This window comes from Nitrobacter sp. Nb-311A (assembly GCF_000152905.1).
Taxonomy (GTDB): domain Bacteria; phylum Pseudomonadota; class Alphaproteobacteria; order Rhizobiales; family Xanthobacteraceae; genus Nitrobacter.
This window is the reverse complement of sequence record NZ_CH672416.1, coordinates 145,882-201,397: the sequence shown is the minus strand read 5'-3', so window position 1 is coordinate 201,397 and position 55,516 is coordinate 145,882. Positions and strand designations below refer to the sequence as shown.

The window sequence follows — 55,516 nt, the reverse complement described above, 5'->3', positions numbered from 1 at the left end:
CGGCCGTCGATCCCACCCGAGAAGTTGCTCAGGGCGATGCTCTTGCAGGCGTTCTACTCGATCCGCTCGGAGCGGTTGCTTATGGAGCGGCTGGAATACGACCTTCTGTTCCGCTGGTTCGTGGGCATCGGCGTCGACGATCCAGCCTGGGACCATTCGGTGTTCTCGAAGAATCGCGAGCGGCTGCTTGAGGGCGACATCGCGGCCAAATTCCTGAGTGCGGTGCTGGCCCAGCCCAAGGTGAAGAAGCTGCTGTCGACAGATCACTTCTCGGTCGACGGCACGCTGATCGAGGCCTGGGCTTCGATGAAGAGCGTCAAACCGAAGGACGGCTCTGGCGAGCCGCCGGCCGGCGGCGTCGGGCGCAATGCCGAAGCCGACTTCCACGGCCAGAAGCGGACTAACGACACGCATGCCTCGACCACCGATCCGGACGCAAGGCTCTACAAGAAGGGCAAGGGCAAGGAGGCGAAGCTATGCTTCATGGGTCATGGGCTGATGGAGAACCGCCACGGCCTGTTGGTCGACGCCTGCCTGACGCTGGCCGACGGACATGCCGAGCGGGTGGCGGCGTTGCACATGATCGAACCTCGCGCCGACCGGCCCCTGGCCATCACACTTGGCGCTGATAAGGCCTATGACACGGAGGACTTCGTCAATGAGTTGCGCGCGATGAAGGTGACGCCGCACGTGGCGCAGAACACGAGAGGCCGAAGCTCGGCGATCGACGGACGCACGACGCGGCACAGCGGCTATGCCGTCAGCCAGCGTATCCGCAAGCGCATTGAGGAAGCCTTCGGCTGGATCAAGACGGTCGCCCGCCAGGACAAGACCCGCTTCCGCGGCCGCGACCGCGTCGAATGGGCCTTCACCTTCGCAGCCGCCGCTTACAATCTGGTGCGACTGCCGAAGCTCATGGCGGTGCCAGCATGACCCCCCGTCCCACGGCCACGCCAAACTGCTCGACAGCTCAATCCAAATCTCATCACAACGGCGATTAAGCCATCCCGAAAGCCAGACGGGACACTTCTTCAACAGCCTGCTAGAGGGTGTTCGAGCGAAGCATGTCCTCGGGCTTGACCCAAGGATGAATACCGGACTCCTTTGTTTCGAGGCAAGTTGTGACGTCTGCTCGCTTGGGGGGCGACGGTTCGAATGAATTCATACCAGCGTCCGGAAAGTTGACTCCGGATCCGCGGTGCGATCCTCTCCAAGTGACAGCCGTTCTCATCCCGCCGATCAAAGGTTAACCTGAAATCGGCTAACGCCGCGAAATCTGTTCGGCCTCCGGTTGGGTGTGGCGGATCGCTGCGTTGCGCGTAATCGTTCCGGCGCGAAACCTTTCTCTTTTCATCCCCTCTTAAGGAGGGTGGAGCTTGCCGGACCGGCCCCGGTGTGAAACCGTGCGGCGGGAAAACGCGATTGTGGTTCGCGCATCCCGCGCCGACAACCACGGAGGATCAAATAGATGGCCGAGGAGCAGGCTCAACCGAGTGGACCAGACCTGACGCAGGGTGTCGATCCCGGCGATTTTAGGGATGGAAAGCTGGCCGGCCATGTCGGTGACCAGGAGGTCCTGTTGGTTCGCGAAGGCGCCGAGATTTTCGCGATCGATGCCCACTGCAGCCATTACCATGGACCGCTCGCTGACGGGCTCGTCGTCGATGGCGCTGTCCGGTGCCCGTGGCATCATGCCTGCTTCGACCTGCGCACCGGCGAAGCGACCTGCGCGCCGGCTTTTAACGCGCTCAATGTCTGGCAGGTCGAGCAGCGGGACAGCCGAATTTTCGTTGGCAAGAAACGTGAGCAGCCGGCAGTCAAGATCGCGAATCCTGATCGCCCTGAGAAGATCGTGATTGTCGGTGGCGGCGCGGCGGGTTTTGCGGCCGCTGAGATGCTGCGTCGACAAGATTACAAGGGCAGCATCGTCATGCTGAGCAGCGACGATGCGGCGCCGGTCGACCGGCCGAACCTGTCGAAAGATTATCTCGCCGGTTCGGCGCCGGAGGACTGGCTACCGCTGCGTCCCGACGATTTCTACCAGCAGGCGGGCATCGACCTGCGGCTTTGTACGACCGTTACCGCTATCGATCCGTCAGCGCGCCAGCTTTCGATCAACGGCGATGTGATCGGTTACGATCGGTTGTTGCTGGCGACCGGAGCAGAGCCGGTGAGGCTGCCGATCGCCGGAGCAAACCTGCCACACGTCCATACGTTGCGGTCGCTCAAAGATTGCCGTGCCATCATCGACGCGGCCAAATCGGCCAACCGGGTGGTTGTGATCGGCGCGAGTTTCATCGGTCTCGAGGTCGCGGCCTCTTTGCGCACCCGCGGGATCGAGGTCCATGTCGTCGCGCCTGAATCTCGTCCGATGGAGCGTATTTTCGGTGCGGAGATGGGCGATTTCGTCCGCGCGCTGCATGAAGAACACGGCGTCGTATTCCATCTGGAGGACACGGTCACGGCGATCGGCGAGAAGAAGGTGACGCTCAACAGCGGAGCAACGCTGGAGGCCGATTTCGTCGTCTTTGGCGTCGGCGTAAAGCCGCGCCTGGAGCTTGCGGAAAAGGCGGGACTGAAGATCGACCGCGGTGTTCTTGTCAATGAATTCCTGGAAACAAGCGCTCCCGGCATCTTTGCGGCCGGCGACATAGCGCGCTGGCCCGATCCGCGTTTTGGGGAGAACATCCGGGTCGAGCACTGGGTGGTGGCGCAGCGCCAGGGACAGATCGCTGCGCGCAACATGCTGGGACACCGCGAAAAGTATGATGCTGTTCCGTTCTTCTGGAGCCAGCACTATGATGTGCCGATCAATTATCTCGGACATGCGCTAAAGTGGGATCAGATCGAGGTCGACGGGAGCGTCGCTGACAGGGACTGCCTGCTGCGCTACAAGCATCAGGGGCGCGTGCTGGCGGTATCCTCGATCTATCGGGACATCGAGCATCTCAAGGCGGAAGTGGCGATGGAGCGCGCCGTCGTCTCCTGAAGTTCGACCCTGGGTGTGGAATGCGCCGGGTTGAGACGGAGCGATCCGTGAGTGAACAGCCAGATGATCGCAAATTCACACTGTTCGATACCGCGATCGGCATCTGCGGTATCGTCTGGACCGTGCGTGGCGTCGAAGCGGTGCAGCTGCCGCTGGCAGATAAGGATAAAAACCGGAGGCGCATCCGCCAGCGTTACGGGAGCCTCGCCGAGGCAGTTCCGCCCGGCGCCGTGCAGACTGCGATCGACGGCATGATCGCGTTGCTTGAGGGAAAGCTGGTCGATTTATCCGGTGTGGCGCTCGATCTCGGCGGCGTATGCGAATTCGATCGCCGCGTTTACGACATCACACGGACCATTCTGCCGGGCAGAACGATGACCTATGGCGGCATCGCCAAACGCCTCGGCGGCGTTGAACTGTCGCGCGATGTCGGCCAGGCGCTCGGCCGTAATCCATGTCCGATCGTGGTGCCTTGCCATCGCGTGCTTGCAGCCGGGGACAGGCCGGGAGGCTTTTCGGCGAACGGCGGCGTTGCAACCAAGCTGAAAATGCTCGCCATCGAGGGCGCGATCGTCAATCACACGCCTGGCCTGTTCGATTGATCCGTTCCGCATTGCGGATCCCGGTTCCGGTTTGCAAATCCGGCGGTTTATGGGTCAACCGTCGATGCCTCATTGCCGCCGCCGTGGTAAGGTGCTGTTTATTCGTTTTCGAGTGACGATGTGCCGAGGTTTTGATCCGGGAGCAGATGCCGCATCGCGCGGAAAACGCGTCAAAATAATAAAGGCTAAGGCTGGCCGGACCAGCTCCAGCAGCCCGGAGACCGAGTTGAGCGGTGTTACCCCAGATCCATCCAGTCAGGACGGCGACCCGCTTACGTCGGCGGGACTTGAACTGACGCGAGCTCTGCAGCGCGCAAGGTGGGCGATCGCATGGGAGAGGGCGTGGCCGCATCTTGCGCGGCTGCTGTGTGTCGGCGGGCTGTTTCTGGCGGTTTCCTGGGCCGGTGTTTGGCTCGTTCTCCCGGTAGTGGGACGAGTCGCTGCCCTTGCCGCATTTGTTCTGCTCGCCGTTGCGGCGGCAGCACCTGCCGTCAGATTCCGCTGGCCCAGCCGCGAGGAAGCATCGAGCCGGCTCGATCGCAGCACCGGCCTTCCCCATCGTCCCGTCACTGCGCTCGCCGACACGCTGGCGACGCGGGATCCGGTCGCGCATGCCTTGTGGCAGGCACAGCGCGCGCGCACGTTGACCGCGATCGGGGGCTTTCGCGCCGGGCTGCCGTCGCCGCGGCTACCGCTGCATGACCGCTGGGCGCTGCGATCGCTGGTGATGGTGCTGATGGTCGCGACCTATTTCGCGGCGGAAGGCGAACGGATCGAGCGCGTGGCTGCTGCGTTCGACTGGTATGGTATGCTGACATCGGCCAATGTCAGGGTCGATGCCTGGGTGGCTCCGCCGCCTTATACCGGCAAGCCCCCTATCATCCTGTCCAAGACCAACGCGGATCCAGCGTCCTTCGATAGCGGGCCGCTTCCGGTGCCTGCGGGCAGCACGCTGATTGTGCGTTCGAGCGGAAGCAGCTTCCATGTCGCGGTCAGCGGCGGCGTGATTGAAAAGACCGCCGCCGATAAGCTCCCGGAAGGTACGAACGAGCGGCGCTTCACCATTTCCGCGGACGGCACGGCTCAGGTGCGCGTGCCGTCGGGGCAACCGCTCTGGGCATTCAGCGCAATCGCCGATCGCGTCCCGGCCATATCGCTGGCCAAGCGGCCGGAACGCCAGGCGCGCGGATTGTTGAAGATGTCCTATCGCCTGGAGGACGATTACGGCGTGACCGAAGCCCATGCGGTATTTTCGACCCGACCCCAACCCGCTGCAAAGGACGGGACGGCCGCGCGCCCGCTATTCGACCCGCCGCAATTCGCGCTGGTGTTGCCGAATGCCAGACCCCGCAGCGGAATCGGGCAGATGGTCCATGATCTGAGCGAAAGTCCCTATGCGGACGCCGAAGTGACCTTGACGTTGACCGCGCGCGACGATGCAGGAAACGAGGGGCGCAGCGACCCGCTTGCCCTCCGGCTGCCGGAACGCGTGTTCACCAAACCGCTTGCGCGCGCGCTGATCGAGCAGCGCCGCATCCTGGCGCTGGACGCCAATCAGAACAGGCAGGTCCATACGGCGCTCGATGCTCTCCTGATCGCGCCGGAGGTGTTCACACCCAAGGTGGGGGAGTATCTCGGTCTTTACAGCGTCACGAAGCAGCTCGAGGAAGCGCATATCGATGCCCAGTTGCGTGATGTCGTCGAAAGTCTCTGGGGGCTCGCCGTAAGCATCGAGGACGGCAATATCACCGACGTCGAGAAGGCGCTGCGCGCCGCGCAGGAGGCGCTGAAGGAGGCATTGGAGCGGGGCGCGAGCGACGAGGAAATCAAGAAGCTCACGGAGAAGCTGCGCGCGGCGCTGGATAATTACCTGCGCCAGCTGGCCGAACAGATGCGCAACAATCCGGAGCAACTGGCGCGCCCGCTTGATCCCAACAGCAGGGTCATGCGCCCGAAGGACCTCGACAACATGATCGAGCGCATGGAGCGTCTGTCTCGCTCCGGCGACAAGGACGCCGCCAGGCAATTGCTCGATCAGTTGCAGCAGATGCTCGAGAATCTGCAGATGGCGCAGCCGGGCCAGGGTGAGGAAGGTGATCTGCAGCAGTCGCTGAACGAACTCGGCGATATGATCCGAAAGCAACAGCAGTTGCGCGACAAGACCTACAGGCACGGTTTGGATTCGCGTCGCGATCCGGATCACGGCCAGGAGCGCACCGGCCAGAATGCCATGGGCGGCCTGCAGCGGGATCAGCAGGCGCTGCATGACAGGCTCCGGACATTGCAGAGGGAACTCGCCAAGCGCGGAATGGGAGCGAGCCAGCCGGGCGACGAGCTTGGCCAGGCCGATTCCGCAATGGGCCAGGCGGACGGCCGGCTCGGCGAAGGCAATGCCAATGGCGCCGTCGGCGCGCAGGGCCGGGCACTCGATGCGCTGCGCAAGGGCGCCCGGAGCCTTGCCGAGGCCGTGCAGCAGGGTGAAGACGCGTCGGGTAGCCGATTGGGCCGGCGGAGCGGCGGTCAGACTGACCCCTTGGGGCGTCCGCTGCATGGTCGCGAGTTCGGCAACGATACGACGGTCAGAATTCCTGGCGAAATCGACGTGCAGCGGGTCCGCCGCATTCTCGAAGAGTTGCGCCGCCGCATCGCCGATCCGTCACGGCCGAAAATCGAACTCGACTACATCGAACGGTTGCTCAAGGATTACTGATCGGTCGGTCGGTCGCCGCCGTCAATGCCCCGGCGACGGCGGAGCGGATACCGGCCACCGAAAACGGCTTCGTAACGACATCGTGCACGATGGCATTCAGACCCGACGCGCGCTCGCGCTGATCGGCGAAACCTGTCATCAGCAGGATGATCAGGTCGGGGAAATCGCGTGCTGCGGAAAGGGCCAGCGCGATGCCGTCCATGATCGGCATCTTGATATCGGTGAGCAGCAGATCGAAAGCACGCGTGTCAGCCGTCAGAATATCCAGCGCTTCCGCGCCGTCAGCCGCAGTCACTGTCTCATGGCCATCCATCGCGATGGCGCGTGCGACCAGCGAACGCATCGAGTCCTCATCGTCGGCGATCAGAACCCGCGCCATGAGTCAGGCCCCGTCTCCGACCGCAAGGTCCTGCCGGTTAAAAAAGCGAACATCGATAGTGCGGCCTTCAGGCGGCGGGGACGCCAGCCGTGTCCGGAACCAGACATTTTCGCCCGGCTTGAGCGCGGCCTGCTCGAGCACTGCGTTCCACGCGTAAATCTCCGTCTCGTGCATGTCCCGGACGCTAAAGCGCAGACGTGGCAATTCGACGGGCTTGCGGCTTCGCGCGACGATCATGCCTTCGATCACCAGCACCGGCTTGCCGTCGACGGCTTCGGTCGAGGTCTTGACGTCCTTGAACGTCAATCCACGCAGGTTCACCTCCAGTCCGGTCAGCCGATAAAAGGTTGCGGTTTGCGGCAGCAGTCGCACGATTTCAACGCGCCAGATGACGAGAGCCAGTACCATCGCCGCCATCGCGATGCAGAACGTATTCAGGCTGATCGCCGGCCGGCGAAAGACGAATAAGGACCTGAGCCGGTCGCGGAGCCGCGAAGCAATGGAAAGCGTAGGCTTGTTATCCCGAGTCGTATTGTCCTGGGGCGTATTGTCCTGTCGGGCCGGCGAGGTCCAGACGCCGGCGAGGTCCTGTTGCTGCCCCCCGAGTTCGGGGGATATCGGCAGATCGCTGGCGATCGACGGACTATCGACGGACGGCATGTCCGCGGTCTGCTGATGATCGGTCCATCCCGCCATTTCGTCCGCTCCCGCCATCGTGGGGACGCGAACCCTGGCGATGTTGTCGGGCGTCGCCCGCCATGTTTCCTTGCAGCGCGAGCAGCGCACGGTGCGGCCCGTTCTGCCGAAACTTGCGGGATCGACAGCATAGGATGTCGTACAGTGTGGGCAGACAATGTGCATGGACGAATCGCCGGAAGTGATGCTGCCGAAATCTACGCGCCGACCGTTAACGAATCGGAAACCATAATCGACGCACAAAAGAACGATGGCGGGGACTCTATGATCTTGATTTGACGCGTTTTCCTCACGCGAACCAGAAATCGGAACACAAGGCTTGATCCGGTTCGAAAATGTTGGCTTGCGTTACGGGCTCGGCCCGGAGATTCTGCGCGACATCAGCTTTCATCTTCCCGCCCGTTCCTTTCAGTTCCTTACCGGTCCGTCCGGCGCGGGGAAAACCTCCCTGCTGCGGCTGTTATTTCTGTCGTTGCGGCCGACGAGGGGGCTTGTCAACCTGTTCGGTCAGGACGTTTCGCTGCTCAGCAAGGATGCGATCGCTGACCTGCGCAAGCGTATCGGAATCGTGTTGCAGGACTTTCGCCTGCTCGACCACATGACCACTTATGAGAATGTCGCGTTGCCGTTCCGGGTTATGGGCCGCGATGAATCCACCTATCGTCGCGAGGTGATTGATCTTTTGAAGTGGGTGGGTCTGGGCGAGCGCATGGACGCGCTACCGCCGGTCCTGTCCGGCGGGGAGAAGCAGCGCGCGGCGATCGCTCGCGCGGTGATCGCGCGGCCGCAGCTTCTGCTGGCGGACGAGCCGACCGGCAACGTCGATCCGACGCTCGGGCAACGCTTGCTGCGGCTGTTCATTGAGCTGAACAAGTCCGGCACGGCGGTCATCATTGCCACCCACGATATCGCCCTGATGGATCAGTACGACGCGCGGCGGTTGGTGCTGCATCAGGGACGGCTGCACATCTATGAGTAAGGCAGGGGACGGTCACGATGTGCTGATGGATCTCGGGCGGGAACGCCCGCAGGTGCCAATCCGCGCGCGCAATATGTCGCCGATCGTGCCGCGTGCGTCGATCGCAGGCCGTGCCCTGGTGGCCGTCGTCGCCATCATGACGTTTCTGGCCTCGATCACGACCGGGGGGGTGCTTCTGATCAGCGCTTCGGCCGCGGAATGGCAATCCGAGGTCTCGAGCGAGATCACCATCCAGGTGCGTCCCGTCGCCGGCCGCAACATCGAGCACGATGTAACCGCGGTCGCCGCCGCGGTTCGCGAGCATCCGGGAATCCTCGATGTCAGGCCGTACACCAAGGAGGAGTCGGGCAAGTTGCTGGAGCCCTGGCTCGGCAGCGGTCTTTTGCTCGACGATTTGCCGGTACCGCGCATGATCGTGGCGCGCGCCGCGCCGGGGACCAGGCTCGATCTGGAAGGGCTTCGCAGCCGCGTGACGCAACTGGCGCCATCGACCAGCGTGGATGACCATCGCGCCTGGATCGACCGGATGCGATCGATGACCAACGCCACCGTGTTCGCGGGCATCGGTGTCCTTGCGCTGGTCATCGTTGCGACCATTATCTCGGTATCGTTCGCGACCCGGGGGGCCATGGCGGCCAATCGTCCGATCGTCGAAGTGCTGCATTTCGTTGGGGCCAGCGACCGTTACATCGCCAATCATTTCCTGCGGCATTTTCTGCGGCTCGGACTGAGGGGCGGCGTGATCGGTTGTGTCGCCGCGATGCTGATGTTCGGGTCCTCCGAATCGATCGCCAACTGGTTCTCCGGAACGCCGGTAGGGGATCAATTTGCGGCGCTACTGGGCACGTTCTCGCTGCGCCCGTCCGGCTATCTTGTGCTGGCTGGCCAGACGGTCCTGATCGCGGCGATCACCGCCTGGGCGTCTCGCCGCACATTGTTCGCGACGCTTGATGAGATCGATTGAGCGACCGTCGTCCTTCCGACGCTGCCGGACTCCACTTCGCCCAAAAACGCATTAAAATCGGGGGCCAGGGATACCGAACGGATGAGTGAACAAACACGTCACGACAAAGCGGAAGCTACGCGCGGGATGTCGGCGCGTCGGCGCGGAATGTTACTTGCGACCTTGGTCGCCGCAGCCGGGATCGCCTTTGTCGGGGCGGGAGTGGGCTTCGTCGGATTTCTGTCGCAACTGCGAGGGGTGGAGACAAAGCCCGTCAATAATGCGGACGGCATTGTCGTGCTCACCGGCGGCTCGTCGCGGATTTCCGATGCCGTCGAGTTGCTGGCCGGCGGCTACGGCAAGCGGCTTCTGATTTCGGGTGTTCACCCGACCAATGGAGTCAGCGATATCTCGCGCTCGCTGCCGGACAGCCAGCAACTGCTGACGTGCTGCGTCGATCTCGATCGCTCCGCCGTTAACACCCGGAGCAACGCAAGCGAGACGCGGCGCTGGGTCGACGAGCAAGGATTCCGCTCGCTGATTGTGGTGACATCGAATTATCACATGCCCCGCGCCATCGTCGAACTGTCGCACGCGATGCCGAACGTCACCTTGATTCCGTTCGCGGTCATCGGCGACAAGTGGCGCGAAGAACCATGGTGGACAAGCGGCACCACGCTGCGGCTCTTGTTGTCTGAGTATGTCAAATACCTTGCCGCGGAGGCGCGGGTTCGTCTGGCTTATCTTGGTCTCGAATTTTTCCCTGAAAACGGCGAGCAGCCGACCGGCGCATTAGAGCCGCGCCGCCCGGCTCCGGGCTAGTTTGAAATCGCTCCTCTGATGGACCAGAAGCTGGATCCGCCTTCTGGTGATGCGTTTATCGGGAGCTGGTTCGCTCAAAAGCGCCATAGCGCATGTTCCCTGAAGAGCGGACACGGGTTTTGTGATTAGAATACGCGCCGATTGGCGCCACGGAATTGGGATGCTTGATGATTTCGATCTTTCTGCGATCGCTGGTCTTCAATGTTTTGTTCTACCTGACGATGGCAGTCTGGATCATTGCCGCGTTGCCGACATTTATGATGCCGCGCGCGGTGCTTGTCAGGACAGTGAAGGCTTGGGGGCGCTGGAATATCTGGCTGATGCGCGTCATCTGCGGCACCCGCGTCAAAATTCTCGGGGCCGGGAGGATTCCAAGAGGCCCGTTGATCGTCGCCTCGAAGCATCAGTCGATGTGGGAGACCTTCGCCCTGTTTAGTCTCATTGATCAGCCGGTTTTCATCCTCAAGCGCGAGCTGACCTGGATTCCGTTCTTCGGCTGGTATCTGATGAAGACGGGCATGATCGGAATCGACCGCAAAGCCGGCATACGCTCGCTCAAGATGCTGGCTCGCATGACTCGTGAGCAGATGCATCTCGGGCGCCGGCTTGTCATTTTCCCGGAAGGCACGCGACGTCCGATTGGAGCCCCGCCCGCCTACAAGAGTGGCGTCGCCTTGATCTATGCCGAAGCCGGCGTACCGTGCGTGCCGGTGGCGCTCAATTCCGGTCTGTGCTGGCCACGTCGGACGTTCCTGCGTTATCCGGGAACGATCACGGTTGAATTCCTCGATCCGCTGCCGCCGGGATTGCGGCGCGATGAGTTCATGTCGCGCTTGATGGCGTCGATCGAAGGGGCGACTGCTTCCCTGGTCGAGGCGGGACGGCGTGAGCAGGTGCGGCTGTTGGGTCGGGCGTCGGATGCGCGGTCGACGGAGGATTAGAGAGCGATCCGAAATGTGGCAGGCGGCTGTCAATTGAAACGGCTGTCAATTGAATCCTTGCTCGCCCAAGGCGTTCAACTGCAGCTGTTGTTCGACGTGCCGGCATCCGCATCTACCCGGGCACAGGCGCGTCATTGTGTAGCAATTCGGCCAGTTCGTGAAGTTTGGGGTCGCGAAATCCCTGCGATTCGATCGACTTCACGGTCGACAATACGTAGTCGCGATTATGTCCAGAGCGGCCGTGTCCCTGCCGGACATAACGGACCTGTTCCGTCAATGTCAGCCGTCCGGCATACTGGACATGTCCGCGATCGACCACATAAGCGAGTGCGCCGACCCGCCGGCGCGCGTCGTCCTCGAGCCACACGGAGCGCATCACCTCGCGGTAGACGTGGGTGGTCTGCTCGCGCCCGCGCAAGTACGCGATCGTTGTTTCGCGGCGGCTGGCTGCAACGCGGAATGCGATGCCACGGCAGGCGCCCCCCCGGTCAAGCCCGAGCACCAGCCCCGGTCTTTCCGGCGTTCCGCGATGATCGAATGAATAGACGCAGAGCGCCCGGTGCTCCCCGATCAGCCGCGCCGGTACCTGCTCGGCAAAATCGAATCCCGGTCGCCACATCAGAGACCCGTAGGCAAATACCCAGAGATCGCTCTCGGAACTACCAAGGGCCGGCTCGACTTGTCGCTGCACACTCATTGCGCCCCGCCCAGAGCATATTCCATGAAGCAGGATACCGGGTTTGCGATCAGATTCGCACAAGCTATTATATTGAGAGCGTTTTTATGGCTGATCGGGAATCCGCCTAACCCGCATGATATGTTTTAGCAGAGCCGCACGATCAGACGAAACGGAACTGGAGGGGCTGGTTTTGCGGAAGCTGCGCGACTATGGTCAAAGACCCCCGCTGACCTGACGAATTCACGAGCCCCCTTCCGCATGAACGCTGCCAACGCCTCTCGCAAGCACCGTCTTTGGCCTGTCTTTGTCATGCCCGTGCTGGTGGTCATCGCCGCCGCGGCGTGGAGCGCGTTCTGGTTTTATGCGGCTTCGCAGGTCGATCAGACCGTCGATGCCTGGCGCGCGCGCGAGGCCGCGTCCGGGCGCATCTATGATTGCGCCAAACGGACTGTCGCGGGATTTCCCTTCCGTCTTGAGGTTCGCTGTGTGGATGCGACGGTCGAGCTGAAGTCGCAGACGGCCGATCAGGCGGCGATGGCGCCGGTGACTGCGCGGCTCGGGGATATCCTGGTGGTCGCGCAGATCTACACCCCGAAACTGCTGATCGCAGAGTTCAAAGCCCCGGCAACGCTATCCCAACATGGACAGCCGGAAATGATCGTTAACTGGAGCACCGCGCGCAGCAGCATTGTCGGATTGCCCGGTGTTCCGCAGAGCGCGGATATCGTCTTCGACGATCCGGTGATCGACCGCGTCGCGGCCACGGCGCGGACCCCGGTCGCGCGCGCCAAGCAAGTGGAGCTTCACGGCCGCATCGCGGAGAATTCCAGACCGGATCGCCCGGCGATCGAGACCGTCCTTGAATTGACCGGGGCGACCATTGGCGATGTTCATCCGGTGCTGACTGCGCCGTTCGATGCCGATGTCCGCGCGATTGTACATGGACTGAAGGATTTCACGCCAAAACCCTGGCCGGCGCGGTTTCGTGAATTGCAGGCGGCCGGCGGCCGTATCGAGATCAAGCAGTCGCGCATCCAGCAGGGCGATCTGATCGCGATAGCCGCAGGCTCGCTCGGACTCACCGCCGACGGGCACCTTGACGGCGAATTGCATATGACAGCCACCGGTTTTGAGAAGGTGATTCCAGCACTCGGAATCGAGAAAATGCTGGAGCAGGGGGTCCCGCAGGACACTCTCGATAAGGTCGCGCCCGGTGTGAAGACACGGGATATCGACAATCTGTTCGGCGCGCTGGACCGGGCGATTCCGGGGTTGGGCAAGGCCGTGCGTGAAAACGCCAATGTCGGTGTCGTGGCGGGCCTCGCCGCGATCGGTCGGGAGGCAACGCTGGAAGGCAAAAAGGCGCGCTCCTTCCCGTTGCGATTCGTCAACGGCGCAGTTTTCGTTGGGCCGCTGAAGGTCGCCCAGACGCCGCCGCTGTTCTGAGAGCGGCGCTTAGAGCCCGTTTGGAAAATCAGGGATGAGCGTTTCTGCGGATGAGGACGCCGCCCATGGCGACGTGGATCATGGCGGTTGAGACGTCGATGCGGCGCTCGTAGTCGCGAACGAGCCTGCGCCAACGGATCATCCAACCGAAAGTTCGTTCGACGACCCAGCGACGCGGTAGGACTTCGAAGCCCTTCTGACCGTCGCGGCGACGGATGATTTCGATCACGAACCGTAGATAGGTGGCCTTGTCCATCAACTGCAGCCGGTCGTAAGCGGCATCGGCGAAGAGATGTTTCACCCACGGCCAGCGTTTGCGGATCGTATTGAGGATCGCCTGCGCTCCGGCGCTGTCGGAGATATCGGCGGTCGTCAGATTGACCATCAACAGCCGCCCGTCGGTGTCGACCGCGATATGGCGCTTGCGCCCGACGATCTTCTTGCCGGCGTCATAGCCGCGCGTCTCGCCATGCGGCGCTTTGACCGACTGGCTGTCGATCACCGCAGCAGACGGGCTGGCTTCGCGACCTTGCCTTTCCCGGTCGAGCATGAGTTCGATGTCATGGATCGTTTGGAACAGGAAGCGCCGCGCCAGTTCGCGGAACCAGCCGTAGACCGTCCGCCAATGGCCGAAATGCACGGGCAGCATCCGCCAGCCGCAGCCCGAGCGCACCAGATACCGTACCGCGTTGATCACTTCGCGAAATTCGATCTCCCGCGGCCGCCCCCTGCGTCCGGGCTTCGGCATCAGCGGCGCGATCCGCTCCCATTCCTCGTCCGTCAGGTCAGACGGGTAGCGCTTGGTCTTCCGGGCGATCTTGGCCATTCGGCCTCGCTGCTTGCGTGTCCACATCCGAAGTGTGAATCATATTCGCAACGACACCGGAATCTCGGCCCAGCCCAATTTTCAAACAGGCTCTTAGAGCTTTTCCGCTTCTGATGGAATCAGAAGCGGGCTCTATGATTTTGATTTGACGCGTTTTCTTCACGCGAACCGGTATCCACTTCGCTCGAAAACACTATAGAACCGTTTACACAGGTTTTTTCTGCGCATCGGTCTGCAGCCGCCCGAAATCGGGAGCCGCGGAATCCTGGCCGATCTCGACGATGCCGCGGCGGATCGCGCGGGTGCGGGTAAAGTGCTCAAAAAGCGCTTCGCCATCGCCGCGGCGCATGGCGCGCGTCAGCTTGGAGAGATCCTCGTTGAAGGTGCCGAGCATTTCCAGCACCGCATCCTTGTTGGTCAGGAATACATCACGCCACATAGTGGGATCGGAGGCCGCGATACGCGTGAAGTCGCGGAAGCCGCCGGCGGAAAACTTCATCACCTCGGAGGAGGTGACTTCGCCCAGTTCGTCCGCGGTGCCGACAATGGTGTAGGCGATCAGGTGCGGCAGATGGCTGGTGATCGCCAGCACGAGGTCATGATGCTTGGGGGTCATGATCTCGACCCTGGCGCCGATCGCGGTCCAGAACGCGCGCAACCTGTCGACGGCGGCGGCATCCGTTCCGTCCGGCGGCGTCAGGATGCACCATCGATTGATGAACAGTTCGGCAAAGCCGGAATCCGGACCCGAATGTTCAGTGCCGGCCACCGGATGCGCGGGCACGAAATGCACGCCAGCGGGCAGATGCGGGGCCATGTCGCGGACGACGGCGTCCTTTACCGATCCGACGTCGGAGACGATGGCGTCCGGCCTGAGGTGGGATGCGATCTCCTGCGCCACCGCGCCGCACCCGCCGACCGGAATGCAAAGAATCACAAGGTCTGCGCCATCAGCGGCTTCGGCGTTGGTGTCCACCACGCGGTCGGCGATGCCGAGTTCTGTCACCCGCGCACGCGTCTTCGCGGAGCGTGCGGTGACGACGATTTCGCCGGCAAGACCGCGCATACGCACGGCGCGCGCGATCGAACCGCCGATCAAGCCAAATCCGATCAGCGCGAGCCGCTGGAACAGGGGTTCAGCGGTCATGTCCGCGCCATGAAGTCGCGCAAGCCGTCCGCGACCAGGCGGTTGGCTTCCTCGGTGCCGATGGTCATGCGCAAGGCGTTCGGCAGGCCGTAATTGTCGAGCGCGCGCAGCACGAGGCCGCGTTTGGTCAGGAACGCGTCGGCCTCGGACGCCGTCTTGTCCTTGGCGTCCGGGAAATGGATCAGGATGAAATTGGTCACGCTGGGCGTGACCTTGAGGCCGAGCTTTGTCATTTCGTCCGTGAGCCAGTTGCGCCACTTTTCCGTATGCAGCCGGGTCATCTGGACGTGCGCGGTGTCCTCGATCGCAGCCGCGGCCGCAAGCATGGCCGGCGTCGAGACGTTGAAGGGACCGCGAATCCGGTTCACCGCGTCGACAATATGCGCCGGACCGAACATCCAGCCGATCCGCAGCGCCGCGAGGCCGTGAATCTTGGAGAATGTGTGCGTGAGCACGGTATTTTCCGTCGTCGCCACCAGTTCGATGCCGAACTCGTAGTCGTTGCGCGACACATAATCCGAATAGGCGCCGTCGAGCACCAGCAATACGTGCGATGGCAACCCCGCGCGCAGCCGCCGGATTTCGTCGAACGGCAGATAGGTGCCGGTCGGGTTGTTCGGGTTGGCGAGCCAGACCATCTTGGTCTTCGGCGTGACCCGCTCGAGGATTGCGTCGATGTCGGCGGTGTAGCCGGTCTCCGGCGCAACGACGTTTGTCGCGCCGTTCGCCAGGGTCGCGATCGGATACACCAGAAAGCCGTGCGTGGTCGAAATGGCTTCATCGCCGTGGCTGAGGAAAGTATGCGCCAGCAGGTTGAGGATTTCGTCCGAACCCGCGCCGCAGATGATGCGGTCCGGGTCGAGTCCGTAGGCGCGTCCGATGGCTGCGCGCAACACGCGCGAGGTGCCTTCCGGATAGTCTTCGAGGTGAGCGGCGGCATCGCGGTAGGCGTCCATCGCCCTGGGCGATGGGCCGAACGGCGTTTCATTGGCCGACAGCTTGAACACTTTGCGCCCCGCCTCCGGCGCCGGACTCTTGCCGGGCGTGTAGGGCGCAATATCGAGAATGCCGGGATTCGGCACCGGTCGGGACATCATTTGCTCCGGACTAGAGCGTTTTCGCGTCCGAGCGAATCAGAAGCGAAGCCCTAGATTGTTGTTTTGACGCGTTTTCTTCACGCAAACAGGTCATCCGCTTCGCTCGAAAACGCTATCGGGACGTTACGGACGATCCGCCCTGTTGGATGGCATCGTATAGCGCGTTGCGTGACTGCCGACGAGAGCCGTCGAGCGCACCGACGCGCCGGCCTCGATCAGCGCGGATTTGATCGTGTCGAGGCTGGTGCCGCCCGTGATGGACACCAGCAGCGCCGCGCCGTCGAAGGCGGTATCGGGCACGGCAACGATCTCGGCGAGCGGTGACAGTGTCCGGGCGGTATTGGCATTCCAGCCGGAGACGCGCACGCTCCAGGTCTCCACTTCCGTGACCCGCGCATCGTCGGCGACCCGTGAAATCACGAACACCGGCAGCGCGGCCGGATGATCGGCGCGCTCGATGAAGGGCAGGCGGGCGATGATCCTGGGCGCGCCGTCGGCTTCCAGCGCAAGCCACCACGGCGCGCGGCTGGAGGTCGCCGAGACGAGCGCGAGGTCGCCTTTCGCATTCGCCACGGCTTCCACGGCGGCCTGCGCGTTGAAATGCGGCACGAAGGGTATGGTGAAACCGAAATGGAAACGCGCGGAATCCCGCATGGCGGATTCACCGAGCGACAGATCGGCGTGCAGCGAGAACGGCGCCTGAACGTAGGTGAAGGTCGCGATGATGACGCGCCAGATGCTTTCGACGGTGTCGAGCGGCAGGATGCCACGATGACGCTGCGCCAGACGCCGCATCATGTCAGCTTCGCGCGCCGGACGAAATGCGGAGCCGACCTCCTGGGTCTGCTTCACCGATATCAGGCGGTCAATGATGTCGCCGCGACGCATCAGCAGGCCGTGAACCTGCTCGTCGATGGCATCGATCTCTTTGCGCAATTCCTGCAGAGACGGAGGCGCGGGGGCGGTTTTCGTCATGATGCAACCTGTCGGCCGTGTGGAGGAGCGTCGGCCAGCGGTTCGCTTCTAACATTCGCATCCCGTTTCAGCGAGCCTTCTTGCGACTGCGTTTGCGTGGACAGTTGGCAGGCAGCCCGCTTGTCTTGACGAAAAGCGTGCAGCGGGCTACTTTTCGTCCCCGTGGTCATTTGAGCCGGCCGGCTTGCAGCCACGTTAAACAACTTGCTAAACAGGCCGGGGACAGCGAAATCCTGATCCCGGCCGAACCCAAGTTCGGGCCGGGTTTTTTATGGCCTGCGATCCGGCGGCTTCTCCAGCCGCCGGCGGAGGTCAGCGGCAGGATGGTGAAGGTGCAATCAGTATCGAGCCCGGTTCAGGCCGAGTATCGGGCTCAGGAAGCGGATCATCCCACTTCGCAGGTCGCAACCTTCGGAAGCGATCACCCGCTCCCGCTCGATTGCGGTATCGATCTCGCGCCGTTCCAGATCGCCTACCAGACCTACGGTGAACTCAATACTGCAAAATCCAATGCTATCCTGATTTGCCATGCCCTTACCGGGGACCAGCATGTGGCCAACCATCATCCGGTGACCGGAAAACCCGGCTGGTGGGTGACCCTGGTGGGGCCTGGCAAGCCACTCGACACCAGCAAGTATTTCATTATCTGCTCCAACGTGATCGGTGGTTGCATGGGCTCGACCGGCCCCGCCTCGATCAATCCCGCGACCGGCAAGGTATGGGGTCTGGACTTCCCCGTCATCACCATTCCCGACATGGTGCGCGCGCAAGCCATGCTGATCGACCGCCTCGGAATCGATACGCTGTTTTCGGTGGTCGGCGGCTCGATGGGCGGCATGCAGGTGCTGCAGTGGTGCGTGGCCTATCCGGAGCGCGTGTTTTCAGCGCTGCCGATCGCCTGCAGCACGCGCCACTCCGCGCAAAACATCGCGTTTCACGAACTGGGGCGGCAAGCGGTGATGGCCGATCCCGACTGGCGCGAGGGCCGCTATGTCGAGCAGGGCACCCATCCCCACCGGGGCCTGGGCGTGGCGCGGATGGCCGCGCACATTACTTATCTGTCGGACGCGGCGCTGCACCGCAAGTTCGGACGGCGGATGCAAGATCGCGAGTTACCGACATTTTCGTTCGATGCCGATTTCCAGGTCGAGAGCTATCTGCGTCATCAGGGGTCGTCATTCGTCGAGCGCTTCGACGCCAACAGCTATCTCTATCTGACGCGGGCGATGGATTATTTCGATGTCGCGGCCGATCATAACGGCGTGCTGGCGGCGGCGTTTCGCGATACCCACACCCGGTTCTGCGTGGTCTCGTTTACGAGCGACTGGCTGTTTCCGACGTCCGAATCGCGGGCGACCGTGCATGCGCTCAATGCCGGCGGTGCGCGAGTTTCATTCGCCGAGATCGAGACCGATCGCGGCCATGACGCCTTCCTGCTCGACGTTCCCGAATTCTTTGACATCGCGCGTGCATTCCTGGAATCGGCGGGAAAGACCCGGGGCCTGGCTGATGCAGGGCAATGAGATGAGCGTGGAGCAGCCGTCGCTGCCGTTGAATGGGGTCGCTCCGCGGGCGGCTGACCGTTATCGCAGCGATCATCTGCTGTTGGCGGGGATGATCGAGTCCGGTTCAAGGGTTCTGGACGTCGGTTGCGGCGACGGCGATCTTTTGCAACTGCTCGAGACGCGGGGCATTGATGGCCGCGGCATCGAGCTGTCGCGTGAGGGCGTCAATCGTTGCGTGGCCAAAGGCCTTGCCGTGGTGCAGGGCGACGCCGATACCGATCTCGCCAACTATCCCGACGACGCCTTCGATTACGTCATCCTGTCGCAGACCCTGCAGGCTACGCGGCAGCCAAAAACGGTGCTGGAACATCTGCTGCGGATCGGCCGGCGCGCCGTCGTTTCGTTTCCGAACTTCGGTCACTGGAAGATGCGTGTTCAGCTTCTGATCGGTGGCCATATGCCGCGCACGGACAATCTGCCGGCGACATGGTACGACACCCCGAATATCCATTTCTGCACCATCAAGGATTTCGTCCAGCTCTGCGACGAAATCAACGTCAAGATGGAGCGTGCGGTCGCGCTTAATCTGTACGGGCGGCCGCTGCGGTTCAACGCGCCTTGGTGGTTCTGGAACATGTTCGGGGAACAGGGCGTGTTCTTGCTCAGCCGAGGGGAAGAAGGCCGCTAAGGCTTCGGGACAGGACGAATGAATGCGCGCCTTTCGCGGCGATCACGTTCGTGATGTTTGGATCGACCGGCTGATTGATCATCCTGATTTGGCTTCGTGAATTTTCATTTCTGGGGCTCGGAACTGCGTTGCGGCGCAACGTGGCAACACCCGGTCGTCTCTGCAAGATCGGCTGGGTGACTTTATGCCGACTTAAAAATGTTATTAACAACAGATACTTGGAGAAGCGCGCGGTTCCTCGTAGTCCTATGCTGCAATGCAGATATGCGCTAAACGCAATGCAGGTATGACTTCAAAAAGCCTCCCCCCCATGATTTCAAGGCGCCGCGTTTTCTCGGCACGACATAAGAGCGGATTTCACCGTGAAGCGTGTGGGGAATAGGGAGGTGTCACAGGGGAGCATGTATGTTCCAGTTAGTTGCGTTGCGCTGGATGCCGCGTATTTTGGCACTAGCGATATGTTTCTTGGCTGTCGTTGCGGTTGCGATGCCGGCCTTGGCAAGACCTTACCACCGTGCGGGACACTACGCGCACGTTCATCATTATAAACACCATCATTACGTTCGCTGGCATTACCGGTATCGTTATCGCGGATACCGCCACACGCGGCGTACGCACGCGCGTGAGCGGAGGAATGCCAACGCCGCCCTCAGTCCGGCGACCGGCGGGGGCCTGGTCTCGAACATCGTCGCCGAAGCCCGCCGCTACATCGGAGGCAATCCGACGGGCCGTAGCCGGCTCTGGTGCGCGCGTTTCATGAACATGGTTCTGAAGCGCGCCGGGCACCGGGGGACGGGCTCCGACATGGCGCGTTCGTTCGCGCATTATGGTCGAAGGGTCTCCGGTCCGCAGGTCGGCGCCATCGCCGTCATGACTCGACGCGGCGGCGGTCACGTCGGTGTCGTCAGCGGCATCGATCGGCGGGGCAATCCCATTGTCGTATCGGGCAATCACGGCCGGCGCGTCGCGGAGTCGGTCTATCCGCGTAGCCGTGTCTACGCCTATGTGGTGCCTAACTGAAGCAGTTCGGCACGGACCATGTCCGTGCCGTTTTGCCTTTGCTCGAGGACATGCTTTGCTCGAAACGTCCTATTCCCGAAGCGTTTCGATCTTGTCTTCGATCCTGACAGTGCCGCCGGCGATGACTTCCGCATAGATTCCGCAGTCGCGGTGCCCCAGCGTTCGCGCCAGCGCGTTCGGAATGTCGAGATCGCGCGCTCCGGTCTCCGGGTCGACGTTGGTGGCCGTGCATCGAACAATCCGCTTGACCACTTTGAGCCTGACCTCTCCGATCGCGAGCGTGCGGTCGAGCAGGTCGAGTTCGCTCCAGGCCGGCCAGCCGCGGACGTACAGGTTGGCGCGGAAGCGTAGCGGGTGAACCGGCCGCCCCACCATTTGTTCGATCGCGGCGACGCTGCCGAGGTTGATGATCGAGACCACCTTCCTGGCGACGTCGGAAAAGCTGTGTCCGTTGCCGACCAGAACCTGAGGCGGTCCCTTCAGTTCGCGCGCGAAGTTGGCGGCGAAGAACCGCTCGACCGCGGCGCGGCCCTCGGCTGTTCCGAGGTCGGCGCGCACCACCTCCTCGCCGCCGGTTCGGACTGTCAGGATGCGGCTGGCGTCGTCATAGCGGCTGTCGAGCGTGGCGAGCCGCTCGTCGCGCATCAGCATCAGAAACCTGGACTTTGGAAAATACCGCGGTTCGTCAGGATCGAATCCGGTCGGACCATTCTCGATCGCATAGGTGCGGTCACCGGGAACAGTTTCGCCTGGGGAGAGGGCCGCGTGTCGCAGGGGTTCGGCGGACAGGCCTTTAACGGGATAACGGTAAATGGCGGCGACGGCCGCGTCGCAGATTTTGAACATAACTGCTGTTTATAGCGTTTTCGAGCGATGTGGATACCGGTTCGCGCGAAGGAAACGCGTCAGAACAACAATCCCAGTGGATTCCTGCGAGGCTTGCCATTGAGGCGAGCATCCAAGCGCCCCTTCATTTTCTGGGAGGCTATTCCTACATTCGTGACAGTCCGGATTGAACGATCCGGCGAGTCGACCGCTGCCGGTTGAGGAATGTCAATGCGGCCAGCATATGCAACGAGGATGCTGCTTCTGTGCTTTCGGGGCAGGTGCGGCAGGCCGGGGAGATTTCATGAACATTGAAAAACATACCGAGCGGGTGCGTGGCTTCATCCAGTCGGCGCAGTCGCTGGCGATGCGCGAAGGCCACCAGCAATTTACGCCGCTGCATATTCTAAAGGTGCTGCTCGACGACAGCGAAGGCTTGGCGGGAAGCCTGATCGACCGAGCGGGCGGCAATTCGCGCGCCATCCTGAAGGCGACCGAAGCCGCGCTCGACAAGATGCCCAAGGTGTCGGGCGCCGGCGCGGGGCAGATCTATCTGGCGCCGGCGACGGCGCGTGCATTCGAATCCGCGGAGCAGGCCGCGGAGAAGGCCGGCGACAGTTTCGTGACGGTGGAACGCCTGTTGCAGGCGTTGTCGCTCGACAAGGACAGTGACGCCGGCAAGCTGTTGAAGGACGGCGGGGTCACGCCGCAGACCCTCAACGCGGCGATCAATGCGCTGCGCAAAGGGCGGACCGCGGATAGCGCCACGGCGGAAAACGCCTATGACGCGCTGAAGAAATACGCCCGCGACCTGACCCAGGCGGCGCGCGACGGCAAGCTCGATCCGGTGATCGGCCGCGACGAGGAAATTCGCCGGACGATTCAGGTTTTGTCACGCCGCACCAAGAACAATCCCGTTCTGATCGGCGAGCCAGGCGTCGGCAAGACCGCGATTGCGGAAGGCCTGGCGCTGCGCATTGTCAACGGCGACGTGCCGGAAAGCCTTAAGGACAAAAAACTGCTTGCGCTCGATCTCGGGTCTCTGATCGCCGGCGCGAAGTATCGCGGCGAGTTCGAGGAGCGGCTGAAAGCGGTGTTGCAGGAAGTGACGTCCGCCGACGGCGGCTTCATCCTGTTCATCGACGAGATGCATACGCTGATCGGCGCCGGCAAGGCCGATGGCGCGATGGATGCGTCAAACCTGTTGAAACCCGCGCTGGCGCGCGGCGAACTGCATTGCGTCGGAGCGACCACGCTCGACGAGTATCGCAAGCATGTCGAAAAGGATGCGGCGCTGGCGCGGCGTTTTCAGCCGATCTTCGTATCCGAGCCGACGGTCGAGGATACCGTCTCGATCCTGCGCGGTCTCAAGGACAAGTATGAGCAGCATCACGGCGTCCGCATCGCCGACAGCGCGCTGGTCGCGGCCGCCACGCTCTCCCATCGTTATATCACCGACCGCTTCCTGCCCGACAAGGCGATCGATCTGGTGGATGAGGCGGCGGCGCGATTGAAGATGCAGGTCGATTCCAAACCGGAAGAACTCGACTCGCTCGACCGCGAGATCGTGCGGCTGAAGATCGAGCAGGAGGCGCTGAAGAAGGAGAACGACGCCGGCTCCAGAGCGCGTCTTGAAAATCTCGAGAAGGAACTGGCCGATCTGGAAAAGCGGTCGGCGGACCTGACCTCGCGCTGGAACGCCGAGAAAAACAAGCTGTCGGACGCCGCCAAGCTCAAGAGCGAGCTTGATCAGGCGCGGATCGAACTCGCCAACGCGCAACGTCGCGGCGAATATCAGATAGCCGGCGAGTTGGCCTATGGGCGGATTCCGGATCTCGAAAAGCGTCTGGAGAGCATCGAGGCCAGCGAAAGCAACACGATGATGAACGAGACCGTCACCGCGGACAACATCGCTCAGGTGGTGTCGCGCTGGACCGGCGTTCCCGTCGACAAGATGCTGGAGGGCGAGAAGGAAAAACTGCTGCGCATGGAGGAAAGCCTGGCGGCGCGTGTCGTTGGGCAGGGTGAAGCCGTGCGCGCGGTTGCGACAGCCGTGCGTCGTGCCCGCGCGGGCCTGCAGGACCCCAACCGTCCCATGGGTTCGTTCATGTTTTTGGGACCCACCGGCGTCGGCAAGACCGAACTGACCAAGGCGCTCGCCGCCTATCTGTTCGACGATGAGACGGCGATGGTCCGCATCGACATGTCCGAATACATGGAGAAGCACTCGGTGGCGCGGCTGATCGGGGCCCCTCCCGGCTATGTCGGTTACGACGAGGGCGGAGCGCTGACCGAAGCGGTGCGGCGGCGGCCCTATCAGGTCGTGCTGTTCGATGAGATCGAGAAAGCGCATCCCGATGTGTTCAATGTGCTGTTGCAGGTGCTCGACGACGGCCGCCTGACCGATGGACAGGGCCGCACGGTTGATTTCCGCAACACGCTGATCATCATGACGTCGAACCTCGGTTCGGAATTCCTGGTCAATCAGCCGGAAGGGGAAGACACTGGCGCGGTGCGCGAGCAGGTGATGGGGATGGTGCGCGCGCACTTCCGTCCCGAATTTCTCAACCGGGTCGATGAAATCATCCTGTTTCATCGGTTGCAGAAGAGCGAGATGGGCCGGATCGTGGACATCCAGTTCGCCCGGCTGCAAAGGCTGCTCGATGACCGCAAGATCGTGCTCGATCTCGATGCCGCCGCGCGCGACCTGCTGGCCGAGAGAGGCTGGGATCCCGCCTATGGCGCGCGGCCGCTCAAGCGCGTGATCCAGCGTAGCGTGCAAGATCCGCTGGCCGAAATGATCCTGGCGGGAGCCATACACGACGGCGATCATGTTGCGATTTCGGCCAAGGACGGCGTGCTCACATTCAATGGCGAGGCGCCACGGGCGGCCGATATCGAGCAGTTCGCGGTGCCGATACCCAGGCGCAAGCTGCACTGAGACACCTGGCCGATCCTCCCTGCATCGCGGGGAGGATTGGATTTCGCCATTGGCTGGTCCCGGTTTAGCCTCCTCGAACGGCTGGGGTTCGATGACGCCGATGACAGCGGAGGATATCGGACAGCGCCGGCGGCCAACGTCACGGATGCTTCCGGTGCAATTCTAAAAAAGACCGGGGGAGTGAAATAATCATTTCGTTCTGGCTGCTCAGGGAAGGGTATTATTTTTTATTCTCAATAACGCTTGTTTTCTTTGTCAAATCAGCCCTATTCAAGGGGCCGAATTGTCGAAACTGATGTGAAGTTACCGTTTCGTGCGGCGTCTCGCCCCGACCTGTGAAGTGTCAATCGCGGCGGCTGGCAGTTCGCTCCCGAGGTTTTGCTTGCGATGACAAAGTTGGAATTTCCAGGTTCAGCTCTCACGACGGATCAGTGGACGCAGGTCAACCAGCTTGCGACGTCTCTCAGTCATGAGCAGGCGATCTGGATCAGCGGCTATTTCGCAGGTCTCAGTCATCGGGCGCGGGCTAACGTCGCGTCAACTGACGTTGCGGAGCTCCCGCCTCCTTCGCAGAGCGGCCCCGCCGCCGCATCCGCAACGCGGCTCCTGACCGTCCTGTTCGGCAGCGAGACCGGAAACAGCAAAACCCTCGCCAAAGCGCTCGTCGACAACGCCGCCGCAAAGGGAATCCAGGCGCGTCTCGCCGATATGGCGGATTACAAGACGCGCGGTCTTAAGGACGAACAGGATTTGCTCGTCATCACCAGCACGCACGGCGAGGGCGATGCGCCGCAGACCGCTGTCGGGTTCTTCGAATTTCTGGAGAGCCGCAAAGCTCCCAAACTGCCGCAGCTGCGCTATGCGGTGCTGGCGCTGGGCGATTCGACCTACGAAAAATACTGCGAGGCGGGCAAGCGGATCGACCGGCGGCTCGAGGAATTGGGGGCGCAACGCCTGGCCGATCGCGTCGACTGCGATGTCGATTACGAGGATGCCGCGGACGCGTGGATTGCGGACGTTGTCGCCAACCTGGCTCCGACCGCGCAGGCATCTGTCTCTGCGCCGGCGACAACGGCGCGGAGCGATGCGCCGTTGTCCACGGCATTCGACAAGAAGCATCCGTTCCAGGCCGCCGTCATCGACAACATCGTGCTGACCGGGCGCGGATCGACCAAGGAAACCCGCCATATCGAACTGTCGCTGGCGGATTCGGGTTTGACCTATCAGCCGGGCGATGCGCTGGGTGTCGTGCCGCGTAACGATCCGTTGCTCGTAGCGGCCATGCTGGAAAAGCTGTCGCTGTCTGCCGATACCCCTGTTACTGTGAAGCAGGGCACAATAAGTCTCGGCGAAGCGCTGAGTGGGACGTTCGAGATTACGGCGCTCACGCCGCGCTTTCTCGATCATTGGGCCGAGATCACGGGCTCCGACGAACTACAGGCGTTGCGGGCGCCCGATCAGAAGGAGCCGCGCGCGGCCTTTCAGCACAACCATCATATTCTCGATGTCGTTAGCCGGTTTCCGGCGCCGGGCATCGACGCTGCACAATTCGTTGCAGGTCTTCGGCCGTTGCAGCCGCGGCTCTACTCGATTGCCTCGAGCCTTGCCGCCGCTCCGGACGAGGCGCATCTCACGGTCAGCACGGTGCGCTATACGCTGCACGACGTGCCGCGTACCGGCGTCGCATCCGGTTATCTCGCCGCGCGCACCGAGGCGGATGCTTCGATTCCGGTCTATATCCAGTCCAACGATCACTTCCATCTGCCGGACGATGATGATGTGCCGATCCTGATGATCGGCGCCGGAACCGGCGTCGCACCGTACCGCGCCTTCATGCAGGAGCGTGAAGCCCGCGGCGCGTCCGGACGCTCATGGTTGTTCTTCGGCGAACGCAATTTCCGCAGCGATTTCCTCTATCAGGTCGAGTGGCAGGACCTGATCAAGAATGGCGTGCTAAGCCGGCTCGATCTGGCGTTCTCGCGGGACGCCGCGCCCAAGACCTATGTGCAGGATCGTCTGCGCCGCCAGGGCCGTGATGTTTACGCGTGGCTCGAGGAGGGCGCGTACCTCTACGTCTGCGGCGATAGCGCCCACATGGCGCCTGATGTCCACGCGGCGTTGACTGATATCGTTGCCGAGCATGGCGGCCTCGATCGCGACGAGGCGGGTGCTTATCTCTCGGCGCTGCAGCGTGATCGCCGCTATCGGCTCGACGTTTATTGAGGCCAGTTTGGTGGACGCAAAGACACAACCCGATCGCAGCCGTGATGTCTCCCAACCGCTTGACAAGCTCGGGCCGGACGAAACGCTGAAGGCCAACAGCGACTATCTGCGCGGCACGATCAAGCAGAGTCTGGCCGACGAGATTACGTCGGCGGTGACGGCGAACGACGCCAAGCTGATGAAGTTCTTCGGCATCTATCAGCAGGACGACCGGGATATTCGCGACGAGCGCCGGCGTCAGAAACTGGAAGCGGCGTTCTCGTTCATGGCGCGCGTGCGGTTGCCGGGCGGCGTCTGCAGTCCGGGACAGTGGCTGAAACTCGACGAGCTTGCGCGCAACTACGCAGGCGACACGCTGCGGCTGACCACGCGGCAGACGTTCCAGTTTCATCGCGTCATGAAGCATGACCTGCGCAGCCTGATCCAGGGATTGCGCGATGTCCTTCTCGACACCAAGGCGGCCTGTGGCGACGACACCCGCGGGGTCATGAGCACCGTCAATCCTGACCTGTCGAAGCTGCACGCCGAGGTTTACGCGCTCGCCAAGCGCGCGAGCGACCATGCGGTTCACAGGACCGGCGCCTACAAGGAAATCTGGTACGGCGCCGAGCGCGAGGAAACCGACGGCCCCGAGGAGCCGTTCTACGGGCGCACCTATATGCCGCGGAAGTTCAAGATCGGATTCGCGATCCCGCCCAGCAACGATATCGATGTCTACGGCCAGGATCTTGGCTTCATCGCCATCGCGCCCCGCGGCAAGCTGATGGGTTTCAACGTCGCCATCGGAGGCGGCCTTGGCCGCACCGATCAGTCGCCGAAGACCTATCCGCGCCTGGCCAGCGTGATCGGCTATATCGACGCGGACAAGCTGTTTCCGACGATCGATGCGGTGATGTCGGTCCAGCGCGATTACGGCGACCGTCTCGACCGCTTGCACGCTCGTTTCAAATATACCATCGACGAAAAGGGACTCGACTGGATCAAGGGGGAAGTCGAGCGCCGTCTCGGCTTCGCTCTCAAGCCTGCGGAGCCCTATACCTTCACCTCGAACGGCGATCCGCTCGGCTGGGTCAAGGGCGAGGATGGCCGCGAGCATTGCGTCCTCTTCATTCAGAACGGCCGCGTGATCAACACGCCCGACCACCCGATGATGGACGGCCTGCGCGCCATTGCGCAGGTTCACAAAGGCATGTTCCGCGTCACGCCGAACCAGAATCTCATCATTGCCGATATCGAACCGAAGGATCGGCCCGAGATCGAGGCGCTGATGAAGGAATACGGCCTCGATCAATTCGAGACCCGCAGCGGCCTGCGCCTCAACTCGATGGCCTGCGTGGCGCTGCCGACATGCGGTCTGGCGATGGCCGAAAGCGAGCGTTACCTGCCGGATCTCGTCACCAAGATCGAGGCGATCCTCAACACTTATGGACTCAAGGACGATCCGATCACCATCCGGATGACGGGATGCCCGAATGGCTGCGCGCGTCCGTATATCGCCGAGATCGGACTCACCGGCCGCGCGCCTGGCAAATACAATCTCTATCTCGGCGGCGGCTTCCACGGCGAGCGGCTCAACAAGATGTATCTGGAGAATGTCGGCGAGCCTGCGATTCTCGAGGCGCTCGACAAGACCTTGGGCCACTATGCCCGCGATCGCAATCCCGGCGAACATTTCGGCGACTTCGCCATTCGCGCCGGGTATGTCGCGGAGGTGAAGGAAGGGCGATTCTTCAACGATTGAAGTCGGACCCTGCCGCTGATTCTTTCAAACCAGCCTTTGCTCGACGCGAGAAAAGATCGCGTTGCTTCCAATGTCGGCGCGGCCTTCTTGTCACCGTGCAACGTGAATTTGCGTCGGCGTCCCGTAATCGTTGTGTTTCGACGGAAGTCCTCTAAATATGTCGAAGCCCACGCGTTCGAGACATCCCGGACGGCATGGCGCGGCCTCCGCATTTTTATCGAAAGTCCACGAACATTATGTCCGAATCCATGAATCCGAGAACCGTCGCGGCCGCAAACGGCATCGCGGCGGAAGACACTTTCGGAGCGGTGACGCCGCCGATCTGTCTTTCAAGCACGTTTACCTGGCCTGGATTTGGGCATAAAGGCCCGCACGATTACACCCGCACCAGTAACCCTACCCGGACGCTGCTGGCGGATACCCTCGCCAAGCTCGAGGGCGGCGCGGGCGCGGTGGTCGTGTCCTCCGGCATGGCGGCGATCGATCTGGTGCTGTCGCAACTCTCACGCGACGACATCGTAATCGTGCCCCATGATTGTTACGGCGGCACTCACCGCCTGCTTCTGAACCGGCGCGACCGCGGCCACTTCAAGGTCGCCTTTGTTGATCAGAACGATCAGGCGGCGTTGGCGTCCGCCCTGAAAGACAAGCCCCGGCTCGTCCTGATCGAGACCCCGAGCAATCCCCTGATGCGCATCGTCGACATCCGGGCGATCGTCGCCCAGGCGAGAACGGTCGGCGCCAAGGTTGCTGTTGACAATACCTTCCTGTCGCCTGCGCTGCAGCGGCCGATCGCGCTGGGCGCCGATTTTGTCATTCATTCGACGACGAAATATCTCAACGGCCACTCGGACATGGTCGGTGGCGCGGTGATCTCGGCCGATGCCGCTGATGCCGAGGCCCTGGCGGCCTGGGCTAATATTGTCGGCACCACGGGCGCGCCGTTCGATTCCTTCCTGGCGCTTCGCGGGATCCGCACGCTGTTTCCGCGCGTGGAATGTCAGCAGCGTAATGCGCAAGCGGTTGCCGAGTTTCTCCTCTCACACCCCCTTGTCGCGGCCTGCCACTATCCTGGGCTACCCTCGCATCCGGGACATGCTGTCGCCAAAGCCCAACAATCGGGTTTTGGTGCGATGCTCAGCTTCGAGTTGAAAGGAGGCGAGGCGGAGGCTAGCCGCTTCGTCGCGGCCGTGCGGCTTTTCTGCTTCGCGGAATCGCTCGGGGGCACCGAGAGCCTCGTGGCTCATCCAGCGACGATGACGCATGTCGGAATGTCGGAGGAAGCGCGCAAGGCCGCCGGTATCACCGGCGGCCTCTTACGGCTTTCGATCGGCCTGGAGGATACCACTGATCTGATCGCCGATCTGGACCAGGCTCTTGCTGCAACCGATCGATCGGTTCGATCAAAAGCGAACGCCTGACGGGGGACGTCGGAGTTATCCGCGAGGCAAAAAATGCGGAGCCGGTTGGCTCCGCGGTAAATGATTTGAAAACACTATCGTCGTGCCGAATCCCGGCTGTTACGGACAGGGATGACGATAGCCGTCCGTGCCGAGATACGTTCCGGATCCCGGATCGTAGGAACGGAAACGCTGCGCGCAATAGGCCATGTTCTGTTGCGCAGCCGCGGCCGCATTGGCCTGACCGGCGGCAATCGCGCCGCCGATAATAGCGCCAGCCGCCAGGCCGCCGATCACGGCTCCGGCGCCCCCGCGATAGCCGTAGTAACCCGGGCCATAGCGATAATATCCGCGACGATAATACTGAACGGTCTCGATCGAAGACGGGCCAGCCTTGCTCATGTTGGACTGAGCCATGAGCGGTGCCGAGGTCGCCGGAACGGAAAACGTGAGTGCAACGGAGCCGGCGAGCAGTGCCGTCAATAGAATTTTCGATCGCATCATTCAAGTTCCTCAACGGTGGATAGTGGCCGAAGACATTTATTGAAGGCGTTTATTCAAAACGTCGCATGTTCATAGCGTCACAGACCGGCGAGGCGTCAGGTTGCCGCGCGGCCATACTTGATGCGACGATCATCGCATTGGTTAGTGCGCGATGGCCGCTTCACGGTTCATTTTCTTTAGTTCGATGATGACATAATAGCAAGCTGGCCTGTTTGAGCGGATTTCTCCGCGACGGATTGGTGCTGCCCGCGCGCCGCTCGGTATTGCATGCCGCGATGCTCATATCGAGGCCAATCTCATTGGATGTTCTTCGCGATGAAGCTGTCCTGCCTCGTGGCCGGATTAATCGTTCACCACAACGCTCAGCCGTTTTGCGGCGCGCGTGATGCCCGTGTAGAGCCACCGCGCGCGGCTGTCCTGAAATGCGAAGCTCTCGTCAAACAGAACGACGTCGTCCCATTGCGATCCTTGCGACTTGTGCACCGTCAGGACATAACCGTAGTCGAACTCGTCGTAAGGCTTACGCTGTTCCCACGGAATGTCCTCGATGCCTCCGGCGAAACAGTCCTGTCGCACCGAGACTTTCGTCACCTTGTGCGTAAATTCCTCATCGGGCGATAGACGCATCGTGATGATCTTCGACTTTGAGACCGCGCGCGACTTCACGCGCCACAAGCCGCCATTAAAGAGCGCCTTCTTGCGGTTGTTGCGCAGACAGACCAGCTTGTCGCCCGCCACCGGCAGCGGATCCTCGATGTTCTGCCTTTGCCGCATTCGCATGTTGTAGGAGCGACGGGTGTTGTTGCGCCCGACGAGCACCTGATCGGCATCCATCACGCGCGCCGGATCGAGCTCCCCGCGCGACACTACCTCGCTTTCGCCATAGCGGCCGATGTCGAGCCCTCGGCCCTCGCGTACGTCCATTGACATGCGCACGATCGGGTCATCCTGAGCCTGCCGATGAACCTCGGTCAGCATCGCGTCCGGTCCGACGTTGGTGAAAAAGCCGCCGCCCTGGATTGGCGGCAGTTGCGCGGGATCGCCCAGCACGAGCAGGGGACAGTCGAACGACATCAGATCGCGGCCCAACTCCGCGTCGACCATCGAGCACTCGTCGATCACGATAAGTTTGGCCTTCGAGGCGGGTGCATCGTCCCACAGCTCGAAACTCGGCTGCTCCTCGCCGGATTCGCGAGCGCGGTAGATCAGCGAATGAATCGTCGATGCGCCGTCGCAGCCTTTGTTGCGCATCACCAGCGCGGCCTTGCCGGTGAACGCTGCGAACTTGACCTCTCCATCGACGCCGTCGGCGATATGACGCGCCAGCGTGGTCTTGCCGGTCCCGGCATAGCCGAACAGGCGAAATATCGGAGGCGTGCCGTTCTTGCCGGGTTTGGCTTTGAGCCAATCGGCGACGGCTTTCAACGCTGTATCCTGATGCGGGGTGAAGGAGGCCATGATCTCAAAAAGTGAGGGAGCCGGCGAAATGATGCCGCGACTCAATCTTCGAAAGCTAGAGTATTCTCGTCTCTGATTGAATTGGAAGCGAGATCTGGATGGCCATTTTGACGCGTTTTCTTCACGCGAACCGGTGTTCACTTCGCTCGAAAACGCTATGACCATTCGCGGCGCGAGCGCAAGATGCATTGCCTTGCGGTGGATCGGGCTGTCAGGCCGTTGGTATGAATGCGCGGTGGTCGCTGTTACCGGCGGGCGTGATCGCGACACCCTCGTCGGCGTATTCGTTCAGCTTGTTGCGCAGGGTGCGGATCGAGATGCCGAGGATGTTGGCGGCATGGGTCCGGTTGCCGAGGCAGTGCTTCAGGGTTTCAAGGATCAGGTCGCGCTCGACGTTGGCGACCGTGCGGCCGACCAGCGCGCGCGTCACCTGCTCGGCGGCGAGCGTGGCGTGGGCCACGGCCGGCGGCGTTCTGGCGAGATCAAGACGGTCGCCCTCCGGCGTCAGGATCGCCTCGGCGCCGATTTCGTCGCCACTGGCCATCAGCACCGCGCGGTGGATGGTGTTTTCCAGCTCGCGGACATTACCCTGCCAGCGGTTGGCGGTCAGCACGCGCCGCGCGTCCGCCGAAATCGGGCGTGCCGGCACGCCGTTGGCCGCGGCGTATTTCCTGATGAAATGCTGCGCCAGTTCGAGAATGTCCGCAGGACGCTCGCGCAGCGGCGGTATCTTCAGGTTGACGACATTGAGGCGGAACAGCAGATCCTCGCGGAAGCTGCCCTGCCGCACGGCGTCCGCAAGGTTGCGGTTGGAGGTCGCGATGATGCGGATGTCCACAGGCACTGGCCGGGTGCCGCCGACCCTGTCGATGACGCGTTCCTGGATGGCGCGCAGCAGCTTGGACTGCAGCCGGACGTCCATTTCGGATATTTCGTCGAGCAATAGCGTGCCGCCGCTGGCTTCCTCAAATTTGCCAATCCGGCGCGCGACAGCCCCGGTGAACGCGCCTTTCTCATGGCCGAACAGTTCGGATTCCAGCAGATGCTCCGGGATCGCCGCGCAGTTGATCGAGATAAACGGCCGTTTGGCCCGGTTCGAGCGCGCGTGGACATGGCGCGCCAGCACCTCCTTGCCGGTCCCGGATTCGCCGGTGATCATGACCGACGCGTCGGAGCCTGCGATCTGCTGCGCCAGCTTGATGACCCTGGCCATCGCCTCGTCGCGATAGACGAGCTCGCGGGAATCGCTCGCCACCGCGGCGAGTATCGCGGCGATCAGTTCGGGGTCCGGCGGCAAGGGGATGTATTCCTTGGCCCCGGCGTGAATAGCCGCGACCGCGGCGCGCGCATCATTGACGATGCCGCAGGCCACGATCGGGACGTGGATGTGTTCCGCCTCGAGTCGGATGACGAGGTCGCGGATATCGAGACCGACATCCACCAGCAGGAGGTCGGCGCCCTTGCCGCCGCGAAGCACGGCCATTGCCTGCTCGTTACCGGCCGCATGGGTGACGGAGGCGCCATTGTCCATGGCGATCTTGGTGGCGGTCGTGAGCTGGCCTTTCAATGTGCCAACAATGAGAAGCCGCATCGATCTGCTCCTGTTATGCATCCTGCGCTCGAGGGCGCGGGCGGTCAGGCTTTCTCGGCCTTGATGATTTCGGTCATGGTCACACCGAGCTTGTCTTCCACAAGAACCACCTCGCCTCGCGCCACGAGTCGGTTATTGACATAGATATCGATGGCCTCACCGACGCGCCTGTCGAGTTCCAGAACGCTGCCGGGGCCGAGCTTGAGCAGCGCGCCGACGTCCATCCTGGAGCGGCCGAGCACGGCGGACACCTGGACCGGAACGTCGAACACGGCTTCGAGGTCGGAAGCGACCCGCGAGACCTGCTCGTCCTCGCTGTATCCGACATCGTCGATCGTCGGCGCATCGGCGGCGTTGAGGTCGGGAAGCGGAACCTGGGTGTCGTTATCGCTCATTGTTCGCTACCATGCCTTCAGGGAGTGCTGTTCGATTTGCGTGACGCCATGTAGCCTCGCACCAGTTCGTCGATGCTGGCGTCGATGGCCGCCCGCTCCAGCACGATCCCTCCGTCGGCCCATTCGATCTTGCAGTCGCCGGTTACGACATCGGGCTCGGCGAGGATAACGAGGCGTCCGGCGAACCCGGTCTGTTTGGCCATAGCTTCGATCTGATCGTGTGTCGCGTCGTAAAGTTGATCGTTGATCCGGACCACGAGATGCGGCGTCGACACCAGATGCCGGAAACTGTCGCGGACCAGCGCGATGATGTCCGCCGATGGCTCTGTTGCGATCAATGCGCTGCACAGCTTGCGCGCCGCCGCAACCGCGACATCGACCGCTTCGGTCTCCATTCGCGCCTCGATGCCCGCAAATCGTTCGGCAACCGTCTTGATGCCCGCGGCGATGCTCTCGATCGCCGCCGCCATTCGGCGATCGCTCTGCACCTTGGCTTCGCGTTGCGCGGCGTCGAAGCCCCTTTGATAGGCTGCGGACTCGGCGGCGGCGACCTGCTGCGCGATCTCAAGAGTCGTCGGCGCTCGCTCCTTCGACTTGTGCGGAAGCGAGAAGTCGGTATCGAACAGGAATTTTGCCGGAGCGCCCATCAGTAGACCAGTTCGTCGTCGGCGCGGTTTTTCGACAGCATGATTTCGCCCTTGGCCGCGAGATCCTTGGCGAGATTGACGAGCAACGCCTGCGCCTCATCGACGTCGCGCAGCCGCACCGGCCCGAGCGCCGCCATGTCTTCCATCAACATCTTGGCGGCGCGCGTTGACATGTTGCCCATGAAGAAGGCGCGAACCTCTTCGTTGGCGCTCTTCAGCGCAATGCCGAGCTTGTCCTTGTCGACGTGGCGCATCAGGGTCTGCGCCGAGCCCGCATCCAGCTTCACGAGGTCGTCGAAGGTGAACATCAGCGCCTTGATTCGCTCGGCGGCTTCTCGGTTGTCGTCTTCCAGCGCGGTGATGAAGCGGGTCTCCGTCTGGCGGTCGAAGTTGTTGAAGATTTCCGCCATCACTTCGTGGGCGTCGCGTCGACGGGTCTGCGACAGGTTGGACATGAATTCGCTGCGCAGCGTCTGCTCGACGCGCTCAATCACTTCCTTTTGCACCGCTTCCATCCTGAGCATGCGGCCGACGACATCGAACGCCATGTCCTCAGGCAGGATAGCCAGCACCCGCGCGGCATGCTCGGGCTTCAGCTTCGACAGCACCACTGCGATTGTTTGCGGATATTCGTTCTTGAGATAGTTCGCGAGAACTTCCTCCGGAACGTTTGACAGTTTCTCCCACATGTTGCGACCGGCAGGCCCCCGGATCTCATCCATGATTCCGGTCACTCGTTCGACGGGGAGATATTGATTCAGGAGGCGCTCCGTTGCGTCGAAATTACCCATCAGCGCGCCGGAGGCCGACATTCGCGAAACGAATTCGAGGAGCAGGTCTTCAACCACATCGGCCTCGACCGTGCCGAGGGTCGACATTGCCAGCGACAGATCGCGCACCTCGTCATCGTCCAGCATGGACCAGATTTTGGCGCCGTACTGTTCGCCCAGCGCCAACATCATCACCGCCGCCCGTTGCGGCCCGCTCATCGGCTTAGATTTGGGGCGGGCGCTTTGCCGGCTCGCGAGCGAGGCGACGACGCTGTTGATGTCGTTGGCGTTTGCGTTGGTGGTTTGCGGTACGGTCATGTCAGATTATGCGGGTTCGGCAAGCCATTGACGGATGATGGAAGCGGTTTCGGTCGGATTGCGCTCTGCCAGTTCGCCCACCCGATGCACCGACTGGGCGTGGACCTGTCCCTGCACCTGGGCAACGTCGATCAGTTGCGCGGTGGCGTTGCTGCCGGGGATGAGATTCTGCCCTGTCGCCGTTGGCTGAGCGTTGGCGTCGGCCGGGACCGGAAGTGCGGCGGCCGGCGGCACGCTGGCCGCGGCCGGCTCCGCGGCCAGGATGCGCTGGACCAGCGGGCGGATCACCATGAACACCACGACGAGGCCAAGCAGCGCCATGACGGCAAGTTCGACGAAGTACATCACGTCGTCCTTCGTCAATGCGATCATTCCCAGCAAGCCAGCCGGCTCAGCGAGCGGCACGATCGCGGGCGGTTCGGCGAATCTGAGGTTGACGACCTCGACCTGATCGCCGCGCTTCTGATCGAAACCGATAGCCGAGCGCACCAACGTTGCGATGCGGTCGAGTTGTTCCTTGCTGCGTTCCGTGTAGACCATCTGGCCCTTGTCATCCTTGGCATAGGTGCCGTCGACGAGAACGGCGACCGAAATGCGATTGACGCGGCCTGCCTCGGATACCTCGGTCTTGGTGGTGCGGGAAATCTCGTAGTTATTGGTTTCTTCGCTCTTCTTGCTCTGGTCGCGCGCCTGGTTTGGATTGTCCGATGGCTGATTGCCGGGCAGTTCATTGTTAACCGTGACCTGACCGTTGTTGTCGGCCGTTAGGGAGGATTCCTCGCGAGTCTGGCTGGATCGCAGCACTCGCCCTTCCGGATCGAATGTGTCCGATGTCTGGGTGATCTTGTTGTAATCGAAATCCGCGGAAAGCTGGACGCGGGCACGGCCGTTTCCAACCACCGACGATACGATTGCCTCGACCTGACTGCGCATGCGTTTTTCGAAGGCGGTGCGCCGCTCGTCTCCGGTCACGCCGTCGGCATCGGTCGTCGAGCCATCGGCAAGCAACTGGCCGGTTTCGTCCACGATGGAGACCCGCTGCGGCTTCAGTCCGTTGACGGCCGAGGCGACGAGATGGCGGATGGCGCGTATCTGCTGCGGTTCGAGGCCGCCGCGGACACGCACCACGATCGAAGCCGAAGGCTGGGGCGCTTCGCGGGTAAAGAGCGGCCGCTCAGGCAGCACCAGATGGACGCGGGCGTCCTGAATGCGGTCGATGGCGCGGATGGTGCGCGCGAGTTCGCCTTCCAGCGCGCGCAGACGATTGATATTCTGGACGAAGCTGGTGGTGCCGAGCGCGTCCGATTTGTCGAAAATCTCATAGCCGACGCCGCCGCCCTTGGGCAGCCCCGCCTCGGCGAGTTTCATCCGCAGCCGTGTCACCTTGTCCTTCGGCACCATGATCACGGCGCCGTCGTTGCGAAGCTCAAAGGGAATTGCCTGACGTTCGAGGTCCTTGATGATGCCGGAGGAGTCCTCGACGCTGAGATCGGTGAAGAGGGTCGTCATCTGCGGCGTCGTGACGCGCATAATGACGAACGCGAAAAACGCGATCAGCACGGTGGTGACCGCGACCATCGCCATCAGCCGGGATGCTCCCAGGCCTTTCAGAAATGCCAGCAGACCTTGCACGAACCAGCCCCTCGGACCCGGCCCTGGAAGGCCGGCTCGGCAAATATTGCCTATAGTATGGTTTCGATATGGTTAACGGCGGTTAAGACCCGTGACGAAATTGCAGAACAGCAAAAAACCGGCATTCGAACGAATGCCGGTTCTAATCGAAACATCCTGAAGGAGAAGCCTTACTGGCGATATTGTTGAATCCGGGTGGTGCGCAAACCGGCAAGGCCATGCTGGTCGATCGAGAACTGCCACGACAGGAATTCATCGACGGTCAGCGTGTAGCGGCTGCAAGCCTCCTCGAGCGAGAGGAGCCCGCCGCGTACCGCGGCGACCACTTCGGCCTTGCGGCGAATGACCCAGCGCTTGGTCCCGGGCGCCGGCAGATCCGCAATCGTCAGTGGACTGCCGTCGGGTCCGATGACGTATTTCACCCTCGGGCGGTGGGGTTCTGTCATGGTGTACTCACAAACTCTAAACCATTGAACTCACCGACGAACCTATGCCTTGCGGCTTAAAATTTGCCTAAGCTTCAGGCTTCAATACGATTCTCCTTTGAAATGGCGTTCTGAAACAGCGCCCGGCCGAGCGCGGACCACCCGGTACGGCGCGAAGAATTTGCCGCCGCCGGCCAACCACCGTCAGTTCAGGATGCGCTTGATCTGGCTGATGGTGTAGGTCTGGCCGCCGATCGACAGCAAGGGGGGGGACTGGGTCAGATCGACAGAATTGACCTGGCCCTCAATCTGCGTCGAGACTGTCACCGGATTCCCGGACGCATCGGCGGCCGTCGCGGTCAGCGTGTATTGGCCATCCGGCCATTGAGTGCCGTCATTGCCAAGGCCGTTCCAGGAGAAGACCTGACTGTCGCCGGCATCGACGCTGTAAGAGCCCGAGAAGACATTCTGGCCGGTGCTGTTTGCGATGTTGATGGTGAGGGTGGAGGCCGTCGGAATACCGAGCCGCCACGTCGCCGCACTATTGGTCATGGTGGCGGTGCTGCCGTCAACCACGGCGTTCTTGCCGACGAAGTCGAGCGCTTGCGTGGCTTGCGCGGTTTGTTGCATGGAGACGAGGTTCGAAAGCTGGTCGTTGGTTCTCAATTGCTGTTCGACGCCCGCGAACTGGACGAGCTGTTGGGTGAACTGGTTGGTATCCAGCGGATCGAGCGGATTCTGGTTCTGTAATTGCGTCGTCAGAAGCGTGAGGAAGGTCTGGAAATTGCCGGCCAGCGTATTGTTGTCGGATGTTGCTGCCGAACCCGGAGAGGAGGCAGGCAGCGCCGTCGTGCCCGACACCACCTGCTGAACCGCAGAACCCACTGACGTCGTCATTTCCGTCTCCTTAAACCCTGATGTCGAGACCGCGATTCGAGCCGAGAATCCGGCCATAATCCCGTCCGGCCGCTGCTATCGGGACATTCTCCTCTGTCACGATCAGGCGCTGGTTGTGACGGCCGTTGCCGTCACGCGCGTTTTGTTCCTGGGAGGACTGATCCCGCAGGCTGAATTGCAGACCGCTGTCGCCGGTCTTCAGGCCGGCATCCTGTAGGGCGCGCTGCAGCTGCGGCGCATCCTGGCGCAGCATCGCAAGCGTTTCCGGCTTCTCGACCGTCAGATGCGACGTAACCCGGCCCTGGCGATCGACGTCGAGACGGACATCGATGCGGCCGAGATCGGCGGGGTCGAGCCGGATTTCGAAGCGGCTCTTGCCGCTCAGGGCCGTGACTGCGATCTGGACCGCAAGGCCGTTCAGCGGCACGGCCGCGCCGGCAACCACCGCGACATTGTATTGCGGCGTGACCGGGGTTGTCGCGGCGGCGGATTGTACCTGTGGTTGAGTAAAGGCGCTGTTGATGCTCTGACCGCTGTCGGCTGGGCCCGGCTGCGGCGCGGCTGCGGCGTCGGGCGCGCGGGCAGGATGCGGCGGCGCGGGTGTCGTTTGCGTGGAGGACGCGCCGGCGTCGGTCGGGGCGTTATTTGCACTTTCGGCGGCATCATGCTTGGGAGCGGCGTCGTGCGAGGAGATGGGATTGCCGCCTGCTGCCGATGGCGTGGTTAAGACCGGCGCTTCCGGTCCGGGCTGGATCTCCGGGGTGATCGACGCTGTTGTTTTGCCCGATGGCGCTTTGTCGAGCGTCTTTACGGTCGTCTTCGCCTCGCCAGGTGCTGCCGTGGCAACTGCCGCCGCCAAGGCGCCCCCGGTCTGCATGACGGTCCGCACGGCCTGTCCGGTGTCGGGTGTCTGTTGGAGGACTGTCTCAGCCGCCGCCGCGGTATCGGTTGCGAGGGCCGGATTGGAATCGCCGTTCGCAGATGAGGCCGTCATCGCGCCGGTCTGCTGCGACAGCGTGAGTTCCGCGGCGCTGAGAACCGGTTCGGTGGCTGATCCAGCAGCGGCTCCCTCGATGGGCGTCGTAACCGGGACGACGGTGGCAGGCGGCGTTGCGACCGGATCCGGTGAGACGCCGGGGGCGGTCATGTCCGAAGACGCCTCGAGGGAGTCGGAAGCGTCTCCGGTCGAGGCGATTTCGGAATCGTCGTGTTTGGCCCTGTGGCGGCGTGCGGCGCTCGACGCCTCTGCGCCAGAGGCGGATTCCCGCATATTCCTGTCCGCCTCCTCCGAACTGGCCTGGGGCGGCCGCGCGGATGATGTTCGAGAGTTATCAGCCGGTTCCTGCGTGACATGGCCCTGACGGGGAACATTGAGACGTCTATTGAACTGATCGCGCGAATTCCGTGACCGCGCGACCGTGGCATGCGAGCCTTGCGCGCCGGCATCGACCAGGGTTTCGAAAGTATCCTCGGACGACCGACCGCTGCGCTGAGAACTCGGCTGCGCGCTTTGGAAAGACACATTGGCGGCGGCTTCCGTTGTTACGCTAACCACAGGCAACCTCTTGCGGATTGAGTCGTTGAGGCAAGCAGCAAGGACCGGGCCATCGTTCGAGTCAGAAAATGATGATGATAAGCAATGAGTTATGGGATGCGATGGTGGTTGAACCCACCGATCAGGACCGCTTCCTTCTTGCCTGGCGGCAAGATTTGCCGCCGCTGTTGTCATCCGGCCATGATTGCCTCGCAGGAATACGGACTATATTAAAGACTGATCTTTCGGTTGGCTTTGGACGGGGCGGAATTGCTCCTGAACACCGAGGACGTTGCCGATTCGCAAGGCGGATGTGATCTTGCGCGGTCTCATGAATTGACAGGATCGATGCTCAACAGTCTGGATTTGGAAGGTCGTCCTCAGGACACGCGGGTCGTGGTCGCCATGTCGGGCGGCGTCGATTCGTCGGTGACGGCCGCGCTGTTGAAGTCGGAAGGGTACGACGTCGTCGGAATAACCCTGCAGCTTTACGACCACGGCGCTGCCACACATCGCAAGGGCGCCTGCTGCGCTGGCCAGGACATTCATGACGCGCGAAACGTGGCGGAGCGGCTCGGCGTTCCGCACTACGTGCTGGACTATGAGAGCCGCTTCCGTGAAACCGTGATCGAGAATTTCGCGGACAGCTATGCGTCGGGCGAGACGCCGGTGCCTTGCATCGAGTGCAACCGGCTGGTCAAATTCCGCGATCTGCTGGCGACCGCGCGCGAGCTTGGCGCCGCGGCGTTGGCGACAGGCCATTATGTCGCCTCGCGCCGCTCGCCCGGGGGATCGCGAACCCTGCTCTGCGCGGCGGATGCGGACCGCGACCAAAGCTATTTCCTGTTCGCCACCACGAGGGAGCAGCTTGATTTTCTGCGCTTTCCGCTGGGGGATATGACAAAGGCGCAGACTCGCGAATTGGCGCGGCGCTTCGGTCTACCGGTTGCCGACAAGCATGACAGCCAGGATATCTGTTTCGTGCCGACCGGCCACTATACCGATATCATCAGCCAGCTCAAGCCGAACGCGATGCTATCAGGCGATATTGTCGATCTCGATGGGCGTGTCATCGGCCACCACGAGGGTATCGTGAATTTCACGGTGGGACAGCGCCGCGGCCTCGGCATCGCCTCCGGCGCGCCGCTCTATGTCCTCAGTCTTGATGCAGCGAACCGTCGCGTGGTGGTGGGGCCGCGCGAGGCGCTGAAAATGCATCGCATCGTGCTACGTGACGTGAACTGGATCGGCGACGGCGCGCTTGATCTCGCCATCGGCGCCGGACTTGAACTTTTCGTGCGGGTGCGCTCGACGCGCAAACCTCAGCCGGCGTGGCTGCGCGTCGTCGATGGCGGCTACGAGGTCGAACTCGTGGCCGGCGAGGAGGGCGTGTCGCCCGGTCAGGCCTGCGTGTTCTACGACGGGCCGGAAGGGCAGGCGCGTGTGCTCGGCGGCGGTTTCATCGCACGGGCCATGGCGCAGCGCGCAAACGAAGGCGCTGCACGGAACAGCACGCCGGCGCAATCCTTCGCCGCCGAATTGCGTGGGTAGGCGTCCGGGGCGCACGGGAAGCATGGGTAACGACATCGACCGCGCGGGCGTCGCCAGAGCCTATGGCCTTTGGGCGCCGATTTATGATCTCGTGTTCGGAAAGGTCTTCGATCCCGGCCGTCAGTCCACGATCGAAATTGCCAATGCAATCGGCGGGCGCATCCTCGATGTCGGCGTCGGCACCGGACTGTCGCTGTCGGATTATGCCTCCACGACGAAACTGTATGGCGTGGATCTTTCCGAGCCGATGTTGCGCAAGGCGCAGCAGCGGGTGCGTTCGCTGAACCTCACCAACGTCGAAACGCTGGCGGTGATGGATGCCAAGAATCTCGCCTTTCCCGATTCGTTTTTTGACGCTGTGGTGGCGCAGTTCGTCATCACCGCGGTGCCGGATCCCGAAGCGACGCTCGACGACTTCATCCGCGTGCTGAAGCCGGGCGGCGAATTGATTCTGGTCAATCATATTGGCGCCGAGCGCGGGCCGCGCCGCGTGTTCGAACTGGCCTTCGCGCCGTTGGCCCGGCGGCTTGGCTGGCGTCCCGAGTTCCCGTGGGCGCGCCTCGTGAACTGGGCGGAGAAGCATGGCGGCGTGACCCTTTCGGAGCGTCGCCTGATGCAGCCGCTAGGGCATTTTTCGCTGATCCGCTACCGCAAATCCTGATGGCGCGGCGGAACATCCGCTGCGGCCGATTGTTGCCGTTCCATGCGGATGAGTATCGTCTCCTCGTTGATCGCTTTTGCGGCATGCGCCGACGTCGCGCTTGCGCAGGCCCCGCCCACGGTGGTCACGCCGCCCGGTGCGACCGCGACGCCGCCACCCTCTCCCAATTCGTCGAAATGCGTTCCTCATGAGACACCCGCGCAGAACGGAACGGCGGACAAGCGCAAGGAGGCCCTTGGCGACAAACTGGCGAAATCCGATGGCTTGCTGTGTCCACCCGCGGGGGTCGATCCGGAGATCCGCGCGCCGACCCCGGAAGGCGGCAGGACGCCGGTGATCCCGCCGCCCGGCAGTCCCGGCGGCGATCCCACTGTTCGGCCCAAATAGGCGCCAAGCATCGATAAGTTGGCGTCTCCGGCGGCTTTGCTTGACAGGTCCTTGAGCGGCTTTTTATATGCCGCGCATTCACGGCATCGTCGATCGTGGATACTGCGGCGAGGTAGCTCAGCTGGTTAGAGCACGGGAATCATAATCCTGGGGTCGGGGGTTCGAGTCCCTCCCTCGCTACCAATTTTCATCGGCATAAACCTGATCTTGCTTGAGCGGTTGAGATATGCGACCCGCTGAGGGGAATGCACCAACTCATCGGCGACATCACGCTTTGCATCCTGTTTGCCTGGGGTCTCGGGCTGGCCGCGCATTTTTTCCGGCAGCCGCTGATCCTGGCCTATCTGCTGGCTGGATTCTTCATCGGCCCGTTTGGAATGGGGTGGGTGAAATCACAAGAGTCGATCCGGACCATTTCCGAACTCGGCCTGATCTTCATGCTGTTCATGATCGGCCTGGAAATCGACCTGAAGAAGATCATGCGCGCGGGGCCGGTGATTCTGATCGCCGGCGGCGGACAGTTGCTCGGCGGCTGCATTCTCGGCGCGCTGTTCTTCATGACAATTGGTTTGCCAGCCGGCGGGTTTGACCCCCTGTATCTCTGCGTCGCGTGCGCGCTCTCGAGTACGGTCATCATCGTCAAGGTGCTTTACGAAAAACACGAGCTCGACACGCTGCCGGGCCGCATTACGCTCGGCGTGCTGGTGCTGCAGGACGTCTTCGCGATCCTGTTCCTGGCGGTCCAGCCCAGTCTCGACAATCTTCACATATCCATCGTCCTGCTCTCGATCGCGCGCGGCGGCACGCTGGTCGCGACCGCGCTGATCGTCAGCCGCTATGTGCTGCCTTACCTGTTTCATCAGATCGCCCGCCGTCCTGAGCTGGTGCTGCTGGGGGCGCTGGCGTGGTGCTTTCTGATCGGCGAAATCGCTGAACGATTGCATCTGTCCCGCGAGATGGGCTCGCTGGTGGCCGGCGTTTCGCTTTCGACTTTTCCCTATGCGCTCGACGTCACCGCCAAGGTGACGACGCTACGCGATTTCTTCATCACGCTGTTCTTCGTCGCGCTGGGCATGACCATTCCGATCCCGAACGGATCGGTGATCGGGCTCGCGCTGACGATCGCGGTCTTCACCGTGGCGAGCCGTCTCGCCACGACCTTCCTGCCGCTTTATCTGATGAAACAGGGATTGCGCGCCAGCCTGCTGCCGGCCATCAATCTGGCGCAAATCAGCGAGTTCTCGCTTGTCGTAACCCAGACCGGGCTGATTGCGGGACACATCCAGGGCGAAACCGCCAGCGCGGCGTCATTCGCGTTCGTGGTGCTGGCGGTGCTGAGTACGTTCGCCATCAGCCGGAGCGATCAATTCTCGCGCTTGGCCATCAGGTTTCTGAAGCGTCTCGGCTTTCGGGATCTCGATCGTCACCAGGCGGGGGAGGGCGGACATGGCGCAGGAACTCATGGTGAGCCGCGACGCATTGTCATTCTCGGATTTTTCCGGGCCGCCAGCGCGCTGCTGAACGAGATCGAACGCCGGGACGAGGCGATGCTGGACCACATCGGGGTGGTCGACTTCAATCCGTTGGTGTTCAAAACGCTCTCCGCCCGTGGTCTGCATGTCACTTATGGCGACATCAGCAACGTGGACACGCTTGTTCACGCCGGGGTCGGCAGCGCCGAGATCATTATTCTCAGCGTGCCGGATTCGCTGCTCAAGGGCGCCAATAATGAAAAGCTCGTCCGCCACGTTCGTTCGCTGAACCCGACCGCGAAGATTATCTCGACGGCGGATCGGCTGTCGGACGTCGAGGATCAATATGTCGCTGGCGCGGACTATGTGACGGTAACCCGCCTGACCGATGCGCAAGAGCTGTTTGCGGCGATCGAGGCTGCCGAAAACGGATTGCTGGCCGACAAGCGCGCAGAGACCGACGCCCTCCTGAAAGAGCGCCGGGAGGTGCTGCCCTAGCCGATCCCGTTGCCGCATTCACCGCGCCGGATCACTATATGATGGCATGGTCGTGGGCAGCTTTTGCGGACCGCGTCGGTTGCGCCGCCGCCTGCTCTGCGTCATACGGAGCTTCCATTAAACGGGAACGCGCGGACCGATGCCCCATCCGATACCGGAAGTCATTCAGGCTTTTGCGAACGGCGAAATCGTCGTGGTCACCGACGATGAGGATCGCGAGGGGGAGGGCGATCTGATCGTCGCGGCCTCGCTCTGCACCGCGGAGAAAATGGCGTTTGTGATACGGCATACGTCCGGCATCGTTTGCGCGCCGATCACCACGGAGAATGCGCAACGGCTGCGGCTCGATCCGATGGTCGCGCATAACGAATCCAATCATACCACGGCCTTCACCGTCTCGGTCGATTACAAGCCGGACGGCGGCACCGGCATTTCCGCCGAACAGCGAGCATCCTGCTGCCGGGCGCTCGCCAATCCGAACTCCGGCGCAAGCGACTTCGCCAGACCCGGCCACATCTTCCCTCTGATTGCACGCAACGGCGGCGTGCTGCTGCGCGCCGGTCATACCGAGGCGGCAATCGATCTCTGCAAGCTGGCGGGCCTGCCGCCGGTCGGCGTCATCAGCGAGCTGATGAACGACGACGGCACGGTGATGAAAGGCGAGCGGGTGGCTGGGTTCGCTGATGCGCACTCGCTCAAGCACGTGACCATCGCCGATATCATCGCGTATCGTCAGGCGCGCGAGAAGCTGATCGAGCGGGTCTCCGAATTTGCAATCGACAGCCCGATCGGGCCGCTGCAGGGCTACGCGTATCGCTCGCCGTTCGATTCCATAGCCCACGTTGCGTTCGTCTATAACGGCATCGGCGACGGCAAGAATATCCTGACCCGCTTCCACAAGTCGAATATCGTGCGCGATATCTTCGCAGGACCGAAGCGCATGGAGAGGGTGCTCGAGCACTTCAGGACGGCCGGGCGCGGCGTGCTGGTCTATCTGAGGGACGGCGCCGCCGGCGTGCCGGTGGCGCCGCTCCCCGAAGATGGGTCGGCCGAAGCTGATCGCAACAGGCAGTGGCGGGAGGTTGGCGTCGGCGCGCAAATCCTGCGCGATCTCGGGGTCACGTCCATCCGACATCTGACCTCGTCGGCGTACGACTACAAGGGACTCTCCGGTTTCGGCATCGAGATCGTTTCGAATGAACGTCTTGACAGCTGACGGTGGTTGCAGCGTCGAATTACGGTTATACTTTCAGCGATTGTGGCTTTGCCGATAGCGGTATCCGAAACACGCGAAAGGATTGTCATGAGCGTTCGTCCGCAAGGCAAGGACAAGCCCGCGCCGGTCAGTTTCCAGTGGGACGATCCGCTCAGGCTGGATGATCAACTGACCGAAGATGAACGCATGATCCGCGACACCGCTCATGCGTATGCGCAGGACAAGTTGTTGCCGCGCATCGTCAAAGCCTATCAGGAAGACAAGACCGACCGCGAGATATTCAATGAAATGGGCGAACTCGGTCTGAACGGCATCACTCTTCCGCAGGAGTATGGTTGTGCTGACGCCAGCTATGTGGCCTACGGTCTCGTCGCGCGGGAAATCGAGCGTGTGGACTCCGGCTACCGCTCGATGAATTCGGTGCAGTCGTCGCTGGTGATGTATCCGATCTATGCTTATGGCGACGAGAATCAGCGCAAGAAATATTTGCCGAAGCTTGCAACCGGTGAATGGGTCGGTTGTTTCGGCCTGACCGAACCGGACGCCGGTTCCGACCCCGGCGGCATGAAAAGCCGCGCCGAGAAGGTGTCGGACGGCTATCGGCTGACCGGTTCGAAGACGTGGATTTCCAACGCGCCGATCGCGGATCTGTTCGTGGTCTGGGCCAGGTCGGCGGCGCATGACAACCAGATCCGCGGCTTCGTGCTGGAAAAGGGAATGAAGGGCCTGTCCGCTCCGAAGATCGGCGGCAAGCTCAGCTTGCGGGCGTCGGTCACCGGCGAGATCGTGATGGATGGCGTGGTGGTGCCGGAAGAAAGCCTGCTGCCGAACGTGTCGGGACTGAAAGGTCCGTTCGGCTGCCTGAACCGCGCGCGCTACGGCATTTCATGGGGCGTGATGGGCGCGGCCGAAGACTGCATGCACCGCGCGCGGAAGTACGTGCTCGAGCGAAAGCAGTTCGGCCGTCCGCTGGCGGCGGCGCAACTGGTGCAGAAGAAACTCGCGGACATGCAGACCGAGATCGCGCTTGGGCTTCAAGGCAGCCTGCGCGTCGGGCGGCTGATGGACGAGGGCAAGATGACGCCCGAGATGATCTCGATCATCAAACGCAACAATTGCGGCAAGGCGCTCGATATCGCGCGGGCCGCGCGCGATATGCACGGCGGCAACGGCATTCAGATCGAGTATCATGTGATGCGCCACGCCGCCAACCTTGAAGCCGTCAATACGTATGAAGGCACCCACGACGTCCATGCGCTGGTGCTGGGCCGCGCCATCACCGGCATTCCGGCGTTCTGCTGAAGGTCGTGTCCCGGACGCGATGCAGCGCCCTTGCGCTGCTTCGCAGAGTCGGGGCCGCTGCAAGCACCGACTTCGCAACGGTCCCGGATCAGCAGCGTATCGTTACGCGCTGTGTTTCATCCGAGACAAAAGTGGACTCAAAGCATAGCATGCCCGACACCGAAGACATTCCCTTCAACCGTGACTTTCCGCTGAGGCCGGGTTTGGCCGAGGAGGTCGTGCCTGGGGTCCGTCGCGTGCTGTGCGATAATCCCGGTCCTTTCACCTTCACGGGAACGGTGAGCTACATTGTCGGACGCGGCAAGGTCGCGATCATCGATCCCGGACCTGACAGCGAGGCTCATGCGCGGGCGTTGCTCGACGCGGTGAGAGGCGAGACCGTGACGCATATCTTCGTCACCCACACCCACAAGGATCATTCGTCCAATGCCGCGCGCATCAAGGCTGCCACGGGCGCGCAGGTTTATGCCGAGGGGCCGCATCGTGCTTCGCGGCCACGGTTTGAGAGCGAAAAGCACAATCCGGAATTCGGCGCTGATCGCGATTTTGTGCCGGATGTTCGGCTTCACAATGGCGACGCCGTCATGGGTGACGAATGGGCGCTGGAAGCGGTGAGCACGCCGGGACACACCGCGAACCATATGGCGTTTGCGTGGAGGGAACGGGGGATTCTTTTCGCCGGCGACCACGTCATGGGCTGGTCCACCTCGATCGTGGCGCCGCCGGACGGGTCGATGGTGGACTACATGGCCTCGCTGGAGAAGCTCTCGCAGCGCGACGAGCAATTGTATTTTTCCGGTCATGGCCCGGAGATCCGGGATGCGCCCCGCTTCGTGCGCTTCCTTGCGCGGCATCGCCGGGCGCGCGAGGCTTCGATCCTGCATCGATTGGCGAAAGGCGAGGCCGATATCCCGACTTTGGTCCGCGCGATCTATATCGGCCTCGATGCGCGCTTGACGGGCGCCGCCGGCTATTCGGTGCTTGCGCATCTGGAGAATCTGGTGGCGCGCGGCCTCGTACACACCGATGGCGATCCCGTCATCGAAGGACGTTACCGGCTGACGTGAGCTCTATCGCTTGCCCGCGCCTCTGGCGGACGGCTTGACCGGCATCGGTGGCTCCTTCACCGGCTTCTCGACAATATTTTCGGCAGCGATGTTGATGTCGTCAATCAGACTGCTGACGCGCGCGGCGTTGCTGCCGAGATCGTGCTCGAAGTAACGCGACGAGGAGCGGATATCGACGCGGGACCCGTCCTCGTTCGGCGTGATGCGGATCACCACGTCTTCGCGAAAACCCATGACCGGCGTTCTCGCCACAGCCTCGATATGGCCGGACTGCGCTGGCGGCTGCGGCGGGCGTTCGTCGATCACCAGCCATTTGCGCCGCGCGACGAGCCGCCGGACGATGTCGAAGGCGTGCTGAGCCGTCAGGTCCAATTCCACCGGCTCGATCGCGGGATAGGCCACACGCTGCTGTTTGGCGGAATAAAGACCGGCGTAGACGGCGGAGTTGGCGCCGTCGATACCGCGCAGCCGCGTCAATGCGTCGAAGTGAGGCGGGTTGATCGGATCGGTGGTGATATCGTGGATCGGCGGCAGGTTGCGATATTTCACGGCGAGGTATGCCGGATAGGCAAGGATCAGCACGTTCAGCAGCAGCGCCGTCAGGATACGGCCTATGCCGCGTGAGCCATCCCGCCACAACGCTACAAGGCCTGCGGACGCCACAAGGACCGACAGTCCGGCGCAGGCGAGCGCGCCCAACAAGGTCGCGAGCGCGGGTTTGCTCTCAAGGATGCCAAACCTTACCGCCGCAATGGACACCAGCGTCGCGACCGCCGAGAACACCGCAAGCCGCCGCGCCCAGGTCGCCAGCGCGGAAAACGGTTCGGATTGATAGCGTGCGGAAAACCTGCGGGCCATCGGAGCGTTCCGTTGCGGCGGGGACGATTGCGTGGATCACCTACCTTATTTACTTCCCTGGCGAAACGCTGTTCGCTTCCGTCAAAGCGGCGAACTCAGCAGCCAGAAAGTCCAGCAGCGCCCGCACCGAGGGCAACAGCCCGCGCCGCGACGAGAACACGGCGTGGATAATGCCGGCGCGCGGCCGCCATTGCGGCAGCACATCAAGTAGGGCGCCGCTGTCGAGGTCGGCCTCCACAACCATGGTCGGAAACTGCCCGACGCCGATGCCGCGCAGGGCCGCGAAGCGCAACGCCACCATGTCCCCGGTGATAAGGCGCGGTGCATGGGGAATCAGCGCGGTTGCCTGGTCGGGGCCGTCGAGGCACCATTCCTGACGCTGATGCGGCGGCCCCCAGCCGATGCTGGGAAGCGCGGCAAGATCGGCGGGAATAGGAGGCTGGCGCAGTCCCTTCAGCAGGGCCGGGCTTGCCACCAGCCGCTGCGTGCTCTCGGCCAGCACGCGCATCACCAGATCGTTGTCTTCCAGCGGCGGAAAACGCACGCGCAGCGCGATGTCGATACCTTCCGCGATTACGTCGACACGGCGCGGCGTGCTTTCGAGATGCACCTCGACGTCCGGACACTCAGCCATGAAGCGAGCGACCATTTCGCCGACCTGAAAGTAAAGCAGCGGTGGTGGACAACTAACCCTCACGATGCCCTGCGGTCTGCTGCGCGAACGGTCGATCAATTCTTGCGCCGCATCGGCTTCCACCAGCATTGCAACGCAATGACGGTAGTAATCCTGCCCGATCTCGGTGACGCTGAAGCGCCGGGTCGAGCGCTGGATCAGCCGCACCCCCAGCCGCTCCTCCAGAGCTGCGATGCGGCGGCTCAGCCGCGAGCGCGGCATCCCAAGCGCGCGGGCGGCGGCGGCGAAACCACCGTGATCGACAACCTGCACGAAATAATAGAGGTCGTTGAGGTCCTGCATCATTGTCTCGATTATAGGACAGTGAGGCGCGATATTGCAGCTACCCGGACGTTTGTCTCGTTCATATCCTCCATTGCAACAGGCGGCCAGTCCGGCCGAGCCAAGGAGGTTCATCATGCGAAAGGTTCTCGGTGTTTTCAGTGCCCCCCGGCAGCATTGGGTGGGCGACGGGTTTCCGGTCCGCTCGCTGTTTTCGCACGCCAGCCACGGCGACCACCTCAGCCCGTTCCTGCTGCTGGACTATGCCGGGCCGGCGGATTTCACCCCGGCGGAGCAGCCGCGTGGCGTTGGCGTTCATCCGCACCGCGGCTTCGAGACCGTTACCATTGTCTATCAGGGTGAGGTCGAGCACCGTGATTCCACCGGTAACGGCGGCTTGATCGGACCGGGCGACGTGCAATGGATGACGGCTGCTTCGGGTATCCTGCACGAGGAGTTCCACTCCCGCACCTTTACGAAGAAGGGCGGCGCGCTGGAGATGGTGCAGCTCTGGGTCAACCTTCCGGCGAAGGACAAGAACGCCGATCCCGGCTACCAGACCTTGCTCGACGCCGACATTCCGGCGGTCGATCTGCCGGAGGGTGCCGGCAAGCTGCGGGTCATCGCGGGTGAGTTCGGCGGCAGGAAAGGGCCGGCGAAGACCTTTACGCCGATTGATATCTACGACGTGAAGCTCAACCGCAATGGCGCCGTGACTTTCAATCCGCGCGACGGCCACACCGTTGCGGTGGTGGTGCTCAAGGGCACGGTGCTGGTGAACGGCAGCGAGATCGCCGGTGAGGCGCAGTTCGCGTTGCTCGACCGCAGCGGCGGCGAGGTGACCATCGAGGCCAATGGTGATGCCTCGGTGCTGATCCTGTCCGGCGCGCCGATCGACGAGCCGGTGGTGATGCGCGGTCCCTTCGTCATGAATACGGAGGGCGAAATCCGCCAGGCCATGATCGATTTCCAGAGCGGCCGTTTCGGCACTCTGGAGCCGGTCGGAACCGACGCCTGACACGACCAGACGGTAACTTCGAGCATGGTCTGATCCAACTTGATCGGATCATGCTCCAGGAAAGCTGTAACCCCTGAACCGCTCGCGTAGCGCCGTTTTCAGAATCTTTCCGGTGGCGGTGTGGGGAATGCTGTCGACGAATGCGATGTCGTCAGGCAACCACCACTTGGCGATCTTGCCGTCCATGAAGTCGAGAATTTCGTCGCGCGTCACGCTCTCGCCCTCCCTGACCTGGAGGATCAAGAGCGGGCGTTCGCCCCACTTCGGATGGTGTATCCCGATTACGGCGGCTTCCGAGACCTTGGGATGTCCAATCGCGAGATTCTCCAGATCGATCGACGAAATCCATTCGCCTCCAGACTTGATCACATCCTTCGATCGGTCCGTGATCCGCATGTAGCCGTACTCGTCAAGGGTGGCAACGTCGCCGGTATCGAAGAAGCCTTGCTCGTCAAGGATATTGTCATTGACGCGATAGTAGGCGCCGGCGATCGCGGGCCCTCGCACCTTGAGCCGGCCGGGAGTCTTGCCGTCCCACGGCAGTTCGTTGCCGGCGTCGTCGGTGATCTTCATTTCGACCATGAACGGCGCGTATCCCTGCATTTGCAGCCTATCGAGCTTGGCGTCTCCCTTGAGGTGGCTGAACCGGCCTTGCAACGCACCGACTGTGCCGCGCGGCGACATCTCCGTCATACCCCAGGCGTGGCGAACCTCGATGCCCATGTCGTCGAAAGCCTTGATCATAGAGCGCGGCATCGCCGACCCGCCGCAGATCACGACCTTGAGGTCCGGCAGCTTGAGGTTGTTTGTCTTCATATGTTGCAGAAGCATCAGCCACACGGTGGGAACGCCCGCCGTGAACGTGACCTTCTCGCTCGAGAGCAGTTCGTACACCGATGCGCCGTCAAGCTTGGCACCGGGCAGCACCAGCTTTGTGCCCATGGATGGCGCAGAGAATGCGACCCCCCAACTGTTGGCATGGAACAACGGCACCACCGGTAGCATTGTATCCTTCGATGCCGCGCCCACCGCGTCGGCGCTGTTGACAATCATCGAATGCAACACATTGGAGCGATGCGAATACAACACGCCTTTCGGATCGCCCGTTGTTCCCGATGTGTAGCACATCGCCGCGGCGGTATTTTCGTCGAATATCTTCCAGGCAAAGTCGCCGTCAGCTTCCGCGATCCAGCTTTCATATGCGACCGCATTTCTCAGCGCGGTCCGCGGCATGTGAGCCTCGTGGGTAAGAACGACATAGCGCTCCACGCCCGGCAGCTTGTCGGCGATCCGTTCCAGGATCGGGATGAAAGTGATGTCGGTCATCACGATGCGATCTTCGGCATGGTTGATGATCCAGGCGATCTGATCCGGAAACAGCCGGGGATTGACGGTATGGCACACGGCGCCGATCCCCATGATGCCGTACCAGGCCTCGAGATGACGCCAGGTATTCCATGCGACGGTGGCGACACGGTCTCCCAGCCGGATGCCTTGGCGATCAAGCCGCTGCGCCAGTTTCAGAGCGCGGCCGCGAATCTCGGCGTAATTGGTCCGGTGGATCGGGCCTTCGACCGATCGCGTGACCACCTCGCGTCCGCCATGAATCTTCGCTGCATGATCGATGATCCGATGACACAGCAGAGGCCAGTCTTGCATCAAGCCCAGCATTCGAACGTTCCTGTTGATTCGCGTCAGGGATTATCTTTGTCTCGCGGGGAGCGGCATGAAATCTAACGCGGGACTTGCACGCCGCAAACGGCCGTCTGCCCGTGCAGGCCGCGACCGATTGGCTATGGCGGCGTTCGTAGCCCTCTTCATGTCGCCGATGGCATTGGCCGGGAGCAGGCCCCCCTTGCCACAGCCTCGTCCGGCCGCCGCGCTGGCGTCCGACGGCAAGGGTAGCGAGCATACAGGCGAAAGTAGCGGCGCGACGCCTGAGATTACGCCGTCGCCTTCTCCCTGTCGCCTGGCGTTGACCGATTTGGTTGCCATCGCCCCGAGCGTTCCCGCGATCACGGGGCCGGGCGCGTGCGCCGGTGACGATCTGGTCCGGCTTGAAGCCGTGGTGTTGCCCGACGGTAGCCGGGTTGCGGTCAAGCCTGCCGCCACCCTGCGCTGCAAAATGGCGTCCGCGGTGGCAGAGTGGATTCGAAGCGACCTGGCGCCGCTGGCCGAGGGGCTGGGCACCCGGGTCAGCGAACTCGACAATCTCGACTCGTTTGAATGCCGGGGCCGCAATCGTGTCATCAAAGCAAAGTTATCCGAACACGGCCGCGCCAATGCGCTCGACGTGGGTGGGCTCAGGCTCGCGAACGGACGGACGATCGATCTGACGGATCGGGCGGTGGAGCGCGATCTGCGCGAGAAGGTGCTGGGCTCGGTTTGCGCGCGTTTCACGACGGTGCTGGGGCCTGGATCGGATGGCTATCACGAGAACCACATTCACCTCGACCTGATTCAGCGCCGCAACGGCTACCGGATCTGTCACTGGGAGATTCGTGATCCCGTGACCGCGATCGGGCCATTGCTGCCCGCCGAACGCCCGGCCCAGGCGTCGCGGCACGAAATGGGGGAAGAAGACGGCAAGGCGTCTGCAGCGGTTCGGGAGCGCGGGGCGGTGTCTCGCGCTGTCTCGCAAGCCGGATCTGAAGCGGCCATGTCGGCGAAGGTTGTGCCTGAACCTCGGAAGCGGCCTGCGGCCGCCGACGCGGCGGCCAAGGTTGCGAGGGATTCGCCGAAGTCGTCGGCTTCAAAACATTCAACGTGGCGTTCAGTCACTCACTCTGCAAAACGCACGCGCGGATCCCGCAACGACCTTCCCCCGTTCCTGAGGTTGCTGTTCGATTGATTGCGACCCGTAGGTTCTTCGAAAGCCTATCCTGGGGTCGCCCCGAGAATGGCCGCCGGTTCGCATGAAGCCGCGGCCTCGAAACAAAACCTGGGAAGTGTCTTTAATTCTATCAGAGGCGGCATGGACCCACGCTGGGGAGGGACAAAAAAAGCGCCGGAGAACCGGCGCTTTGCAGATCGAGGGATCGGTTCGATCAGTTAAGGTTGCCGCCACCATTCCACGACGCCAGCTTCGCGCTGTGTTTGGGCTCAAGCACCACCACCACTGCTCCCACCTTGACGCGATCATAGAGATCGATGGCGTCCTCGTTGGTCATGCGAATGCAACCCGAGGAGATCGAGGTGCCGATATATTCAGGCTGGTTGGTGCCGTGGATCCGGAACAACGTGTCCTTGTTGCCCTGATAAAGGTACAGCGCTCGCGCCCCAAGGGGGTTATCCGGCCCGCCCGCCACGCGTGACGGCAGTCCCCCCATGCGCTTGTGAATGTCGGCCGTCGGAATCCAGTCCGGCCATTCGCGCTTGTTGCCGACCCTTGCGATGCCGGAGAACGCCAAGGCTTCCTCGCCAACGGTGACGCCGTAACGGATCGCCTTGCCGTTATCGAGCACGTAGTAGAGGTAGTGATTGTCGGAATCGACCAGGATCGAACCCGGCGCTTCCTTGCGGTGATAATCGACGATCGCGCGGCGGAACGGGGCGGCAACCGGCGTTTTCGTGTAGGAGGCCCTGGATAACAGCTCCTTGTCGCGCGGCTTGAAGTTGTTGATGTTGGCGGCCTCGTAGTGCGTCGCCTGCATGCAGCCCGACAGCATCAGGCCCGCGGCGAGAATCCCAAGTTTAACCCGAAGAGACGACATCGTTGTTTTCCAAATGCCCACTGAAATTCTGGTAACTTGCGCCCGAGAGTCCAAGAATCCTCGGAAGGCATTATTGTCGAAATTCCCTCGAATTCCAGCACTTAGAATCCTCTGTCCCTACGCAGACCCGTGCCTGTGGTATTTTTGCCGCAAATATCGATCCGCGATGGGTCGCGCAGCATTTTCAAGGCGGGGGCAGGAGGGGTACGATTGCTCGTTTCGCGCGCGCGGACGTGAATAAACAGCATCCTCTCCCGCGCCGGCTCTTTGCCTGGTTACCAAATTACCCCGACCGGTTCCGATTCCAGTATTTGCATTCCGTTGTGGCGGAAGCCCTTGCAAAGGCGGGGATCAATCGGCCACCAGACGCTCTACCAGACTTTCAACTTCGTTTGCCGGCTCGCTACAAATAGCTGGCGAACGTCAAATTCCCTTCATGAGCGTCACTTCAGATTGTTCGTGTCCACGCCTTGAGTCCGTGCCGTCATTCTGGAGGGGCCATGCTCTCGATCTTTGCGCCGGATGGCACCGCGCTACGAAAGACCGGCCCGGTCGATGCCGCCGCGCTGCCTGACAATGCGGTGTGGATCGATCTTGAGAAGCCGACGCCGGGCGAGGATCGCGCCGTGGAGCGGCTCGCGGGGGTCGCGGTGCCGACCCGGGAGGACATGCAGGAGATCGAGATTTCCAGCCGCCTCTATGTCGAGAACGGCGCGCGCTACATGACGGCCAGCCTGATGTGCGGCAGCGAAACCGACCGCCCCAGCATCACCCCCGTCACGTTCATCCTCACCAATCATCGTCTTGTCACCGTGCGCTACGACGCGCCAAAGCCGTTCACGCTGGTGGAGAACAAGCTTGCCCGCGCTGCTGCGCAGGGTTTGACCGGCGAAGGGGTATTGCTCGAATTGCTCGATGCCATGATCGATCGTTGCGCCGACATTCTGGAGCGCGCCGGCGCCGATATCGATCAAGTCAGCCACGATATTTTCGAGCCGAACGAATCCGCGCGCGCCGGCCATGCCAAGCGCTATTCCGAAATCCTGATCGTAATCGGCCGCAAGGGCGATCTC

48 protein-coding genes, 1 tRNA gene and 1 riboswitch (2 of these 50 running past the window's edge) are annotated in these 55,516 nt (G+C 62.3%); of the genes, 27 read left to right on the top strand and 22 right to left on the bottom strand.

Going from position 1 to position 55,516, the window contains the following annotated elements; genetic code table 11:
- From NB311A_RS10025 to NB311A_RS10010, 4 genes are all read left to right on the top strand, one after another.
- On the top strand, positions 1 to 933 hold the 3' portion of the coding sequence (locus tag NB311A_RS10025; protein ID WP_009797950.1) for an IS5-like element ISNisp7 family transposase. The gene continues 159 nt to the left of window position 1, outside the view; the window shows 933 of its 1,092 coding nt (coding positions 160–1,092); the start codon falls outside the window, past its left edge; its stop codon occupies positions 931 to 933.
- Positions 934 to 1,468: 535 nt separating this feature from the next.
- Positions 1,469 to 2,989 (top strand): FAD-dependent oxidoreductase, encoded by a 1,521-nt coding sequence (locus NB311A_RS10020; RefSeq protein ID WP_009798421.1) that lies wholly within the window; start codon positions 1,469 to 1,471, stop codon positions 2,987 to 2,989.
- A gap of 20 nt (positions 2,990 to 3,009) precedes the next feature.
- On the top strand, positions 3,010 to 3,591 hold the full coding sequence (locus NB311A_RS10015; RefSeq protein WP_009798420.1) for a methylated-DNA--[protein]-cysteine S-methyltransferase: 582 nt from the start codon (positions 3,010 to 3,012) through the stop codon (positions 3,589 to 3,591).
- Between the two features lie 226 nt (positions 3,592 to 3,817).
- Positions 3,818 to 6,301: a TIGR02302 family protein gene (locus tag NB311A_RS10010; protein WP_040674852.1), complete on the top strand. Its 2,484-nt coding sequence runs from the start codon at positions 3,818 to 3,820 to the stop codon at positions 6,299 to 6,301.
- Here NB311A_RS10010 and NB311A_RS10005 read toward each other — a convergent pair.
- Both NB311A_RS10005 and NB311A_RS10000 read right to left on the bottom strand, forming a co-directional pair.
- Positions 6,288 to 6,680 (bottom strand): response regulator, encoded by a 393-nt coding sequence (locus tag NB311A_RS10005; RefSeq protein ID WP_009798418.1) that lies wholly within the window; start codon positions 6,678 to 6,680, stop codon positions 6,288 to 6,290. The genes NB311A_RS10010 and NB311A_RS10005 overlap by 14 nt on opposite strands.
- A gap of 3 nt (positions 6,681 to 6,683) precedes the next feature.
- The gene (locus NB311A_RS10000; protein ID WP_009798417.1) at positions 6,684 to 7,541 is read right to left on the bottom strand and encodes an MJ0042-type zinc finger domain-containing protein; all 858 of its coding nucleotides are present in this window, start codon (positions 7,539 to 7,541) and stop codon (positions 6,684 to 6,686) included.
- Positions 7,542 to 7,695: 154 nt separating this feature from the next.
- Here NB311A_RS10000 and ftsE point away from each other — a divergent pair, with 154 nt between their 5' ends.
- From ftsE to NB311A_RS09980, 4 genes are all read left to right on the top strand, one after another.
- Positions 7,696 to 8,355, top strand: a complete 660-nt coding sequence (gene ftsE, locus NB311A_RS09995; protein ID WP_009798415.1) for a cell division ATP-binding protein FtsE — start codon at positions 7,696 to 7,698, stop codon at positions 8,353 to 8,355.
- A complete protein-coding gene (locus NB311A_RS09990) occupies positions 8,348 to 9,319 on the top strand; it encodes an ABC transporter permease (protein ID WP_009798414.1) in 972 nt (323 codons plus the stop codon). The genes ftsE and NB311A_RS09990 overlap by 8 nt, the downstream gene beginning before the upstream one ends.
- An 81-nt stretch (positions 9,320 to 9,400) precedes the next feature.
- A complete protein-coding gene (locus NB311A_RS09985) occupies positions 9,401 to 10,120 on the top strand; it encodes a YdcF family protein (protein WP_009798413.1) in 720 nt (239 codons plus the stop codon).
- A gap of 167 nt (positions 10,121 to 10,287) precedes the next feature.
- Positions 10,288 to 11,061, top strand: a complete 774-nt coding sequence (locus tag NB311A_RS09980) for a 1-acyl-sn-glycerol-3-phosphate acyltransferase (RefSeq protein WP_009798412.1) — start codon at positions 10,288 to 10,290, stop codon at positions 11,059 to 11,061.
- Between the two features lie 112 nt (positions 11,062 to 11,173).
- Here NB311A_RS09980 and NB311A_RS09975 read toward each other — a convergent pair whose 3' ends face one another.
- On the bottom strand, positions 11,174 to 11,758 hold the full coding sequence (locus NB311A_RS09975) for a gamma-glutamylcyclotransferase (RefSeq protein ID WP_040674704.1): 585 nt from the start codon (positions 11,756 to 11,758) through the stop codon (positions 11,174 to 11,176).
- Positions 11,759 to 11,998: 240 nt separating this feature from the next.
- On the opposite strand from NB311A_RS09975, the gene NB311A_RS09970 reads away from it, so the two are divergent.
- Positions 11,999 to 13,186, top strand: coding sequence for a DUF2125 domain-containing protein (locus NB311A_RS09970; protein WP_009798410.1), 1,188 nt, complete (start codon positions 11,999 to 12,001; stop codon positions 13,184 to 13,186).
- A 28-nt stretch (positions 13,187 to 13,214) separates the two neighbouring features.
- On the opposite strand, the gene NB311A_RS09965 is transcribed toward NB311A_RS09970, so the two are convergent.
- From NB311A_RS09965 to NB311A_RS09950, 4 genes are all read right to left on the bottom strand, one after another.
- Complete coding sequence (locus NB311A_RS09965) at positions 13,215 to 14,039, bottom strand: IS5 family transposase (protein WP_116394730.1); 825 nt, start codon at positions 14,037 to 14,039, stop codon at positions 13,215 to 13,217.
- A gap of 178 nt (positions 14,040 to 14,217) precedes the next feature.
- Positions 14,218 to 15,159: a prephenate/arogenate dehydrogenase family protein gene (locus NB311A_RS09960; RefSeq protein ID WP_009798409.1), complete on the bottom strand. Its 942-nt coding sequence runs from the start codon at positions 15,157 to 15,159 to the stop codon at positions 14,218 to 14,220.
- On the bottom strand, positions 15,156 to 16,253 hold the full coding sequence (locus NB311A_RS09955; RefSeq protein WP_040674847.1) for a histidinol-phosphate transaminase: 1,098 nt from the start codon (positions 16,251 to 16,253) through the stop codon (positions 15,156 to 15,158). The genes NB311A_RS09960 and NB311A_RS09955 overlap by 4 nt, the downstream gene beginning before the upstream one ends.
- Before the next feature lie 126 nt (positions 16,254 to 16,379).
- The gene (locus NB311A_RS09950; RefSeq protein ID WP_009798407.1) at positions 16,380 to 17,231 is read right to left on the bottom strand and encodes a chorismate mutase; all 852 of its coding nucleotides are present in this window, start codon (positions 17,229 to 17,231) and stop codon (positions 16,380 to 16,382) included.
- Between the two features lie 152 nt (positions 17,232 to 17,383).
- Positions 17,384 to 17,463, top strand: a riboswitch (SAM riboswitch).
- A 91-nt stretch (positions 17,464 to 17,554) separates the two neighbouring features.
- On the opposite strand from NB311A_RS09950, the gene NB311A_RS09945 reads away from it, so the two are divergent.
- The 3 genes from NB311A_RS09945 to NB311A_RS09935 all read left to right on the top strand — a co-directional run bounded on the left by NB311A_RS09945 (position 17,555) and on the right by NB311A_RS09935 (position 20,444).
- A complete protein-coding gene (locus NB311A_RS09945; RefSeq protein WP_040674844.1) occupies positions 17,555 to 18,754 on the top strand; it encodes a homoserine O-acetyltransferase in 1,200 nt (399 codons plus the stop codon).
- 1 nt (position 18,755) lies between these two features.
- Positions 18,756 to 19,424, top strand: a complete 669-nt coding sequence (metW, locus tag NB311A_RS09940; RefSeq protein WP_040674842.1) for a methionine biosynthesis protein MetW — start codon at positions 18,756 to 18,758, stop codon at positions 19,422 to 19,424.
- Positions 19,425 to 19,829: 405 nt separating this feature from the next.
- Positions 19,830 to 20,444, top strand: coding sequence for a TIGR02594 family protein (locus NB311A_RS09935; protein ID WP_040674702.1), 615 nt, complete (start codon positions 19,830 to 19,832; stop codon positions 20,442 to 20,444).
- 69 nt (positions 20,445 to 20,513) lie between these two features.
- Here the strand turns inward: NB311A_RS09935 and NB311A_RS09930 are convergent, their stop codons facing one another.
- The gene (locus NB311A_RS09930) at positions 20,514 to 21,290 is read right to left on the bottom strand and encodes an MOSC domain-containing protein (protein WP_009798402.1); all 777 of its coding nucleotides are present in this window, start codon (positions 21,288 to 21,290) and stop codon (positions 20,514 to 20,516) included.
- Between the two features lie 283 nt (positions 21,291 to 21,573).
- Here NB311A_RS09930 and clpB point away from each other — a divergent pair, with 283 nt between their 5' ends.
- The 4 genes from clpB (at position 21,574) to metB (ending at position 29,595) form a co-directional block, all read left to right on the top strand.
- On the top strand, positions 21,574 to 24,210 hold the full coding sequence (gene clpB, locus NB311A_RS09925) for an ATP-dependent chaperone ClpB (RefSeq protein ID WP_009798401.1): 2,637 nt from the start codon (positions 21,574 to 21,576) through the stop codon (positions 24,208 to 24,210).
- 387 nt (positions 24,211 to 24,597) lie between these two features.
- Positions 24,598 to 26,433: an assimilatory sulfite reductase (NADPH) flavoprotein subunit gene (locus NB311A_RS09920; RefSeq protein WP_009798400.1), complete on the top strand. Its 1,836-nt coding sequence runs from the start codon at positions 24,598 to 24,600 to the stop codon at positions 26,431 to 26,433.
- A gap of 10 nt (positions 26,434 to 26,443) precedes the next feature.
- The gene (locus tag NB311A_RS09915) at positions 26,444 to 28,174 is read left to right on the top strand and encodes an NADPH-dependent assimilatory sulfite reductase hemoprotein subunit (protein ID WP_040674839.1); all 1,731 of its coding nucleotides are present in this window, start codon (positions 26,444 to 26,446) and stop codon (positions 28,172 to 28,174) included.
- Positions 28,175 to 28,410: 236 nt separating this feature from the next.
- Positions 28,411 to 29,595 (top strand): cystathionine gamma-synthase, encoded by a 1,185-nt coding sequence (gene metB / locus NB311A_RS09910; protein ID WP_040674699.1) that lies wholly within the window; start codon positions 28,411 to 28,413, stop codon positions 29,593 to 29,595.
- Between the two features lie 99 nt (positions 29,596 to 29,694).
- Here the strand turns inward: metB and NB311A_RS09905 are convergent, their stop codons facing one another.
- The 10 genes from NB311A_RS09905 to NB311A_RS09860 all read right to left on the bottom strand — a co-directional run bounded on the left by NB311A_RS09905 (position 29,695) and on the right by NB311A_RS09860 (position 39,481).
- Positions 29,695 to 30,078, bottom strand: coding sequence for a BA14K family protein (locus tag NB311A_RS09905; protein WP_009798397.1), 384 nt, complete (start codon positions 30,076 to 30,078; stop codon positions 29,695 to 29,697).
- A gap of 342 nt (positions 30,079 to 30,420) precedes the next feature.
- Positions 30,421 to 31,536, bottom strand: a complete 1,116-nt coding sequence (locus tag NB311A_RS09900; RefSeq protein ID WP_009798396.1) for an ATP-dependent RecD-like DNA helicase — start codon at positions 31,534 to 31,536, stop codon at positions 30,421 to 30,423.
- Positions 31,537 to 31,747: 211 nt separating this feature from the next.
- Entirely contained in the window at positions 31,748 to 33,127 is a 1,380-nt protein-coding gene (locus tag NB311A_RS09895; RefSeq protein ID WP_009798395.1) for a sigma-54-dependent Fis family transcriptional regulator, read from the bottom strand.
- 44 nt (positions 33,128 to 33,171) lie between these two features.
- On the bottom strand, positions 33,172 to 33,522 hold the full coding sequence (gene fliN / locus NB311A_RS09890) for a flagellar motor switch protein FliN (RefSeq protein ID WP_009798394.1): 351 nt from the start codon (positions 33,520 to 33,522) through the stop codon (positions 33,172 to 33,174).
- 17 nt (positions 33,523 to 33,539) lie between these two features.
- Positions 33,540 to 34,169, bottom strand: coding sequence for a FliH/SctL family protein (locus NB311A_RS09885; protein WP_009798393.1), 630 nt, complete (start codon positions 34,167 to 34,169; stop codon positions 33,540 to 33,542).
- Positions 34,169 to 35,257 carry a flagellar motor switch protein FliG gene (fliG, locus tag NB311A_RS09880; RefSeq protein ID WP_009798392.1) on the bottom strand — a complete coding sequence of 363 codons (1,089 nt, stop codon included), beginning with the start codon at positions 35,255 to 35,257 and terminating at the stop codon, positions 34,169 to 34,171. Before fliG ends, NB311A_RS09885 begins: the two co-directional genes overlap by 1 nt.
- Before the next feature lie 6 nt (positions 35,258 to 35,263).
- Positions 35,264 to 36,889 (bottom strand): flagellar basal-body MS-ring/collar protein FliF, encoded by a 1,626-nt coding sequence (gene fliF / locus NB311A_RS09875; RefSeq protein ID WP_009798391.1) that lies wholly within the window; start codon positions 36,887 to 36,889, stop codon positions 35,264 to 35,266.
- 170 nt (positions 36,890 to 37,059) lie between these two features.
- Entirely contained in the window at positions 37,060 to 37,335 is a 276-nt protein-coding gene (locus tag NB311A_RS09870; protein ID WP_002714638.1) for a DUF1153 domain-containing protein, read from the bottom strand.
- A 183-nt stretch (positions 37,336 to 37,518) separates the two neighbouring features.
- Positions 37,519 to 38,211: a flagellar hook assembly protein FlgD gene (locus tag NB311A_RS09865; protein ID WP_009798390.1), complete on the bottom strand. Its 693-nt coding sequence runs from the start codon at positions 38,209 to 38,211 to the stop codon at positions 37,519 to 37,521.
- A gap of 10 nt (positions 38,212 to 38,221) precedes the next feature.
- Complete coding sequence (locus NB311A_RS09860; protein ID WP_245256977.1) at positions 38,222 to 39,481, bottom strand: flagellar hook-length control protein FliK; 1,260 nt, start codon at positions 39,479 to 39,481, stop codon at positions 38,222 to 38,224.
- Between the two features lie 612 nt (positions 39,482 to 40,093).
- Here NB311A_RS09860 and mnmA point away from each other — a divergent pair.
- The 8 genes from mnmA to NB311A_RS09820 all read left to right on the top strand — a co-directional run bounded on the left by mnmA (position 40,094) and on the right by NB311A_RS09820 (position 47,899).
- Entirely contained in the window at positions 40,094 to 41,296 is a 1,203-nt protein-coding gene (gene mnmA, locus NB311A_RS09855; protein ID WP_040674836.1) for a tRNA 2-thiouridine(34) synthase MnmA, read from the top strand.
- 22 nt (positions 41,297 to 41,318) lie between these two features.
- On the top strand, positions 41,319 to 41,957 hold the full coding sequence (locus NB311A_RS09850) for a class I SAM-dependent methyltransferase (RefSeq protein WP_009798387.1): 639 nt from the start codon (positions 41,319 to 41,321) through the stop codon (positions 41,955 to 41,957).
- 48 nt (positions 41,958 to 42,005) lie between these two features.
- Positions 42,006 to 42,344: a hypothetical protein gene (locus tag NB311A_RS09845; protein WP_009798385.1), complete on the top strand. Its 339-nt coding sequence runs from the start codon at positions 42,006 to 42,008 to the stop codon at positions 42,342 to 42,344.
- A 106-nt stretch (positions 42,345 to 42,450) separates the two neighbouring features.
- Positions 42,451 to 42,527 (top strand) — tRNA-Met (locus NB311A_RS09840).
- Between the two features lie 62 nt (positions 42,528 to 42,589).
- On the top strand, positions 42,590 to 44,314 hold the full coding sequence (locus NB311A_RS09835) for a cation:proton antiporter (RefSeq protein WP_009798384.1): 1,725 nt from the start codon (positions 42,590 to 42,592) through the stop codon (positions 44,312 to 44,314).
- 139 nt (positions 44,315 to 44,453) lie between these two features.
- Positions 44,454 to 45,530 carry a 3,4-dihydroxy-2-butanone-4-phosphate synthase gene (gene ribB, locus NB311A_RS09830; RefSeq protein WP_009798383.1) on the top strand — a complete coding sequence of 359 codons (1,077 nt, stop codon included), beginning with the start codon at positions 44,454 to 44,456 and terminating at the stop codon, positions 45,528 to 45,530.
- A gap of 87 nt (positions 45,531 to 45,617) precedes the next feature.
- A complete protein-coding gene (locus tag NB311A_RS09825; protein ID WP_009798382.1) occupies positions 45,618 to 46,832 on the top strand; it encodes an acyl-CoA dehydrogenase in 1,215 nt (404 codons plus the stop codon).
- 149 nt (positions 46,833 to 46,981) lie between these two features.
- The gene (locus NB311A_RS09820) at positions 46,982 to 47,899 is read left to right on the top strand and encodes an MBL fold metallo-hydrolase (RefSeq protein WP_009798381.1); all 918 of its coding nucleotides are present in this window, start codon (positions 46,982 to 46,984) and stop codon (positions 47,897 to 47,899) included.
- 3 nt (positions 47,900 to 47,902) lie between these two features.
- Here NB311A_RS09820 and NB311A_RS09815 read toward each other — a convergent pair whose 3' ends face one another.
- Together NB311A_RS09815 and NB311A_RS09810 are read right to left on the bottom strand one after the other, a co-directional pair.
- Positions 47,903 to 48,757: a DUF1499 domain-containing protein gene (locus NB311A_RS09815; protein WP_009798380.1), complete on the bottom strand. Its 855-nt coding sequence runs from the start codon at positions 48,755 to 48,757 to the stop codon at positions 47,903 to 47,905.
- Positions 48,758 to 48,806: 49 nt separating this feature from the next.
- Positions 48,807 to 49,733, bottom strand: a complete 927-nt coding sequence (locus tag NB311A_RS09810; protein ID WP_040674830.1) for a LysR family transcriptional regulator — start codon at positions 49,731 to 49,733, stop codon at positions 48,807 to 48,809.
- Positions 49,734 to 49,848: 115 nt separating this feature from the next.
- Between NB311A_RS09810 and NB311A_RS09805 the strand changes: the two genes are divergently transcribed.
- Positions 49,849 to 50,730, top strand: a complete 882-nt coding sequence (locus NB311A_RS09805; protein WP_040674827.1) for a pirin family protein — start codon at positions 49,849 to 49,851, stop codon at positions 50,728 to 50,730.
- A 48-nt stretch (positions 50,731 to 50,778) separates the two neighbouring features.
- On the opposite strand, the gene NB311A_RS09800 is transcribed toward NB311A_RS09805, so the two are convergent.
- Positions 50,779 to 52,401 (bottom strand): fatty-acid--CoA ligase, encoded by a 1,623-nt coding sequence (locus NB311A_RS09800; RefSeq protein WP_009798377.1) that lies wholly within the window; start codon positions 52,399 to 52,401, stop codon positions 50,779 to 50,781.
- A gap of 124 nt (positions 52,402 to 52,525) precedes the next feature.
- Between NB311A_RS09800 and NB311A_RS09795 the strand changes: the two genes are divergently transcribed.
- Positions 52,526 to 53,581 (top strand): extensin family protein, encoded by a 1,056-nt coding sequence (locus tag NB311A_RS09795; RefSeq protein WP_009798376.1) that lies wholly within the window; start codon positions 52,526 to 52,528, stop codon positions 53,579 to 53,581.
- A 196-nt stretch (positions 53,582 to 53,777) separates the two neighbouring features.
- On the opposite strand, the gene NB311A_RS09790 is transcribed toward NB311A_RS09795, so the two are convergent.
- Positions 53,778 to 54,443, bottom strand: a complete 666-nt coding sequence (locus tag NB311A_RS09790) for a L,D-transpeptidase (protein WP_009798375.1) — start codon at positions 54,441 to 54,443, stop codon at positions 53,778 to 53,780.
- A gap of 500 nt (positions 54,444 to 54,943) precedes the next feature.
- Here NB311A_RS09790 and NB311A_RS09785 point away from each other — a divergent pair, with 500 nt between their 5' ends.
- Positions 54,944 to 55,516: the 5' portion of a magnesium transporter CorA family protein gene (locus NB311A_RS09785; protein ID WP_009798374.1), read on the top strand. Its footprint extends 408 nt past the window's final position; the window shows 573 of its 981 coding nt (coding positions 1–573); the start codon lies at positions 54,944 to 54,946; the stop codon falls past the right edge of the window.

What these genes read in the sequence shown, in the direction of transcription:
- NB311A_RS09920 (WP_009798400.1), top strand. Translation starts at nt 24,598, where the DNA reads ATGACAAAGTTGGAATTTCCAGGTTCAGCTCTCACGACGGATCAGTGG.
- NB311A_RS09950 (WP_009798407.1), bottom strand. Translation starts at nt 17,231, where the DNA reads ATGACGAAAACCGCCCCCGCGCCTCCGTCTCTGCAGGAATTGCGCAAA.
- NB311A_RS09795 (WP_009798376.1), top strand. Translation starts at nt 52,526, where the DNA reads ATGGCGGCGTTCGTAGCCCTCTTCATGTCGCCGATGGCATTGGCCGGG.
- fliN (WP_009798394.1), bottom strand. Translation starts at nt 33,522, where the DNA reads ATGAGCGATAACGACACCCAGGTTCCGCTTCCCGACCTCAACGCCGCC.
- NB311A_RS09965 (WP_116394730.1), bottom strand. Translation starts at nt 14,039, where the DNA reads ATGTGGACACGCAAGCAGCGAGGCCGAATGGCCAAGATCGCCCGGAAG.
- NB311A_RS10000 (WP_009798417.1), bottom strand. Translation starts at nt 7,541, where the DNA reads ATGCACATTGTCTGCCCACACTGTACGACATCCTATGCTGTCGATCCC.
- NB311A_RS09905 (WP_009798397.1), bottom strand. Translation starts at nt 30,078, where the DNA reads ATGATGCGATCGAAAATTCTATTGACGGCACTGCTCGCCGGCTCCGTT.
- NB311A_RS09975 (WP_040674704.1), bottom strand. Translation starts at nt 11,758, where the DNA reads ATGAGTGTGCAGCGACAAGTCGAGCCGGCCCTTGGTAGTTCCGAGAGC.
- NB311A_RS09930 (WP_009798402.1), bottom strand. Translation starts at nt 21,290, where the DNA reads ATGTTCAAAATCTGCGACGCGGCCGTCGCCGCCATTTACCGTTATCCC.
- NB311A_RS09820 (WP_009798381.1), top strand. Translation starts at nt 46,982, where the DNA reads ATGCCCGACACCGAAGACATTCCCTTCAACCGTGACTTTCCGCTGAGG.
- NB311A_RS09845 (WP_009798385.1), top strand. Translation starts at nt 42,006, where the DNA reads ATGAGTATCGTCTCCTCGTTGATCGCTTTTGCGGCATGCGCCGACGTC.
- NB311A_RS09895 (WP_009798395.1), bottom strand. Translation starts at nt 33,127, where the DNA reads ATGCGGCTTCTCATTGTTGGCACATTGAAAGGCCAGCTCACGACCGCC.
- NB311A_RS10005 (WP_009798418.1), bottom strand. Translation starts at nt 6,680, where the DNA reads ATGGCGCGGGTTCTGATCGCCGACGATGAGGACTCGATGCGTTCGCTG.
- ribB (WP_009798383.1), top strand. Translation starts at nt 44,454, where the DNA reads ATGCCCCATCCGATACCGGAAGTCATTCAGGCTTTTGCGAACGGCGAA.
- NB311A_RS09825 (WP_009798382.1), top strand. Translation starts at nt 45,618, where the DNA reads ATGAGCGTTCGTCCGCAAGGCAAGGACAAGCCCGCGCCGGTCAGTTTC.
- NB311A_RS10020 (WP_009798421.1), top strand. Translation starts at nt 1,469, where the DNA reads ATGGCCGAGGAGCAGGCTCAACCGAGTGGACCAGACCTGACGCAGGGT.
- NB311A_RS09835 (WP_009798384.1), top strand. Translation starts at nt 42,590, where the DNA reads ATGCACCAACTCATCGGCGACATCACGCTTTGCATCCTGTTTGCCTGG.
- fliG (WP_009798392.1), bottom strand. Translation starts at nt 35,257, where the DNA reads ATGACCGTACCGCAAACCACCAACGCAAACGCCAACGACATCAACAGC.
- NB311A_RS09935 (WP_040674702.1), top strand. Translation starts at nt 19,830, where the DNA reads ATGTTCCAGTTAGTTGCGTTGCGCTGGATGCCGCGTATTTTGGCACTA.
- NB311A_RS09860 (WP_245256977.1), bottom strand. Translation starts at nt 39,481, where the DNA reads ATGCGGGAATCCGCCTCTGGCGCAGAGGCGTCGAGCGCCGCACGCCGC.
- NB311A_RS09960 (WP_009798409.1), bottom strand. Translation starts at nt 15,159, where the DNA reads ATGACCGCTGAACCCCTGTTCCAGCGGCTCGCGCTGATCGGATTTGGC.
- NB311A_RS09805 (WP_040674827.1), top strand. Translation starts at nt 49,849, where the DNA reads ATGCGAAAGGTTCTCGGTGTTTTCAGTGCCCCCCGGCAGCATTGGGTG.
- mnmA (WP_040674836.1), top strand. Translation starts at nt 40,094, where the DNA reads ATGCTCAACAGTCTGGATTTGGAAGGTCGTCCTCAGGACACGCGGGTC.
- NB311A_RS09810 (WP_040674830.1), bottom strand. Translation starts at nt 49,733, where the DNA reads ATGCAGGACCTCAACGACCTCTATTATTTCGTGCAGGTTGTCGATCAC.
- NB311A_RS09945 (WP_040674844.1), top strand. Translation starts at nt 17,555, where the DNA reads ATGGTGAAGGTGCAATCAGTATCGAGCCCGGTTCAGGCCGAGTATCGG.
- NB311A_RS09900 (WP_009798396.1), bottom strand. Translation starts at nt 31,536, where the DNA reads ATGGCCTCCTTCACCCCGCATCAGGATACAGCGTTGAAAGCCGTCGCC.
- NB311A_RS09815 (WP_009798380.1), bottom strand. Translation starts at nt 48,757, where the DNA reads ATGGCCCGCAGGTTTTCCGCACGCTATCAATCCGAACCGTTTTCCGCG.
- NB311A_RS09850 (WP_009798387.1), top strand. Translation starts at nt 41,319, where the DNA reads ATGGGTAACGACATCGACCGCGCGGGCGTCGCCAGAGCCTATGGCCTT.
- NB311A_RS09865 (WP_009798390.1), bottom strand. Translation starts at nt 38,211, where the DNA reads ATGACGACGTCAGTGGGTTCTGCGGTTCAGCAGGTGGTGTCGGGCACG.
- NB311A_RS09985 (WP_009798413.1), top strand. Translation starts at nt 9,401, where the DNA reads ATGAGTGAACAAACACGTCACGACAAAGCGGAAGCTACGCGCGGGATG.
- metB (WP_040674699.1), top strand. Translation starts at nt 28,411, where the DNA reads ATGTCCGAATCCATGAATCCGAGAACCGTCGCGGCCGCAAACGGCATC.
- NB311A_RS09955 (WP_040674847.1), bottom strand. Translation starts at nt 16,253, where the DNA reads ATGTCCCGACCGGTGCCGAATCCCGGCATTCTCGATATTGCGCCCTAC.
- NB311A_RS09800 (WP_009798377.1), bottom strand. Translation starts at nt 52,401, where the DNA reads ATGCTGGGCTTGATGCAAGACTGGCCTCTGCTGTGTCATCGGATCATC.
- NB311A_RS09990 (WP_009798414.1), top strand. Translation starts at nt 8,348, where the DNA reads ATGAGTAAGGCAGGGGACGGTCACGATGTGCTGATGGATCTCGGGCGG.
- clpB (WP_009798401.1), top strand. Translation starts at nt 21,574, where the DNA reads ATGAACATTGAAAAACATACCGAGCGGGTGCGTGGCTTCATCCAGTCG.
- NB311A_RS09970 (WP_009798410.1), top strand. Translation starts at nt 11,999, where the DNA reads ATGAACGCTGCCAACGCCTCTCGCAAGCACCGTCTTTGGCCTGTCTTT.
- metW (WP_040674842.1), top strand. Translation starts at nt 18,756, where the DNA reads ATGAGCGTGGAGCAGCCGTCGCTGCCGTTGAATGGGGTCGCTCCGCGG.
- NB311A_RS09885 (WP_009798393.1), bottom strand. Translation starts at nt 34,169, where the DNA reads ATGGGCGCTCCGGCAAAATTCCTGTTCGATACCGACTTCTCGCTTCCG.
- NB311A_RS10015 (WP_009798420.1), top strand. Translation starts at nt 3,010, where the DNA reads ATGCGCCGGGTTGAGACGGAGCGATCCGTGAGTGAACAGCCAGATGAT.
- NB311A_RS09790 (WP_009798375.1), bottom strand. Translation starts at nt 54,443, where the DNA reads ATGTCGTCTCTTCGGGTTAAACTTGGGATTCTCGCCGCGGGCCTGATG.
- NB311A_RS09980 (WP_009798412.1), top strand. Translation starts at nt 10,288, where the DNA reads ATGATTTCGATCTTTCTGCGATCGCTGGTCTTCAATGTTTTGTTCTAC.
- NB311A_RS09870 (WP_002714638.1), bottom strand. Translation starts at nt 37,335, where the DNA reads ATGACAGAACCCCACCGCCCGAGGGTGAAATACGTCATCGGACCCGAC.